At 51.7% G+C, this 57,671-nt stretch carries 51 protein-coding genes (1 of these 51 running past the window's edge); 19 read left to right on the forward strand and 32 right to left on the reverse strand.

Features of this window, described 5'->3' with window-relative positions; all coding sequences use genetic code 11:
• Positions 1–340: 340 nt before the first annotated feature.
• On the reverse strand, positions 341–1,075 hold the full coding sequence (locus tag M2371_RS20775) for a response regulator (protein WP_259268595.1): 735 nt from the start codon (positions 1,073–1,075) through the stop codon (positions 341–343).
• A gap of 271 nt (positions 1,076–1,346) precedes the next feature.
• Here M2371_RS20775 and fdhF point away from each other — a divergent pair, with 271 nt between their 5' ends.
• The 5 genes from fdhF (at position 1,347) to M2371_RS20800 (ending at position 9,190) form a co-directional block, all read left to right on the forward strand.
• The gene (fdhF, locus tag M2371_RS20780; RefSeq protein ID WP_259268596.1) at positions 1,347–3,494 is read left to right on the forward strand and encodes a formate dehydrogenase subunit alpha; all 2,148 of its coding nucleotides are present in this window, start codon (positions 1,347–1,349) and stop codon (positions 3,492–3,494) included.
• 208 nt (positions 3,495–3,702) lie between these two features.
• Positions 3,703–5,658, forward strand: a complete 1,956-nt coding sequence (gene acs / locus M2371_RS20785) for an acetate--CoA ligase (RefSeq protein WP_034492484.1) — start codon at positions 3,703–3,705, stop codon at positions 5,656–5,658.
• Positions 5,659–5,793: 135 nt separating this feature from the next.
• Entirely contained in the window at positions 5,794–6,108 is a 315-nt protein-coding gene (locus tag M2371_RS20790; protein ID WP_172895805.1) for a DUF485 domain-containing protein, read from the forward strand.
• A complete protein-coding gene (gene actP, locus M2371_RS20795) occupies positions 6,105–7,763 on the forward strand; it encodes a cation/acetate symporter ActP (RefSeq protein WP_034492480.1) in 1,659 nt (552 codons plus the stop codon). Before M2371_RS20790 ends, actP begins: the two co-directional genes overlap by 4 nt.
• A 134-nt stretch (positions 7,764–7,897) precedes the next feature.
• Complete coding sequence (locus M2371_RS20800) at positions 7,898–9,190, forward strand: Gfo/Idh/MocA family protein (RefSeq protein WP_259268597.1); 1,293 nt, start codon at positions 7,898–7,900, stop codon at positions 9,188–9,190.
• On the opposite strand, the gene M2371_RS20805 is transcribed toward M2371_RS20800, so the two are convergent.
• Both M2371_RS20805 and M2371_RS20810 read right to left on the reverse strand, forming a co-directional pair.
• Positions 9,191–9,880 (reverse strand): LrgB family protein, encoded by a 690-nt coding sequence (locus tag M2371_RS20805; protein WP_172896195.1) that lies wholly within the window; start codon positions 9,878–9,880, stop codon positions 9,191–9,193.
• Entirely contained in the window at positions 9,873–10,298 is a 426-nt protein-coding gene (locus M2371_RS20810; protein ID WP_034492476.1) for a CidA/LrgA family protein, read from the reverse strand. Before M2371_RS20810 ends, M2371_RS20805 begins: the two co-directional genes overlap by 8 nt.
• Before the next feature lie 103 nt (positions 10,299–10,401).
• Here M2371_RS20810 and M2371_RS20815 point away from each other — a divergent pair, with 103 nt between their 5' ends.
• The gene (locus M2371_RS20815; protein WP_172895813.1) at positions 10,402–11,289 is read left to right on the forward strand and encodes a LysR family transcriptional regulator; all 888 of its coding nucleotides are present in this window, start codon (positions 10,402–10,404) and stop codon (positions 11,287–11,289) included.
• 48 nt (positions 11,290–11,337) lie between these two features.
• Here the strand turns inward: M2371_RS20815 and M2371_RS20820 are convergent, their stop codons facing one another.
• The 4 genes from M2371_RS20820 to soxR all read right to left on the reverse strand — a co-directional run bounded on the left by M2371_RS20820 (position 11,338) and on the right by soxR (position 16,615).
• Positions 11,338–12,984: a Na+/H+ antiporter gene (locus M2371_RS20820; protein ID WP_172895815.1), complete on the reverse strand. Its 1,647-nt coding sequence runs from the start codon at positions 12,982–12,984 to the stop codon at positions 11,338–11,340.
• Positions 12,985–13,356: 372 nt separating this feature from the next.
• Positions 13,357–14,706: an NCS2 family permease gene (locus M2371_RS20825; RefSeq protein WP_034492470.1), complete on the reverse strand. Its 1,350-nt coding sequence runs from the start codon at positions 14,704–14,706 to the stop codon at positions 13,357–13,359.
• 503 nt (positions 14,707–15,209) lie between these two features.
• Positions 15,210–15,872 carry a glutathione S-transferase family protein gene (locus tag M2371_RS20830; RefSeq protein WP_115631513.1) on the reverse strand — a complete coding sequence of 221 codons (663 nt, stop codon included), beginning with the start codon at positions 15,870–15,872 and terminating at the stop codon, positions 15,210–15,212.
• A gap of 284 nt (positions 15,873–16,156) precedes the next feature.
• Entirely contained in the window at positions 16,157–16,615 is a 459-nt protein-coding gene (soxR, locus tag M2371_RS20835) for a redox-sensitive transcriptional activator SoxR (protein WP_115631514.1), read from the reverse strand.
• 86 nt (positions 16,616–16,701) lie between these two features.
• On the opposite strand from soxR, the gene soxS reads away from it, so the two are divergent.
• Both soxS and M2371_RS20845 read left to right on the forward strand, forming a co-directional pair.
• Positions 16,702–17,025: a superoxide response transcriptional regulator SoxS gene (gene soxS / locus M2371_RS20840; RefSeq protein ID WP_034492462.1), complete on the forward strand. Its 324-nt coding sequence runs from the start codon at positions 16,702–16,704 to the stop codon at positions 17,023–17,025.
• A gap of 236 nt (positions 17,026–17,261) precedes the next feature.
• Entirely contained in the window at positions 17,262–17,543 is a 282-nt protein-coding gene (locus M2371_RS20845) for a YjcB family protein (protein ID WP_034492460.1), read from the forward strand.
• Between the two features lie 70 nt (positions 17,544–17,613).
• On the opposite strand, the gene M2371_RS20850 is transcribed toward M2371_RS20845, so the two are convergent.
• The 3 genes from M2371_RS20850 to ssb1 form a co-directional block, all read right to left on the reverse strand.
• Entirely contained in the window at positions 17,614–18,390 is a 777-nt protein-coding gene (locus M2371_RS20850) for an ABC transporter substrate-binding protein (protein ID WP_259268598.1), read from the reverse strand.
• Positions 18,391–18,405: 15 nt separating this feature from the next.
• Complete coding sequence (locus M2371_RS20855; RefSeq protein ID WP_259268599.1) at positions 18,406–19,584, reverse strand: M20 aminoacylase family protein; 1,179 nt, start codon at positions 19,582–19,584, stop codon at positions 18,406–18,408.
• Between the two features lie 192 nt (positions 19,585–19,776).
• On the reverse strand, positions 19,777–20,316 hold the full coding sequence (ssb1, locus tag M2371_RS20860) for a single-stranded DNA-binding protein SSB1 (RefSeq protein WP_172895822.1): 540 nt from the start codon (positions 20,314–20,316) through the stop codon (positions 19,777–19,779).
• Between the two features lie 227 nt (positions 20,317–20,543).
• On the opposite strand from ssb1, the gene uvrA reads away from it, so the two are divergent.
• From uvrA to M2371_RS20875, 3 genes are all read left to right on the forward strand, one after another.
• Entirely contained in the window at positions 20,544–23,375 is a 2,832-nt protein-coding gene (gene uvrA, locus M2371_RS20865) for an excinuclease ABC subunit UvrA (protein WP_259268600.1), read from the forward strand.
• A gap of 187 nt (positions 23,376–23,562) precedes the next feature.
• Entirely contained in the window at positions 23,563–23,997 is a 435-nt protein-coding gene (locus M2371_RS20870) for a hypothetical protein (protein ID WP_259268601.1), read from the forward strand.
• 2 nt (positions 23,998–23,999) lie between these two features.
• On the forward strand, positions 24,000–24,338 hold the full coding sequence (locus M2371_RS20875) for a hypothetical protein (RefSeq protein WP_259268602.1): 339 nt from the start codon (positions 24,000–24,002) through the stop codon (positions 24,336–24,338).
• Between the two features lie 32 nt (positions 24,339–24,370).
• Here M2371_RS20875 and M2371_RS20880 read toward each other — a convergent pair whose 3' ends face one another.
• The 5 genes from M2371_RS20880 to dnaB form a co-directional block, all read right to left on the reverse strand.
• A complete protein-coding gene (locus M2371_RS20880; protein ID WP_259268603.1) occupies positions 24,371–24,724 on the reverse strand; it encodes an MmcQ/YjbR family DNA-binding protein in 354 nt (117 codons plus the stop codon).
• 110 nt (positions 24,725–24,834) lie between these two features.
• On the reverse strand, positions 24,835–25,548 hold the full coding sequence (gene aphA, locus M2371_RS20885; protein WP_034492427.1) for an acid phosphatase AphA: 714 nt from the start codon (positions 25,546–25,548) through the stop codon (positions 24,835–24,837).
• Between the two features lie 171 nt (positions 25,549–25,719).
• The gene (tyrB, locus tag M2371_RS20890; protein WP_172895832.1) at positions 25,720–26,913 is read right to left on the reverse strand and encodes an aromatic amino acid transaminase; all 1,194 of its coding nucleotides are present in this window, start codon (positions 26,911–26,913) and stop codon (positions 25,720–25,722) included.
• A gap of 59 nt (positions 26,914–26,972) precedes the next feature.
• On the reverse strand, positions 26,973–28,052 hold the full coding sequence (gene alr, locus M2371_RS20895) for an alanine racemase (protein WP_259268604.1): 1,080 nt from the start codon (positions 28,050–28,052) through the stop codon (positions 26,973–26,975).
• Between the two features lie 170 nt (positions 28,053–28,222).
• Positions 28,223–29,629 (reverse strand): replicative DNA helicase, encoded by a 1,407-nt coding sequence (gene dnaB / locus M2371_RS20900; protein ID WP_034492420.1) that lies wholly within the window; start codon positions 29,627–29,629, stop codon positions 28,223–28,225.
• A gap of 78 nt (positions 29,630–29,707) precedes the next feature.
• Here dnaB and M2371_RS20905 point away from each other — a divergent pair, with 78 nt between their 5' ends.
• Positions 29,708–30,691, forward strand: coding sequence for a quinone oxidoreductase (locus tag M2371_RS20905; protein ID WP_259268605.1), 984 nt, complete (start codon positions 29,708–29,710; stop codon positions 30,689–30,691).
• 215 nt (positions 30,692–30,906) lie between these two features.
• On the opposite strand, the gene dusA is transcribed toward M2371_RS20905, so the two are convergent.
• The 3 genes from dusA to M2371_RS20920 form a co-directional block, all read right to left on the reverse strand.
• On the reverse strand, positions 30,907–31,905 hold the full coding sequence (gene dusA, locus M2371_RS20910) for a tRNA dihydrouridine(20/20a) synthase DusA (RefSeq protein WP_172895838.1): 999 nt from the start codon (positions 31,903–31,905) through the stop codon (positions 30,907–30,909).
• A gap of 93 nt (positions 31,906–31,998) precedes the next feature.
• A complete protein-coding gene (locus tag M2371_RS20915; protein WP_259268606.1) occupies positions 31,999–33,237 on the reverse strand; it encodes a conjugal transfer protein TraF in 1,239 nt (412 codons plus the stop codon).
• A 170-nt stretch (positions 33,238–33,407) separates the two neighbouring features.
• Positions 33,408–33,911, reverse strand: a complete 504-nt coding sequence (locus M2371_RS20920; protein ID WP_172895843.1) for a cupin domain-containing protein — start codon at positions 33,909–33,911, stop codon at positions 33,408–33,410.
• 109 nt (positions 33,912–34,020) lie between these two features.
• Here M2371_RS20920 and zur point away from each other — a divergent pair, with 109 nt between their 5' ends.
• A complete protein-coding gene (gene zur / locus M2371_RS20925) occupies positions 34,021–34,536 on the forward strand; it encodes a zinc uptake transcriptional repressor Zur (protein ID WP_259268607.1) in 516 nt (171 codons plus the stop codon).
• 62 nt (positions 34,537–34,598) lie between these two features.
• Here the strand turns inward: zur and M2371_RS20930 are convergent, their stop codons facing one another.
• The 4 genes from M2371_RS20930 to M2371_RS20945 form a co-directional block, all read right to left on the reverse strand.
• Positions 34,599–34,808: a CsbD family protein gene (locus M2371_RS20930; RefSeq protein ID WP_034492637.1), complete on the reverse strand. Its 210-nt coding sequence runs from the start codon at positions 34,806–34,808 to the stop codon at positions 34,599–34,601.
• Positions 34,809–34,965: 157 nt separating this feature from the next.
• Positions 34,966–36,297, reverse strand: a complete 1,332-nt coding sequence (gene dinF / locus M2371_RS20935; RefSeq protein ID WP_172895845.1) for an MATE family efflux transporter DinF — start codon at positions 36,295–36,297, stop codon at positions 34,966–34,968.
• A gap of 73 nt (positions 36,298–36,370) precedes the next feature.
• Entirely contained in the window at positions 36,371–36,979 is a 609-nt protein-coding gene (gene lexA, locus M2371_RS20940) for a transcriptional repressor LexA (RefSeq protein WP_034492403.1), read from the reverse strand.
• 108 nt (positions 36,980–37,087) lie between these two features.
• A complete protein-coding gene (locus M2371_RS20945; protein WP_034492402.1) occupies positions 37,088–37,456 on the reverse strand; it encodes a diacylglycerol kinase in 369 nt (122 codons plus the stop codon).
• 126 nt (positions 37,457–37,582) lie between these two features.
• Here M2371_RS20945 and plsB point away from each other — a divergent pair, with 126 nt between their 5' ends.
• Entirely contained in the window at positions 37,583–40,012 is a 2,430-nt protein-coding gene (gene plsB, locus M2371_RS20950) for a glycerol-3-phosphate 1-O-acyltransferase PlsB (protein WP_259268608.1), read from the forward strand.
• A 90-nt stretch (positions 40,013–40,102) separates the two neighbouring features.
• Here plsB and ubiA read toward each other — a convergent pair whose 3' ends face one another.
• The 5 genes from ubiA to malK form a co-directional block, all read right to left on the reverse strand.
• Entirely contained in the window at positions 40,103–40,975 is an 873-nt protein-coding gene (gene ubiA / locus M2371_RS20955; protein WP_034492399.1) for a 4-hydroxybenzoate octaprenyltransferase, read from the reverse strand.
• Positions 40,975–41,484, reverse strand: a complete 510-nt coding sequence (gene ubiC, locus M2371_RS20960; protein WP_259268609.1) for a chorismate lyase — start codon at positions 41,482–41,484, stop codon at positions 40,975–40,977. The genes ubiA and ubiC overlap by 1 nt, the downstream gene beginning before the upstream one ends.
• 174 nt (positions 41,485–41,658) lie before the next feature.
• Positions 41,659–42,606, reverse strand: a complete 948-nt coding sequence (gene malM, locus M2371_RS20965) for a maltose operon protein MalM (protein WP_172895854.1) — start codon at positions 42,604–42,606, stop codon at positions 41,659–41,661.
• 145 nt (positions 42,607–42,751) lie between these two features.
• A complete protein-coding gene (locus M2371_RS20970) occupies positions 42,752–44,062 on the reverse strand; it encodes a maltoporin (RefSeq protein ID WP_034492393.1) in 1,311 nt (436 codons plus the stop codon).
• A gap of 45 nt (positions 44,063–44,107) precedes the next feature.
• Complete coding sequence (gene malK / locus M2371_RS20975; RefSeq protein WP_034456987.1) at positions 44,108–45,217, reverse strand: maltose/maltodextrin ABC transporter ATP-binding protein MalK; 1,110 nt, start codon at positions 45,215–45,217, stop codon at positions 44,108–44,110.
• A 393-nt stretch (positions 45,218–45,610) separates the two neighbouring features.
• On the opposite strand from malK, the gene malE reads away from it, so the two are divergent.
• The 3 genes from malE (at position 45,611) to malG (ending at position 49,367) form a co-directional block, all read left to right on the forward strand.
• Complete coding sequence (gene malE / locus M2371_RS20980) at positions 45,611–46,801, forward strand: maltose/maltodextrin ABC transporter substrate-binding protein MalE (RefSeq protein WP_034492387.1); 1,191 nt, start codon at positions 45,611–45,613, stop codon at positions 46,799–46,801.
• Between the two features lie 118 nt (positions 46,802–46,919).
• A complete protein-coding gene (gene malF / locus M2371_RS20985) occupies positions 46,920–48,464 on the forward strand; it encodes a maltose ABC transporter permease MalF (protein ID WP_259268610.1) in 1,545 nt (514 codons plus the stop codon).
• Positions 48,465–48,476: 12 nt separating this feature from the next.
• Positions 48,477–49,367 (forward strand): maltose ABC transporter permease MalG, encoded by an 891-nt coding sequence (malG, locus tag M2371_RS20990; RefSeq protein WP_134186071.1) that lies wholly within the window; start codon positions 48,477–48,479, stop codon positions 49,365–49,367.
• Positions 49,368–49,462: 95 nt separating this feature from the next.
• Here the strand turns inward: malG and psiE are convergent, their stop codons facing one another.
• The gene (psiE, locus tag M2371_RS20995; RefSeq protein WP_034492374.1) at positions 49,463–49,870 is read right to left on the reverse strand and encodes a phosphate-starvation-inducible protein PsiE; all 408 of its coding nucleotides are present in this window, start codon (positions 49,868–49,870) and stop codon (positions 49,463–49,465) included.
• 207 nt (positions 49,871–50,077) lie between these two features.
• Between psiE and M2371_RS21000 the strand changes: the two genes are divergently transcribed.
• Positions 50,078–50,350, forward strand: a complete 273-nt coding sequence (locus tag M2371_RS21000; protein WP_034492372.1) for a DUF3811 domain-containing protein — start codon at positions 50,078–50,080, stop codon at positions 50,348–50,350.
• A 1-nt stretch (position 50,351) separates the two neighbouring features.
• Here the strand turns inward: M2371_RS21000 and rluF are convergent, their stop codons facing one another.
• The 4 genes from rluF to metH all read right to left on the reverse strand — a co-directional run bounded on the left by rluF (position 50,352) and on the right by metH (position 57,290).
• A complete protein-coding gene (gene rluF / locus M2371_RS21005; protein WP_172895857.1) occupies positions 50,352–51,230 on the reverse strand; it encodes a 23S rRNA pseudouridine(2604) synthase RluF in 879 nt (292 codons plus the stop codon).
• A 93-nt stretch (positions 51,231–51,323) separates the two neighbouring features.
• Positions 51,324–51,731, reverse strand: coding sequence for a hypothetical protein (locus M2371_RS21010; RefSeq protein ID WP_172895859.1), 408 nt, complete (start codon positions 51,729–51,731; stop codon positions 51,324–51,326).
• Positions 51,732–51,792: 61 nt separating this feature from the next.
• Entirely contained in the window at positions 51,793–53,421 is a 1,629-nt protein-coding gene (locus tag M2371_RS21015; RefSeq protein WP_172895861.1) for a Na/Pi cotransporter family protein, read from the reverse strand.
• A 185-nt stretch (positions 53,422–53,606) separates the two neighbouring features.
• Positions 53,607–57,290, reverse strand: coding sequence for a methionine synthase (metH, locus tag M2371_RS21020; protein ID WP_259268611.1), 3,684 nt, complete (start codon positions 57,288–57,290; stop codon positions 53,607–53,609).
• 185 nt (positions 57,291–57,475) lie between these two features.
• Between metH and iclR the strand changes: the two genes are divergently transcribed.
• Positions 57,476–57,671: the start of a glyoxylate bypass operon transcriptional repressor IclR gene (iclR, locus tag M2371_RS21025; protein WP_034492349.1), read on the forward strand. Its footprint extends 638 nt past the window's final position; 196 of the gene's 834 nt are visible here — the first part of the coding sequence; its start codon is at positions 57,476–57,478; its stop codon lies off the right edge, out of view.

Below are 57,671 nucleotides of genomic sequence, written 5' to 3' on the forward strand. Positions count from 1 at the left end.
AAATTAAAAGGTCTGAGTCCAATTGAATATCGAACTCAGACCTATGAGCCTTGTGTTTAACTGTCCAACTAAATGGGGTCAGTACAACCCGAGGCTTGCCCTCAACCCTGAACAAGTTGAGGTTAGCCTCTTACTCGCCGCAAGGCAAGGAGTAAAAAGGCATCAGCCAACAAAGACAGTTGTCATCTTTATACTCGTCATAATTCAAGCCGCAGCGGCGTTGGCTGCCTTCGCGCCCCCCAGTCACTTACTTTAGTAAGCTCCTGGGGATTTGCTCAGTTGCCGCCTTGCTGCAACTCGAATTATTTAGAGTATATATTAGAATAAATATCCCAGGATATTACGCCGCATTATTTTCCGCCTGAATAACATCAGCCGAAAATACATATCCCACACCGCGAATAGTTCTGATTAATGCTGGCTGATGTGGGTTCGGTTCTATTTTTTTACGCAGGCGCATAATCAGCACATCTATCGTTCTGTCGAACACTTCCAGGCTTTCGCTGTGGGTCAGTTCCAGTAATCTCTCACGCGATAACACTTTGCGGGCGTTTTGTACCAGGGCCAGCAGCAGGCCGTATTCGCCTTGGGTGAGATCAACTTGTTCATGCGCACAATTGAATAGCTGGCAACGCCCGGTATCGAGTCGCCAGCCATTGAAATGCAGGCCGTTGGTTTTGGTTGTCGGGGTTTCTATCGCTAATGCGCCGGAACGCCGCAGCACAGCTTTCACTCGCGCCACCACCACACGCGGGTTAAACGGTTTGCCGATGTAATCATCCGCGCCCATTTCAAGCCCGACCACCACGTCAGATTCGCTACCCAAACCTGTCAGCATCACCACCGGCAAATCTGGCCGCTGGCGCTGAATCTGTTGCAGCACCAGCAGTCCGTTAATATCCGGCAAAATCATATCCAGCAGCACCAGCGCAATTTCTGGAAACTGCGCGATCGCAGTCAGCGCTTCATTTCCGGTGTGGCAGACCCGCACCTCAAAAACGTGTTCGTTTAGCACGTCTCGCAGTACGTCACAGATTGCCAGATCGTCATCCACCAGCAAAATTGCAGGTTTCATGGTTGTACTCCGCGATGGATGCATTAGGAAATTATAAGTGTGGGTGATTGTTGATGGAGTACCGCATAAATCCCAACAGACCGTGCCGAATTTTCAACCAGTGTCACAAACCCCGTGGTGGTCGACACGTCACTTTTGACGATGTCCTGTTTTTCGTCAGGGTTTTGCTGCTTTTATCGCCGTAAGATGCCTGTAATTCCCACTCTTTCTATGTGGCATAGATAATGCATAGAGAGCTGCAAGGTAAGTAATATTGACTGGAGCAACACTGATGAAAAAAGTCGTCACGGTTTGCCCCTATTGTGCCTCAGGTTGCAAAATCAACCTCGTGGTCGATAACGGCAAAGTCGTCAAGGCGGAAGCGGCTCAGGGTAAAACTAACCAGGGCGATTTATGCCTGAAGGGTTACTACGGCTGGGATTTTATTAACGATACTAAAATCCTCACTCCACGCCTGAAATCTCCGATGATTCGTCGCCAGAAAGGCGGCAAACTCGAAAATGTTTCCTGGGATGAAGCGCTGAACTACGTCAGCACCCGTCTGAGTGAAATCAAAGCGAAACACGGCTCCGATGCCATCATGACCACCGGTTCTTCCCGTGGGACAGGCAACGAAACTAACTATGTAATGCAGAAATTTGCGCGCGCCGTTATTGGTACTAATAACGTCGATTGCTGCGCACGCGTCTGACACGGCCCATCGGTTGCAGGTCTGCACCAATCGGTCGGTAACGGCGCTATGAGCAACTCAATCGTCGAGATTGAGGATACCGATTTAGTGTTTGTGTTCGGGTATAACCCGGCAGATTCACACCCTATCGTTGCTAACCGCGTGATTCGCGCGAAGCAAAAAGGGGCGCAAATCATTGTTGTCGATCCGCGTAAAATCGAAACCGCGCGCATCGCTGATATGCATTTGCAGTTAAGAAATGGTTCTAACATCGCCCTGCTTAACGCAATTGGGCATGTGATTATCGAAGAAAACCTGTACGACCAGTCATTCGTGGCCGAACGTACCGAAGGTTTCGACGAGTATCGCAAAATTGTTGCTGGCTACACGCCTGAATCTGTTGAAGAAATTACTGGCGTTACTGCGGCGGAAATTCGCAGCGCAGCACGCATGTATGCGAAGGCGAAAACCGCCACGATTCTGTGGGGCATGGGCGTGACCCAGTTCTATCAGGGCGTGGAAACTGTTCGCTCGCTGACAAGCCTTGCGCTGATGACTGGCAACCTGGGTAAACCGAACGTCGGTGTTAACCCGGTTCGTGGTCAAAACAACGTTCAGGGTGCCTGCGATATGGGCGCGCTGCCGGATACCTATCCTGGCTATCAGTACGTTAAAGATGATTTCAGCCGTGAGAAGTTTGCGAAAGCATGGGGCGTGCCATCGCTGCCTGCTCACACTGGCTATCGCATCAGCGAACTGCCGCACCGTGTGGCGCATGGCGAAGTGTATGCGGCGTACATCATGGGCGAAGATCCGCTTCAAACCGATGCGGAGCTTTCAGCTGTTCGCAAAGCATTTGAAGAACTCGAGCTGGTGATTGTACAAGACATCTTCATGACCAAAACCGCGGCTGCCGCCGATGTGATTTTGCCGTCCACTTCGTGGGGCGAACATGAAGGCGTTTATACCGCCGCTGACCGTGGTTTCCAGCGCTTCTTTAAAGCGGTAGAACCGAAGTGGGACTTGAAAACGGACTGGCAGATTATCAGTGAAATCGCCACCCGTATGGGCTACCCGATGCACTACAACAACACCCAGGAAATTTGGGATGAGTTGCGTGGTCTGTGCCCTGATTTCTACGGTGCCACTTACGAGAAAATGGGCGAGCTGGGTTATATCCAGTGGCCTTGCCGCGATGTTGCTGAAAGCGACCAGGGTACGTCGTTCTTGTACGACGGTAAGTTCGACCGTGCAAACGGCCTGGGCGAGTTCTTTACCTGCGACTGGGCGCCGCCAATCGACAAAGTCACCGAAGAGTACCCGATGGTACTTTCCACGGTGCGTGAAGTCGGCCATTACTCTTGCCGTTCGATGACCGGCAACTGTGCGGCATTGGCAGCTCTGGCAGATGAACCAGGCTATGCGCAAATCCACATCGACGATGCCGCGCGTTTGGGTATCGAAGATGAAGCGCTGGTGTGGGTGAATTCACGCAAAGGCCGAGTTATCACACGGGCGAATGTGAGCGAGCGTCCTAATAAGGGTGCCGTTTACATGACGTATCAGTGGTGGATTGGCGCGTGTAACGAGCTGGTGACTGAAAACCTCAGCCCGATTACCAAAACGCCGGAGTATAAATACTGCGCCGTGCGCGTCGAGCCTATCGCCGATCAGAAAGCTGCCGAACAGTATGTGATTGACGAATACAGCAAGTTAAAAGCCAGTTTGCGCGAAAGCGCGGCGGGTTAATAATCCCCAGGAAACACGCCCGAGAGCTGCCAATTGGCAGCTCTTTTTTTTGCCTTTTGCCCCTCGCCTCACAGGATTTATTGATTAAATTTTCAACCATTTAATTAATGCGTGATCTGTCGCCCAAATAATAAACAAAGCTTCCCAGGCACTCTGCGATTAACGTTTATGTGACATATTATTAACATCCTAAAAGGAGAAAAAAAGCATGAGCCAAATACATAAACACGCCATTCCCGCAAATATTGCGGACAACTGCCTGATAAACCCGGAGCAATACCAATCCATGTACCAACATTCGGTACATGATCCAGACGCATTTTGGGGCGAACAAGGGAAGATCCTCGATTGGATCAAGCCTTATCAGAAGGTGAAAAACACCTCTTTCGCACCGGGAAACGTCTCAATCAAATGGTATGAAGACGGCACGCTAAACCTGGCCGCCAACTGCCTGGACAGACACCTGAAAGAAAGGGGTGATCAAACCGCCATCATCTGGGAAGGTGACGATGCCACCCAGAGTAAAACCATTACCTACCGTGAACTGCATCGCGAAGTGTGCCGTTTCGCCAATACTCTGGTGGAACTGGGCATCAAGAAAGGCGATGTGGTGGCGATTTATATGCCGATGGTGCCGGAAGCCGCCGTTGCGATGCTGGCTTGCGCACGAATCGGCGCGGTGCATTCCGTAATATTCGGTGGCTTCTCACCGGAAGCCGTTGCCGGGCGCATCATCGACTCCAGCTCTAAACTGGTGATTACCGCCGACGAAGGCATTCGTGCCGGGCGCTCCATTCCGCTGAAGAAAAACGTCGATGACGCGCTGAAAAACCCAGGCGTCAAAACTGTCGAACACGTTGTCGTGCTTAAACGTACCGGCGGTAATATCGAATGGCACGAAGGCCGCGACCTGTGGTGGAACGAACTGGTTGAGAAAGCCAGTGCTCACCACCAGCCAGTCGAAGTGAACGCCGAAGATCCACTTTTCATCCTTTACACCTCCGGTTCAACCGGCAAGCCAAAAGGCGTGCTGCACACCACCGGCGGGTATCTGGTTTATGCCGCAACCACCTTTAAATATGTCTTTGATTACCATCCGGGCGACGTGTACTGGTGCACCGCCGACGTGGGTTGGGTCACCGGACACAGCTATCTGCTCTACGGCCCGCTGGCGTGTGGTGCGATCACCCTGATGTTCGAAGGCGTGCCAAACTGGCCTGCACCAAACCGCATGGCGCAAGTCGTTGATAAGCATAAGGTGAATATTCTCTACACCGCACCAACCGCGATTCGTGCGCTGATGGCTGAAGGTGATAAAGCCGTTGAAAACACCGACCGTTCGTCGCTGCGCATTTTGGGTTCGGTAGGCGAACCTATCAACCCGGAAGCGTGGGAATGGTACTGGAAGAAAATCGGTAACGAGAAATGCCCGGTGGTGGACACCTGGTGGCAGACCGAAACCGGCGGCTTCATGATCACCCCGATTCCAGGCGCGACCGAGCTGAAAGCCGGTTCCGCCACGCGCCCGTTCTTCGGCGTGCAGCCTGCACTGGTGGATAACGAAGGTAATCCGCAACAGGGGGCGACCGAAGGTAACCTGGTGATCACCGATTCATGGCCGGGCCAGGCGCGCACGCTGTTTGGCGACCACGAACGTTTCGAGCAAACCTATTTCTCGACCTTCAAAAATATGTATTTCAGCGGTGACGGCGCACGCCGTGACGAAGACGGTTACTACTGGATTACCGGGCGTGTGGATGACGTGCTGAACGTGTCCGGCCACCGTCTGGGCACCGCAGAAATCGAGTCGGCGCTGGTGTCGCATCCGAAAGTAGCCGAAGCGGCAGTGGTCGGCATTCCGCATAACATTAAAGGCCAGGCGATTTACGCATACGTGACGCTCAATCACGGCGAAGAGCCGACGCCTGAGCTGTATACCGAAGTGCGCAATTGGGTGCGTAAAGAGATTGGCCCGCTTGCCACGCCGGATATTTTGCACTGGACAGATTCACTACCGAAAACCCGCTCCGGCAAAATTATGCGTCGCATTTTGCGCAAAATTGCCGCCGGAGATACCAGTAACTTTGGTGATACTTCAACGCTTGCCGATCCGGGCGTTGTTGAGAAGTTACTGGAAGAAAAACAATCTATTACCATGCCTTAGTCTTTTCCCCCTCTCCCTCAGGGAGAGGGCTGGGTGAGGGTTGTTTCATGGTGATATGCCCTCATCCCAACCTTCTCCCTCAGGAGAAGGAGCCAAAAAAATAAAACCACCCCCTTACCTCTGGAGAGATCTGTGATGAGTGAACAACTTTATCAACGGATAGAAGACAGTGCGCATTTCAGGGAGTTAGTCGCTAAACGGCAACGGTTTGCCACCATTTTGTCCATCATCATGCTGGTGATTTATATCAGCTTTATCCTGCTCATTGCCTTTGCCCCTGGCTGGTTGGGTACGCCTTTGCACGAAGGCACCACCGTCACACGCGGCATTCCGATTGGTGTCGGCGTGATTCTGATTTCATTCTTCCTCACGGGCGTTTATGTCTGGCGGGCGAACGGTGAATTTGACCGTCTGAATAACGCTGTGCTGCGCGAGGTGAAAGTATCATGAAACGTCTTCTCGGCCTTGCTGCCGCACCGCTGTTAAGCCTGCCAGCCTCTGCGTTTGCCGCGGATGCCATTACGGGGGCTGTGCAACGCCAGCCGACCAACTGGCAGGCGATTATCATGTTTATTGTGTTCGTCGCGTTCACCCTGGGCATCACTTATTGGGCCTCGAAACGCACCCGTACCCGTAGCGATTATTACACTGCGGGTGGCAATATTACCGGCTTTCAGAATGGCCTGGCGATTGCGGGCGACTATATGTCTGCCGCATCGTTCCTTGGTATTTCGGCGCTGGTATTTACCTCCGGCTACGACGGCCTGATTTACTCCCTGGGCTTTTTGGTCGGCTGGCCAATTATCCTGTTCCTGATTGCCGAACGCTTACGTAACCTCGGCAAATATACCTTTGCCGACGTCGCTTCTTATCGCTTAAAACAAGGGCCAATCCGTATTCTTTCGGCCTGCGGTTCTCTGGTGGTTGTCGCCCTGTATCTGATTGCTCAGATGGTTGGCGCAGGCAAACTTATCGAGCTGCTGTTTGGCCTGAACTACCACGTCGCGGTGGTGCTGGTCGGCGTGTTGATGGTGATGTACGTCCTGTTCGGCGGCATGTTAGCCACCACCTGGGTACAAATCATCAAAGCCGTATTGCTGCTGTTCGGCGCAAGTTTCATGGCCTTTATGGTGATGAAACACGTCGGCTTTAGCTTCAACAATTTGTTCGCCGAAGCGATTGCCGTGCACCCGAAAGGGGTGGCAATCATGAGCCCTGGCGGGTTGGTAAAAGACCCGATATCGGCGCTGTCGCTGGGATTAGGTTTGATGTTTGGTACGGCGGGCTTGCCGCACATTCTGATGCGTTTCTTCACGGTCAGCGATGCTCGCGAAGCGCGTAAAAGCGTGCTCTACGCTACCGGTTTCATGGGTTATTTCTACATCCTGACCTTTATCATCGGCTTTGGTGCCATCATGTTGGTCGGTGCAAACCCCGCCTTTAAAGATGCCGCAGGGGCGTTGATTGGCGGCAACAACATGGCGGCGGTTCACCTCGCGGATGCAGTAGGCGGCAGCTTGTTCTTAGGCTTTATCTCGGCGGTTGCCTTCGCCACCATCCTTGCGGTGGTTGCCGGTTTAACGCTGGCGGGTGCGTCTGCTGTTTCGCACGACCTTTACGCCAACGTGTTCCGCAAAGGGGCTTCTGAACGCGACGAGCTGAGAGTGTCCAAAATCACTGTTCTGGTGCTGGGCGTGGTGGCTATCTTGCTGGGGATTTTGTTCGAGAAACAAAACATCGCCTTCATGGTCGGCCTGGCGTTCTCGATTGCGGCGAGCTGTAACTTCCCAATTATTCTGCTCTCGATGTACTGGTCGAAACTGACCACGCGTGGCGCGATGATTGGCGGCTGGCTTGGCTTGCTGACAGCGGTGATCCTGATGATCCTCGGCCCAACGGTTTGGGTGCAGGTTCTGGGCCACGCAACGGCAATCTTCCCGTACGAATACCCGGCACTGTTCTCGATTCTGGTGGCGTTCGTCGGTATTTGGGTATTCTCAGCGACTGATAACAGCCCTGAAGGCAATCTCGAACGTGAGAAATTCCGTGCACAGTTCATCCGCTCCCAGACCGGGATCGGCATTGAACAAGGTCGTGCGCATTAATTAGCATTAACTCTCCCCGGTTCGTTCGAGCCGGGGATCACATTTTCGCCTTTCCAGCATTTCAATCCCGCTCCAGAGGGCTACAGTAGCTCATAAATGAAACGATGTTTTATTTAATAACTGGCGAGGATTGTATGAAAAAGTATGCCCTGGTAGGAACCGGCGGACGTGCCGGGTTATATATCGAAGCCATTAGCGGTAAATGGAAAGATAACGCGCAACTGGTCGCATTTTGCGACACCAACCAGACGCGAATGAATTATGCCAATACGCTTTTGAGTCATGCTGGTAGCCCGCCCGCCTCCACCTGGAAAGCGGCAGATTTCGACACCATGATTCATGAAACACGCCCGGATATTGTCATTGTCACCACCATGGATCGCACGCACGACGAGTACATTGTGCGGGCGCTGCATGCCGGTTGCGACGTGATTACCGAAAAACCGATGACCATTGATGAAAAGCGTGCGCTGCGCATTCTCGATGCCATTGAAGAAACGGGCCGTCAGGTGCGTGTCGCCTTTAATTACCGTTACGCACCCCATCACAGCAAAATCCGTGAATTGCTAATGAACGACACTATTGGCGAGGTGTTTTCAGTGCATTTCGAATGGCTGCTCAATACCGAGCACGGCGCGGATTATTTCCGTCGCTGGCACCGCGAGAAACGCAACAGCGGCGGCCTGCTGGTACATAAATCCACTCACCATTTCGACCTGATGAACTTCTGGCTGGACAGTTATCCGGAACGTGTTTATGCGGAAGGTGGGCTGCGTTTTTATGGCAAAGAGAATGCGCAGATGCGAGGCATCTCGCAGTTTTACCCACGCGCGCACGGTTTCGATGCCGCAAAAGATGACCCGTTCGCGTTGCATATGGAAGAGAACGAGCAGCTCAAAGCGCTGTATCTGGATGCGGAACACGAGGATAACTATTACCGCGATCAGAGCGTTTTTAGCGACGGCATCACTATCGAAGACACGCTATCGGTGCTGGTGAAATACCAAAATCAGGTGCAGATGACTTACTCGCTGAATGCGTATTTGCCGTGGGAAGGGCTGAATGTGGTGTTCAACGGCAGCCGTGGGCGGCTTGAAATGAAACTGGTGGAAATGTCGTACGTGAATGCCGGTGGCGACCGCGAAAACGAAGGTAGCCTCGAAAGCTGCGATATCACCGTATTCCCGATGTTTGCCGCACCGTATAAAGCCGATTTCAATATTGGTGCAGGCGGCCATGGCGGGGGCGATAACGCGATGCTGGCTGATTTATTTGGCGAGCCGGGCAACGACCCGCTGAAGCGAGCCGCCGATCACCGCGCCGGAGCGATGTCGATTCTGACCGGAATCGCCGGGAATATTTCGATGCAGCAGCAGCGCCCGGTGCAGTTTAAGGAGTTTGAACTGGTGTCGCGGTTAAAAAAGTAATCAAAACATGAGCCAACCAACCAATGGTGCAATCAACACCATGACTACGCCGGAAAACATCATCACCAGACTGGCGACTACACCTTCCTGCGGGCCTAGCTCGTAGGAACGTGCGGTGCCTGCGCCGTGCGAAGCGGCACCAAAACCCGCGCCTTTTGCCATTCCTTCACGGATAGCGAGGCGCAAAAACAGCACGTCGCCCACCGCCATGCCAAATACCCCCGTCACGACGACAAATAACGCCACCAGCTCCGGCTGCCCACCGAGCGGTTTGGCCGCGGCGAGCGCAAATGGCGTGGTAATAGAACGCACCGCCAGGCTGCGCTGAATTTCATCTGATAAGGTAAACAAACGTGCCAGCCAAACCGAGCTGGTGACTGCCACCACTGTCGCCGTAATAACGCCTGCGGAGAGTGACATCCAGTGGCGCTTAATCACATTCAAGTTGTCATACACAGGTACCGCAAAGGCGATGGTCGCCGGGCCAAGTAGCCACAGCAGCCAGTGCGCTTCGCCCATATAATTTTGATAAGAGATATGACCAAAAATCAGTATCGCCACCAGCAAAAGTGGCGTTAACACCAAAGGCATTAACGGCAATTTGCGAAAGCGGCGATAGAGTTTTTTATTGGCAAAATACAGGCCGAGCGTGACGACCAGGCAAAGAATACTTAACTGGAAATTACTCACCACTCGCCTGCCTGCGGGCAATACGCGCCAGTTCGTAACGGTAGACTTTATCCACCACCAGGGCGGTGGTGCTCAGTACCAGCAAGGTACTAATGGCGATAACCAGGAAGATACGCCAGCCATCGACCATCAGTAATTCGGCGTAATTTACCACCGCAACCACGGCAGGCACGAAGAACAGCAGCATCTCTGCCAGCAACCAGCGGGAACCGGCTCGCACCCATTTCAACGGCACCACGCGGCAAACAATCAGCGCCAGTAACAGCAGCATTCCGACCAGGTTTGCAGGCAGCGGCAAGTGCCACCAGTCAACTAGCTGTTGGGCGAAAATAAACAACCCTGCATATAACGCGACTTGCACCGGCACCTGAATGCGGCGAAAAAGAACAGGCGTAAAACCACGTAACGCCACGGCCATGAGAGTGGCACTCCAAAGAAATGTGAGGTAGCGATTATAGTTAGCTCACTTCAATGATAGAAATGAATTAAAATTATCAAAGGTATAGTCAACAGGAATAGTTATGGACATCCGGACGCTGCGTTATTTTGTTGAAGTGGTTCGCCAGCAAAGTTTTACTCGCGCTGCCCAGAAGATGTTCGTGACTCAGCCGACCATCAGCAAGATGCTGCGTAATCTCGAAGATGAACTGGGTTGTACGCTGCTGATTCGTGATGGCCGTAAGCTCTTGATGACGGATACTGGCGAAGTGGTTTATCAGCGCGGTTTGGCGATCCTGGCGGAGTTTCGCCAGTTAGAAGCCGAACTTGGCGATATTAACCAGCTGAACAAAGGCGTGCTGCGCCTCGGTATTCCGCCCATGGTGGGCATGCTTATGGCCGGGCCGATTAGCCTTTATCGCCAGCGCTACCCCGGCGTCGAGCTGAAAATTTCTGAATTTGGCGGCTTAACAGTGCAACAAGCCGTGCTCAACGGCGAGCTGGATTTAGCCATGACCGCACTTCCCGTTGATGACGAACACACGTTCTCCTCGCTCCCTCTGCTGCACAATCCCTTGTGCGTTCTGGTTCCGCGTTCCGGCCCGTGGATGAAGCGCGAAAGTATCGACCCGATAGAGCTCGCCGCACATCCCCTGCTTATCTATAACGAAGATTTCGCCCTGAGCCGCCAGCTCATCCAGCTATTCCACGAGCACGGTTTTACGCCGCGCATTGCGGTGCGCAGCGGGCAATGGGATTTCCTCGCTGCGATGGTGCAGGCAGGCGTGGGGATCGCCATTTTGCCGGAAACTATTTGTCAGAAGCTGGATAAAAACACGCTGATGTGGCTGCCGTTAAATAGCGATTTAACCTGGCAACTGGCAATGATTTGGCGTGAAGGGGTTTATATGTCGCGCAGTGCGCAGGCGTGGATTGCGTGCTGTAAGGAGTTTTGGCCGGTCAGTTCATAGCGCCCTCACCCCAACCCTCTCCCCCAGGAGAGGGAGAGGAATAGCCGCTTACTGCTGCTCGACCAGTAACGCTTCGAGCAAATCGAGATCGTGCAGCAGTTTCATCAGCGTTTCGTTACTGATTTTCTGCGTGGCGCGTAAATGGTACAGCTCGGCGCGCTCGGAACGTAATGCCGCCAGGCGGAAGCGTCGCTCAAGATTTTCTTCCAGCTCGCTGCTTTCCACATCGTTACGCCCGTCAGCCCGGCGGCGCAAGTTGCCGATAACCCGCGAACTCACCTCTTTTAGCAGCTGATCGTCGATGTTTTCGTTCACATCGGCTTGCAGACGCTCTTCCATTTTCTCAATGGCGGTAATCGCCACTTCTGCCGTGGCGGCCCTGGCGATACGTTCTTCCTGGCGCGCCATTGATTTATCGGGAACTTCCACGTTACGCAATAAAATCGGCAGCATGATAACGCCCGCAAACAACGAGAACAGAATCACCCCCGCCGAGAGGAAGATAAGCTCGTAACGCGCCGGGAAAGGCGTACCGTCGCCCAACAGCAGCGGAATCGAGAGCACACCCGCAAGCGTAATCGCCCCTCGCACACCAGCAAATGACGCAATGCAAAGCTCGCGAGTTGAGTAGCTGCCGAACTCCAGCGGGCGCTTTTTCATAAAGCGCAGGCTGATACGTTTCATGGTCCACAGCCATAAGAAACGCACGCCGATCAGCGCGAAATAGATAAGCCCGACATCAACAAACAGCATCCATAATTCAACGTTCGGATCGGCATTTGCCGCCGCGACAGAGGTTTTCAGAATGCCCGGCAATTGCAGGCCCAGCATCAGGAAAACCATGCCATTGAACACGAATTCTAGCATCGCCCAGACGCTGTTCGCACGCAGGCGCATCGCCAGTGGTGCGCTGCGCAACACGCCAGAACGGGTAATGGTCATACCCGCGGCAACCGCGGCCAGGATACCGGAAACGCCGATATGTTCGGCAATCAGATAAGAAGCAAATGGCAACAGCAGCAACAGCAGGATTTGCGTGGCCGGTTCGTCGCCGCTCCAGCGGCTCATCAGGCGCAGTGATTTACCATACAGCCAGCTCACGGCAATCCCCGCCAGCAGGCCGCCAATCGCCACTTTGAAGAATTCTACGGTTGCGCCACCGACGGTAAACACCATCGTGCCCACCGCTACCGCGACCGCCATTTTCAGCGATACCAGGCCGGATGCGTCGTTCATTAACGCTTCGCCCTGCAAAATCCCCATGATTTTCTTCGGTATACGCCCTTCTCCGACAATGCCGGAAAGTGCCACGGCATCGGTCGGCGAGAGCACAGCCGCTAGCGCAAACGCAGGAATGAGCGGAATGCCCGGCACCAGGAAGTAAATCAGAAAGCCAATACCGACGACGGTAACCAGCACCAGCACCAACGCCAGACCGATAATTTCCCGCCCATGGTTGAGGAATTCGTGCGTCGGCGTTTTCCAGCCATCGGCAAATAGCAGCGGCGGAATAAACAGCACCAGGAACAGTTCCGGGTTGAAATCGACGTGTAATCCAAAGTGCGGCCAGGCGAGCAAGGCCCCAATCGCAATTTGCATTAACGGAAGTGGGATCTGGAATGGCAGCATGCGTGTAGCCACACCAGAGAGCGAAACCACAAGGGTCATGATGAGAATAGTAAAGAAGATTTCCATGCTTTCCTTAGTCGCGGTGTTTTGTGAAACCCTTTTTGCAGGATGTTGTTATACCCAATAGTAAAACAACTTTTTACCCCCGTCATACTTCAAGTTGCAGGTGCGTTGACTGCATCCGCGCGCCCCAGTCACATAGTTATCTATGCTCCTGGGGACTTGCGGTCTTGTCGCCTTTCTGCAACTCGAATTATTTAGGGGTTCACCGGAAGGAAACAGGGAAAGATTTAAGGTGTTTGGGAGGGATTTGAAGGGTGGGAAAGTTTGAACTCCCCCACCCGAATTACTGGTGGATGACGCTTACGCTTATCCACCCTACAAGGGCTGCATTACGTAGGTCGGATAAGCGATAGCGTCATCCGACATAACGATAGCTTAAATGGCCCAGCCGCCTGCGTAGAAGGCTACAAGCGCGATTGCAATCACCACCGTTCCGATGTTCAGCTTGCGCCACTCACCCGATACGATGCGGCCAATCACCAGGGAGGCGAAACCAATCATGATGCCGGTAACGATGTTACAGGTCAGCACGATGAACACCGCAGTGATCAGGCCCGCCATAGCATCAACGAAATCAGCGAAATCGATTTTTGCTACGTTGCTCAGCATCAGCAAGCCCACATACATCAGCGCCGGAGCGGTGGCGTAAGCAGGAACCAGATAAGAGAGCGGAGAAAGGAACAGGATCAGCAGGAACAATACGCCAACGGTGATTGCCGTCAGGCCAGTTTTACCGCCCGCCGCCGTACCTGCCGCAGATTCGATGTAAACCGCCGCCGGAGCCGCACCCACCAGGCCGGAGAATACGGAGCTGAGGGAGTCGGTGGTCAGCGCTTTGCCGCCATCAATGATTTGACCGTCTTTATCCAGCAGATTTGCCTGGCCCGCAACGGCGCGAATGGTGCCGGTTGCATCGAATACCGCAGTCATGACCAACGCCAGAACGCTTGGCAACACCACTGGGTTCAGCGCGCCCATGATATCCAGGCTACCAATCAGCGAATTACCCGCTTCGTCTTTCAGCGAAGGCATAGCGAAGATGCCGGAGAAATGCACTGTCGGATCGAAAATCAGGCCGAAAATAGAAATCCCGATGATGGTCAGCAAAATGCCGCCAGGGACTTTCAGTTTTTCCAGACCGATGATTACCGCCAGGCCAATCAAAGACATAATGACCGGGAAGCTGGCGAAATGGCCAAGCGCAACAGGCAAGCCATCCAGTGGGTTTTTGATAACCAAACCGACACCGTTTGCCGCAATCAGCAGCAGGAACAGGCCGATACCGATACCGGTGCCGTGCGCAACACCCATCGGTAAGTTACGCAAAATCCAGCTACGAATACCGGTTGCGGAGATAATGGTGAACAGCACCCCCATCAGGAACACGGCGCCTAACGCAACCGGAACGCTGATGTGTTGGCCGAGCACCAGGCTGAATGCGGTGAACGCCGTCAGTGAAATAGCGCAACCAATGGCCAGCGGCAGATTCGCCCACAAGCCCATCAGCAGAGAGCCAACACCGGCGACCAGACAAGTTGCCACAAAGACCGCCGCAGGAGGGAAACCTGCTTTACCGAGCATGCCCGGTACCACGATCACGGAGTACACCATCGCGAGGAAGGTCGTTAAACCCGCAACAACTTCCTGGCGAACGGTGCTGCCACGTGCAGATATTTTGAACCAGGCGTCGATGCCGCTGGTTGCACGCGGAGAATGATTAGACATAGTGAAAAATCCCCTGAGATTTTTATGATTAAGTCGGTATGCGTGGCGGAATCCGCTTCTAATTAAACGTTCATATTCTAAAAAACGACGAATAAATCCCTGTGCTGCGTTTGCGACAAAAAAGGGCGTCACAAAAAAAGCAAACGTTTAACTCCGCGCATACAAACTGTGCGTCAAAATTAAGGCAAACGATTATCCGGCCTTCTTACATGGATTTTCAACCGAACTTTGCCGCTTTTTGCCGAAAAATGCGTTAGCCGGTCAAAATATCGCCACCTCATGCGCAAACGTTATCGTCGATGCGCAATTTAGCAACAATGATGCAAGATACGGGTAATGCATTTTCCTGGCTCATAGGATTTTTCAATATCCAAAACTAATATCCTAAATCATTCGATTCGCATTGCGGCGGCAAGAGAAAGAGTCCCAATGAGCTGACATAAGTCAGTGATTTGGGCGAGTGAGCGCAGCCAACAAAAAGGCGAATTGAAGAATGACGGATATTACGGGATCTCGAAAGGCCCACCCTGCTGAATTGCCCGTTGCCAGGCGGGGCGCATTTGCACCTGGTTATACCAATTCTGCAAGTTCGGCAGATCGCTTATGCCACCGCGAGACAGCAATGCGATAACCGGGAAACTCATCTGAATATCCGCAGCACTTATCGCTTGCCCGGCAAACCAGGGCGTTTTTTGCAGACAATCTTCGAGATATCGCGCATGCGTCAAAATCTGTTTATTCAGATATGCCTTTTGCACGCCCTGCCCCAAAACATTGCCGACCGGGCGTAGCAACCACGGCACAGGTGCTTTGCCCAGGCTACCAAAGACCAGTTTCATCATCAGCAAGGGCATCAACGATCCTTCGGCGTAATGCAGCCAGAATCGATATCGCAGTTTGTCCTCGCAGGAGATCGGTTTAAGGCGGCTTTCGGGGTCATAGGTTTCTTGCAGATATTCGATGATTGCCCCGGATTCCACGAGGATATTGCCGTTATCTTCCACCACCGGCGATTTCCCTAGTGGGTGCACGGCTTTTAATGACTCTGGTGCGAGCATCGTGGGTTCGCGCTGATAGCGAACGATCTGGTACGGCACCTGAAGCTCTTCAAGCATCCATAATATGCGCTGTGAGCGGGAGTTATTGAGATGATGAACGGTAAGCATGAGTTAACCTTCTGTTTAGCAAGATGAGTTAACTATAGGAAACGTTGCGCAATGTGGCGCATTAGAATTGTTCAAAAAACATGCAAATTCACCTTGAAACCTGACTATGCCTGGCTACACTTAAATTGTCAGTGCAATCCGGAACCTCCTGAGAATGTGTGATTGAGGGACGCTGATGTCGGGGGAAACCCTCCTTGCGAAAAGCGGGATAGATCGAAAGACAAAGACCGGGTAATAAACTAAAGCGCCGAAGTTGGGCGCTTTAGTTTTGCCTGCGATTCCCCTTAATCATCTTCTAAAAGACGTGCGCCAGTCCCCTCTTCACCAAGTTTATCGCCAGGATTTCGCAGCGGGCAGTCGGCACCTGATAAACAACCGCAGCCGATGCAGCCATCAAGTTCGTCACGCAACGCAGTCAGCATGTTGATGCGCCGATCGAGTTCTTCACGCCATTGCGACGACATCTTTTTCCAGTCGTTTTTATTGATTTTATGGCCGTCCGGCAGCACGCCAAACTCTTCACCAATAGTCGACAGCGGAATGCCGATTCGCTGGGCGATTTTAATAATGGCGACGTTTCGCAGCACATCACGCGTATAACGCCGCTGGTTTCCGCTATTTCGTCTGCTTTTGATCAGCCCCTTGCTTTCATAGAAGTGCAAAGCGGAAACAGCCACGCCGCTGCGCTTTGCCACTTCTCCAGGACTGAGTAACGGTTTAAAGCGCGGTGTTTTCTTTTCCATAATCCTCTTTACCTCAAGTTAACTTGAGGAATTATACTCGCTGCCAACAAAACCTGCTAACGAACACACAGGCTTGAGGATGACTTATGGCACACCAGGACATTATTCAAACTTTGACTGAATGGATTGACGATCACATTGATCAACCGCTGAACATTGACGTTGTGGCAAAAAAATCAGGCTATTCAAAATGGTACCTTCAACGAATGTTCCGTACCGTTAAGCGCCAGACGTTAGGTGAATACATTCGCCAGCGCCGTCTGTTGATGGCAGCGAAAGAGCTGCGAAATACCCAGCGCCCCATTTTTGATATCGCGATGGACTACGGTTACGTTTCTCAGCAAACATTTTCCCGCGTTTTCCGCCGTGAGTTTGACCGCACACCGACTGATTATCGTCACCACGCCTGACGGTATTTGCCGCAGTATTGTTGCCTGAACATTCGAGAAATGGGTCAGAAAATGCGCCACAGAACTGGCGATTAAAAGAACAAATGTGATATAGTTCACAAATCCTGTGAGACAGGATTCTTCTTACATTTTTTGTACCCACTTATTCCCCTGACGGTCCTGAGTTGTCATTGCTGCGCCTTATGTCGCGCATAACCGTTTAGCGTAATGAGTTATGTGATTAAGGAACAATTTTCATGGCGGCAATTACTACCAGCGTTTTATTAATGCGCTGGCCTTTAGTCAGTGCGGTTCTGATGTTTTTAGCCAGCACGTTGAACATCCAGTTTCGCAAATCCGACTACACGTTTTTTGCTATCGTCAGCAGCATGCTGGGGATTGCCTCTGCGTTGTGGTTTGCGACCGGCTTATTGGGGCTGGAGTGGGCCGATTTCCCGGTCATCTGGGCGTCGTTCAAAGACATCATGATCGAGATCTCAAGCCATGCACCACCTGAATGGCCGATGGTGCTGACCTGATTGCCAGGATTAGAATTGATAACGGCCTCATTGCGAGGCCGTTTTTGTTTTACTGGCAAGCCGTTACACATTACGTCCCGGAATAGATGTCGAAACTAAAGTATTTCGAGGCGAGCTTTTTATACGTGCCATCCGCAATAATCTGGCTTATCGCGCCATTTAGCGCTTCGCGTAATTGCGCATCATCTTTACGCAGGCCAATCGCCGCGCCCGCCCCAAATAATTCCGGGTCCTGTAATGCTTTGCCGACCATAGCAAAATCTTTGCCCTGCGGTTTGTTCAGGAAGCTATATTCCGCCATCACCCCGGAAAGCACTGCCGCGTCGATGCGTCCGGACTCTAAATCCTGCACCACTAAATCAGCCCCCTGATAAGCCACCACGTTAACCCCGGCACTGCGCCAGTTTTTATTCGCGTAAGTTTCCTGAGCAGAGCCTTGCTCAACGCCGATGGTTTTACCTTTCAGCTGATCAATTTCCGGTTTGATGGGATTATTTTTATGTGCGACTAAAAATACCGGGCCGTTATATATTTTATCGGTAAAGGCAATTTGCTCTTTGCGTTTTTCCGTCATGTACATGCCGGAAAGAATGGCATCAAACTTTCTGGCTTGCAGTGCGGGAATAATGGCATCAAAGTTATTTTCCACCCATACGCATTTAGCCTGAAGTTTTTCACAAATAGCATTACCTAAATCAATATCAAAGCCGACCACCTTGCCATTAGCGTCTTTTGATTCAAAAGGGGCAAATGTCGGGTCCACACCAAAACGGATTTCTTTAATATTATTTGCCAATGCTGAAGTCGTCGCCAGCAGAGCAATTAATGGCAGAATATATTTTTTCATATTAGCTCCTGGATATTAGCGACAGTAAGTTTGTACTAAGCGGGAAAAGAATGAGGCGCCGGTAGAAATAATCGCATCGTTAAAGTCATAACCTGGGTTATGCACCATGCAGCCGCCTTTCTCCCCTTTTTCACCATTGCCTAATAAGAAATAACTGCCCGGTCTTTCTTGCAGCATAAAGGCAAAATCTTCGCTGCCGGTGGATGGAAGCACCGTATCGAGCACCGCATCTTTACCGAAAAACTCGACAGCCAGCTCACGAGCAAACGCCGTTTGTTCATCGTCGTTAATCAAGACGGGATAGGAGTCGTAAACTTCCACGTCGCAGCTGGCACCAAAGCTTTTCGCCGTGAAGTCGGCTAACTCTTCAATTCTTTTAATAAGCAGGTCGCGAATTTCTGGTTTCATGGCACGCACGGTTAATTCCATTACCGCGCTGTCGGGAATTACGTTGGAGGCAATGCCCGACTGGAAGGTTCCAACGGTAACAATGGCGGTTTCGCCTGGTGTGACATTGCGGGAGACAATGGTTTGCAATGCGGTGATTAGCGCCGCGCCCGTCACGATGGGGTCAACGGTACGTTGCGGATAAGCACCATGGCCGCCGTAGCCTTTGATGGTGATCTTTACGGTGTCTGCCGAGGCCATAAAGTTGCCTGAGTAGAAACCTAGTTTTCCGGTCGGCAAGCCTGGCATATTGTGGAGGGCAAAAACTCGGTCGCAGGGGAAGCGGTCGAATAGTCCGTCTTTAATCATTAAATCTGCACCGCCAATCGCTTCTTCGGCAGGCTGGAAAATGAGATGCACAGTGCCGTTAAACTCACAGGCATTTGATGCAATATATTTCGCTGCAGCTAATAAGATGGTGGTGTGGCCATCATGACCGCAGGCATGCATTTTGCCAGGAACTGTACTGGCCCAGGGTAAATTGGTTTCTTCAAAAATAGGCAGCGCATCCATATCAGCACGCAGGCCAATAGATTTATTCGAATCCCCTTTTTTCAAAGAACCCACAACCCCAGTAGTGCCAATTCCTCGAGTGACTTTATATCCCCAGGATTCAAGTTGTTTTGCTACTAAATCGCTGGTTTTAAACTCCTCGAGGCTTAATTCCGGGTTAGCGTGTAAATAATGGCGTATAGCAATCATTTCATCTTCTGAGGCTTTTATTTCTGGAATTACGAAATCTGTCATGCTGCTCTCCGGTGGAGTTATCAGTGTTGTGTTTGCATAAACAACTTAGCGGGATAACGTTTTAATGCAAGCAGGAATACTTATGACGCGGAGCAATACATTCGGGTTATTAATAGTCGCTTTTTACGCACGTTAAAAAACAAAAAACCCCGCAAGCGGGGTTTTAGATAATGCTAAATGCCAGAACCATTATCAGAATGGAATATCGTCATCGAAATCCATTGGTGGTTCATTGTTAGATGGCGCTGGAGCGCTCTGCTGCGGACGAGATTGCGCGCCGCCGCTGAACTGATTGCCGCCGCCCTGCTGTGGTTGCTGAGGCTGACCCCAACTACCTTGCTGCTGGCCTGGAGCGCCACCGCCGGCAGGAGCACCGCCCGCTGCACGGCCACCCAACATTTGCATCGTGCCACCCACGTTAACCACGACTTCGGTGGTGTATTTTTCAACGCCAGCCTGGTCGGTCCATTTACGCGTCTGCAATGCGCCTTCGATATAAACCTGGGAGCCTTTACGCAGGTATTCGCCTGCAACTTCTGCCAGTTTCCCGAACAGCACAACACGGTGCCATTCAGTTTTTTCTTTAGTTTCGCCGGTTTGCTTATCGCGCCAGGACTCTGACGTGGCCAGAGTAATGTTGGCAACTGCGCCACCATTTGGCATGTAGCGTACTTCCGGGTCTTGACCCAGATTCCCGACGAGAATCACCTTGTTTACGCCTCTGCTGGCCATGATCGTGTCTCCTGAAACGTTTATTAATAGTGTAAACCCTCGATTCTACCACGCCACCCCTAATCTTTATAGCTGCGGGATGCATTCCAGAATGTCGGAAGGATATACATTATTGCATTAAAGCACTGGATATCCATTCAGGTTTTATTGTGTCATAATTAGCCGTTTGTGATCGTCGGCGGCCTCCTGTGCGGCCTGGCAAAAAGCGTTTAAACCGGGAAAGGTGAATGGATAAGATCGAAGTTCGGGGCGCCCGCACCCACAATCTCAAAAATATTAACCTCGTTATTCCGCGCGACAAGCTGATTGTCGTGACTGGGCTTTCGGGTTCTGGCAAATCCTCACTGGCTTTCGACACCTTATACGCCGAGGGGCAACGTCGTTACGTTGAGTCCCTCTCCGCCTATGCGCGTCAGTTCCTGTCGTTGATGGAAAAGCCAGATGTTGACCACATTGAAGGCTTGTCGCCTGCGATTTCTATCGAGCAGAAATCCACCTCGCACAACCCGCGTTCAACCGTCGGCACTATTACAGAAATTCATGATTACCTGCGCCTGCTGTATGCCCGCGTGGGTGAGCCACGCTGCCCGGATCACAACGTGCCGCTGGCGGCGCAAACCGTCAGCCAGATGGTCGATAACGTTTTAGCGCAGCCGGAAGGCAAACGCCTGATGTTGCTTGCCCCCATCATTAAAGACAGGAAAGGCGAGCACACTAAAACGCTGGAAAACCTCGCAAGCCAGGGCTACATCCGCGCCAGGATCGACGGCGAAGTGTGCGATCTCTCGGATCCGCCAAAATTAGAATTACAGAAAAAACATACCATTGAAGTGGTCGTTGACCGTTTCAAAGTGCGTGAAGATATCGCGCAGCGTCTGGCGGAATCCTTTGAAACCGCGCTGGATTTATCTGGCGGTTCTGCGGTTGTCGCCGATATGGACGATGAAAAAGCAGAAGAGTTGCTGTTCTCGGCAAACTTCGCCTGCCCAATTTGCGGCTACAGCATGCGCGAGCTGGAACCGCGTCTGTTCTCGTTCAACAACCCAGCCGGTGCCTGCCCAACCTGTGACGGGCTTGGCGTGCAGCAATATTTCGATCCGGATCGTGTCGTACAAAACGGCGAGCTTTCCCTTGCTGGCGGCGCGATTCGTGGCTGGGATCGTCGTAATTTCTATTACTTCACCATGATGCGATCGCTTGCGGAGCATTATAAATTCGATGTCGAAACACCATGGAATGAACTGAGCGCCAGCGTGAAAAACGTGGTGCTTAACGGCTCTGGTAAAGAAAGCATTGAGTTCAAATATATAAACGACCGTGGCGATACGTCTGTGCGCCGCCATCCGTTTGAAGGCGTTCTGCATAATATGGAACGTCGCTATAAAGAAACCGAGTCTTCCGCTGTGCGGGAAGAACTGGCGAAATTTATCAGCAACCGTTCATGTGCAAGCTGCGAAGGTACGCGTCTGCGCCGTGAAGCACGCCATGTGTTTGTTGAAAACACGCCGCTGCCAACGATCTCTGATATGAGCATCGGTCATGCGATGGAATTCTTCCACAACATGAAGCTGAGCGGGCAACGTGCGCAAATCGCTGAAAAAATCTTGAAAGAGATTGGCGATCGCCTGAAATTCCTGGTGAACGTTGGCCTGAATTACCTCTCGCTTTCTCGTTCCGCAGAGACACTTTCCGGCGGCGAAGCGCAGCGTATTCGTCTGGCAAGTCAGATTGGCGCGGGTCTTGTGGGCGTGATGTATGTGCTCGATGAGCCGTCAATCGGCCTGCATCAGCGCGACAACGAGCGCCTGCTGGAAACGCTGATTCACCTGCGCGACCTCGGGAATACCGTGATTGTGGTCGAGCACGACGAAGATGCGATCCGTGCCGCAGACCATATTATTGATATCGGCCCAGGTGCGGGTGTTCACGGCGGCCATGTCGTTGCTGAAGGCACGATGCAGGATATTATCGACGCGCCGGAATCACTGACCGGGCAGTTCCTCAGTGGTAAGCGTGAAATTGCGCTGCCGAAAAACCGCGTTCCGGCTGACCCAGAGAAGGTGTTGAAGTTGGTTGGCGCGAAGGGCAACAACCTGAAAGATGTGACGTTGACGCTGCCCGTCGGTTTGTTTACCTGCGTAACCGGGGTTTCAGGTTCCGGGAAATCGACGCTGATTAACGATACGCTTTTCCCGATTGCTCAAACCCAATTGAACGGTGCAACGCTTGCAGAACCTGCGCCGTACCGCGACGTTCATGGTCTGGAGCATTTCGACAAAGTTATCGACATCGACCAAAGCCCAATTGGCCGTACACCGCGTTCAAACCCGGCAACTTACACCGGCGTGTTTACACCAGTGCGCGAGCTGTTTGCGGGCGTGCCGGAATCCCGTGCGCGGGGTTATACGCCGGGGCGTTTTAGCTTTAACGTGCGTGGCGGGCGTTGTGAAGCGTGCCAGGGCGATGGCGTTATCAAAGTTGAGATGCACTTCCTGCCGGATATTTACGTGCCGTGCGACCAATGCCGTGGCAAGCGATACAACCGCGAAACGCTGGAAATTAAGTACAAAGGCAAAAGCATTCACGAAGTGTTGGATATGACCATTGAAGACGCTCGTGAATTCTTTGATGCCGTGCCTGCGCTGGCGCGTAAGCTGCAAACGTTAATCGACGTGGGCCTGTCTTACATTCGCCTGGGTCAGTCTGCGACCACGCTGTCGGGCGGTGAAGCACAACGTGTAAAACTGGCGCGTGAGCTTTCTAAACGCGGCACCGGGCAAACGCTGTATATCCTCGATGAGCCGACGACTGGCCTGCACTTTGCAGATATTCAGCAATTGCTGGAAGTTCTGCACCAGTTGCGCGACCAGGGCAACACCATTGTGGTTATCGAGCATAATCTGGATGTGATTAAAACCGCAGACTGGATCGTTGACCTTGGCCCAGAAGGCGGTAGCGGCGGCGGCGAAATTCTCGTTTCCGGTACGCCAGAAACTGTCGCAGAGTGCGAAACGTCACATACCGCTCGTTTCCTCAAGCCTTTGCTGAAATTGAAATAGTCAGTCTTCCCTTCTGCCACTATTGTGCGTGGCAGAAGGGATTATTTATTATCACGTGTGATTCATCTGCCATCACTCATTATCAATGATAAAAAGTGATTGCCACTCTATCCTTTTTTACCTGCTCCTCTCTCAGCTCCTCGATATAATCCAACTATTGCATAATGGGTTTGCTTGCGGAGTAATTATGCCTTTATTAAGACTAATAATAACTTGTCTCTTTTTTTTGGCGAGCGGTTGTACGCTTGTCGATAACTATAATGCTAAAAGCCATGAACAACTCACTAACTTAATGATCGAACACTCTCAGTTTATAACTAATTTCACCACTATAAATGAACAGCTTGATTTAGAAGAGGTAAAAAAAGAAGACCGCACCATGCGAGAAAACTTCGATAAAGCAATCGCCTATGCGCAGTCTTTGGGCGACTCATGGCGCGTGAATAACCTCTGGCTATTAAAAGGTATTTATAATGATGATTATTTTCAATTAATCGATCAAAACCGAAATTTTAATTATCAGCAATCAGAACTTTATCGTGAGCAAAACACTTTAGCCTGGAAAATAGCTATCAATGGTGAATGTTCACGCCCTGCCTCATTATGCTCCCCCGGAAACTAACCATGGTAATCTTGGCAGATATTAGCCGTATTTTATCTTCTTCAGTTTTTCGTAATGAAGCTGGAAAAATACTCCAGGATGAGTTTGTCTCGCTGTTGAAGTCTGCAGCCGAAGATAAAAATGAATTTATAAAAAATTCAGCCAATATTATCGCACAGGCATTGCTCTATAAGGCACAGGGGCATTTAAACGAAAAAGATGTGATGACGATATTACGCAAACAGAAAAAAATTGCGCAAATCGAAGCCAACAACGCTGAACTGGCGGTCATGAGTCGTATCCAGAAAATCACCTATCGGTTGCTGGATATTTCCATCGACTTTCTGGTGAAAGCACTTTGAGATGCGGCCCCGCATCACTGACGGGGCTGCACTCAGCTCTGCAACTGCTGCCTGGTTTCCTGGGGCAGCAGCGATAATGCCTGCTGATACGAAGCATCCACCAGGTAGTAAATCTGCGAGTCAGGAAGTGTGCCATCCAGGTAAAGCGTGCTCCAGTGCGCTTTATTCAAATGCGCGCTAGGATGCACATCACTATGTTGTTCACGTAATAAGTCGGCAAGTGCCGGGCTTGCCTTTAACGACACTGCCGGGCGCGCTTCCACGTCATGCACCATCGCATACATCACATCCGCCACTTTTATTTGTGTGGCCTTCCAGTCGCTATGAACCGCTTGTTCGGCTCCGGGCTTGTTCATGCAGTACTGCAATAACTCCGAATTGGTCATTTTTATTCTCCTTGATGGGCTAATGTGAAAACGACGGGCTTAACCAAATTCTTCTTGTCGGTCGGGTAAGTGTAGCTTCACCCGACCGACTTGAAGTATGACGGGTAAAATTAGTATTCGGAGTTAACGATAACCTCTTCGCCAAATGCCCCTGCTTTTGGCAATGGCTGATAGCTGGAGTTAGAAGCACGCAACAGACGAATACCGCGCGCGCCTACATCCTGCGCGGCAGTAATATCACCGTCTGAATCGCCATAGAACACTTTGATTTTCTTATCTTTCAGCCACTGCGTTTTGGTGTTTTGCCCTGGCTGGTCGCCCGCGAAGATAACCGGGTTCACGCTGGCCTGCGGGATCTGGAAATCATTTTGCAGCGTTTTAGTCACGGTTTCTGTTTTGGTCGGGCTGCGGCCGGTGACGAAATAAATGCTGTCGCCGCGTTTGAGGTGCATGGCTATCAGGTTTTTCGCCACCTCTTTTGGCATGCTGAAATCATCCCAACCGTTGTTCATTTTTTCCCAGAACGCTGGGTTTTTCAGGTAATCCTGTTTACCTGGTGAATACTCTTTTTGCCCGCGATAGAAGCCAGGGCTTGAGAACAGAACCGTGTCGTCGATATCAAAACCTACCGCCATCGGCGCACGCCCTAACAGGCTATTTTCGATTTGTGCGACCGACACCCAGTGCACAGGAACTTGCTGCGCGAGTTGCGCAACAGTAACGCCAGGATTCAGTGGAGCGGGAGCTGATTCTTTTGCGAGAGCAGACTGATTCAATCCAAGTAACAAACACGCGGCACTGAGTGCCATCGTTAGCTTACGCATTATTTTCCCTCTTTCTCGTTAATTTTTATGATTATAAATCGGAACAAGTGGTCAAAAAGCAGATCGACAATACCGAGGCCTGAGCGCCAGAGAAAGGTTTTTTTCAAGATTTGTCATAGAAAAAGGCGATGATCACACATCGCCTTTTGGGGAATAAAAGTAAGTAAGTGCTTACATTACCGCGGCAAACGCCTGTGCTACGCGCTGCACGTTGTTGCTGTTCAACCCGGCAACACACATGCGTCCGCTGGCAATCAGATAGACACCAAACTCATCGCGCAGGCGGTCAACCTGTTCCGCGCTCAAACCGGTGTAGCTGAACATCCCGCGTTGTTGCAGCAGGTAGTCAAAATTGCGGTCTGGCATTTCAGCTTTCAGAACAGAAACCAGTGCCTGGCGCATATCGAGAATACGGCGACGCATGGTTTCGACTTCCTTCAGCCAGTTAGCTTTCAGTTGTTCGTCATTGAGCACCAAAGCCACAACCTGCGCGCCAAAGTTTGGCGGGCTGGAGTAGTTACGTCGCACGGTCGCTTTCAGTTGGCCCAGCACGCGGCTTGCGGTTTCGGTGTTTTCACAGACCACCGACAGCCCACCGACACGTTCGCCATACAGAGAGAAAATTTTGGAGAAAGAGTTGCTGACCAAAGCGGGCAACCCGGCGCTGGCTATCGCCCGAATCGCGTAAGCGTCTTGTTCCATACCCGCGCCAAAGCCCTGATAGGCGATGTCGAGGAAAGGAATCAGTTCGCGAGCTTTGAGGATTTCGACCACCACATCCCACTGCGCATCAGTCAGGTCAGAACCTGTCGGGTTATGGCAGCAAGGATGCAGCAGCACGATGCTTTGTGCTGGCAGCGTGTTCAGCGTTTCCAGCAACGCTTCGAAGCGCACGCCGTTGGTTTCAGAATCGAACCATGGGTATGTGTTCACTTCAAAACCGGCACCGCCAAAGATAGCGACATGGTTTTCCCAGGTCGGGTCGCTGACCCAGACCTGCGAATTTGGGAAATAAGTTTTCAGGAAGTCCGCACCGACTTTTAACGCCCCAGAGCCGCCAAGTGTTTGAATCGTCGCGATACGCCCTTCGAGCAAAGCCGGATGATCTGCCCCAAACAGCAACGGAGCAATCGCGCTGCGGTAGGTATTCAGGCCTTCCATCGGCAGGTAAATCGACGCGCCATGTGGTTGAGAATTCAGACGTTCTTCTGCCTGAGCGACAGCCTGTAACTGCGGGATGACCCCATTTTCGTCGTAATAGAGGCCAATGCTGAGGTTTACCTTGTCGCTACGCGGATCAACTTTGAAACGTTCCATAAGGGAAAGGATTGGGTCGCCAGCATAGGCGTCAACTTTTTGAAACACGGTGAGGTTCTCCTGGTTTACAGTGTCGCGGACAACCAATGTAAACCAGGGAAGGACAACTAGTCCAGATACTCCATCGCCACCCTTGAAGTCAGGCGCGTGATAAGTTCGTAAGCACTCACTTTTGTGATTTCTGCAATGCGTTCGACCGGCAGGTTATCGCCCCACATCACCACGCTATCACCCACTTTGTCTGCTGAGTTCGGGCCAAGATCGACACAAATCATGTCCATAGCAACACGCCCGACAATCGGCACTTCGCGGCCATTGACCAGCACTGGCGTACCGGATGGTGCTGCGCGTGGATAACCGTCGCCGTAGCCAATTGCCACCACGCCCAGGCGGGTATCGCGCTGCGCAATCCAGGTGCCGCCGTAACCTACCGCTTCGCCCGCTTTGTGTTCGCGAACGGCAATCAGGCTGGAAGTGAGAGACATCACCGGCTGAAAACCAAAATCGGAGCCCCACGGTTTTTGCTCCAGAGGAGAAACACCGTACAAGATAATGCCAGGGCGAACCCAGTCCAGATGCGAGTCCGGCCACAACAGAATGCCGCCAGATGCGCCAATGGAACGCTCCCCTGGTTTGCCTGCGGTAAACGAATTGAAAATATCGAGCTGACGCAGCGTGGCGTCAGATTCCGGCTCATCAGCACGCGCAAAATGACTCACGATATTGACCGGCTGGCTGACGTTTTTACAGCGGCAAAGGCGCTGATAAAATGCTTCTGCTTCTTCAGGCAAGATGCCCAAGCGGTGCATGCCGGTATCCAGCTTCATCCACACGGTAATCGGATGGCTTAACTCGGCCTGCTCCAGCGCTTCGAGCTGTTCAATACAGTGGACGGCAGTCTGGAAATTCTGCCCGGCAATCGTCGGCAGGTCGCTTGCATTGAAGAAACCTTCGAGCAGCAGAATGGGCTGAGTGATTCCCCCAGCACGCAACCGAACACCTTCTTCAAGACGGGCAACGCCGAAAGCATCAGCATCAGTCAGGGTAAGGGCCGTCTCCAGCAGACCATGCCCATATGCGTTTGCTTTCACAACCGCCACCATACGGCTGGCTGGAGCCAGTTCGCGCAGGCGTTGCAGGTTGTGTCGCAGAGCGCGGCGGTTAATTTTTACGGTTGCCGCTTGCATGTTCGTTCCTTGCGAAATTTTTGTATATGGAATTGGAATGCCCAAATCCTCTAAATCATTCGGGCTGCAAGAAGGCGGCAAACTCGTGAATCCCCATGAGCTTACACAAGTAAGCGATTGGGGTAAGCGAGTGCAGCCAACGCACTTGCAGCGTGAAGGATAACGAGGATTTAATCTTCGTCGTATTGAGGACCAGCATAGTTATCGAAGCGCGAGAACTGGCCGTTAAACGTCAGGCGCACGGTACCGATTGGGCCGTTACGCTGTTTACCGAGGATGATTTGCGCGATGCCTTTCTCGTCACTGTTGTCGTTATAAACTTCGTCACGATAGATAAACATGATCAAGTCGGCATCCTGCTCGATAGAGCCGGATTCACGTAAGTCGGAGTTGACCGGGCGTTTATCAGCACGTTGCTCCAAAGAACGGTTAAGCTGCGAGAGCGCCACCACCGGCACCTGTAGCTCTTTTGCCAACGCTTTGAGGGAGCGCGAAATCTCGGCGATTTCCAGCGTACGGTTATCAGACAGCGACGGCACGCGCATCAATTGCAGGTAGTCGATCATGATCAGGCTCAGGCCGCCGTGTTCGCGGTAGATACGGCGCGCACGGGAGCGCACTTCCGTTGGCGTCAGGCCGGATGAGTCATCAATGTACATGTTGCGTTTTTCAAGCAAGATGCCCATGGTGCTGGAAATTCGCGCCCAGTCTTCATCATCGAGCTGACCGGTACGGATTTTGGTCTGGTCGACGCGTGACAGCGACGCCAGCATACGCATCATGATTTGTTCGCCGGGCATCTCGAGGCTGAAAATCAGCACCGGTTTTTCCTGCAACATCGCGGCGTTTTCGCACAAGTTCATCGCAAACGTGGTTTTACCCATCGACGGACGCGCCGCCACGATGATCAGATCCGATTTTTGCAGACCTGCGGTTTTTTTGTTCAAATCCTGGTAGCCCGTATCCACGCCCGTTACGCCATCGTGGGGCGTCTGATAAAGCGTTTCGATACGCGAGACTGTCGCTTCGAGGATTTGGTCGATACTTTTTGGCCCTTCGTCTTTATTCGCGCGGCTCTCAGCAATCTGGAACACGCGGGATTCTGCGAGGTCGAGCAAGTCTTCGCTGGTGCGCCCTTGCGGGTCGTAACCGGCATCGGCGATTTCATTCGCCACAGAAATCATTTCACGAACTACGGCACGTTCACGCACGATATCGGCATAAGCGCTGATGTTCGCCGCACTTGGCGTGTTTTTTGATAATTCGGCCAGATAGGCGAAACCGCCCACGCTTTCCAGATTGCCCTGAAGTTCAAGAGATTCAGAAAGCGTGATCAGATCGATTGGCTTGCTCATTTCGAGCAAACGCTGCATCTCGGTGAAGATCATGCGGTGTGGACGGCTGAAAAAATCGTTAGCCACGACGCGCTCGGAAACGTTATCCCAGCGTTCGTTGTCCAGCATTAAACCGCCCAACACCGACTGCTCCGCTTCCAGAGAATGTGGCGGCATTTTCAGCCCTTCCATCTGACGATCGCGGGGTTCTTTCGGTTTGTTGAAGGGTTTATTTCCTGCCATAGTGAGGGAGTTACCAAAATCAGATAAGAGAGACGAGAGTTTACTCTATCTCCCTCCGAGGAAACAGAAGGAGTTCTCATGGCAACACGTATTGAATTTAGTCAACACGGCGGGCCTGAAGTGCTAAAAGTCGCGGAATTCACCCCAACGGCCCCCGCAGAACACGAAGTCCAAGTTGAGAATAAAGCGATTGGTATCAACTACATTGATACATACATTCGCAGCGGTTTATACCCGCCGCCGATGCTACCCAGCGGCCTCGGTACAGAAGCTGCGGGGGTCGTGACTAAAGTTGGCAGTGCGGTAACACATCTTAAAGTCGGCGACCGAGTGGTGTACGCGCAGTCCGGGCTTGGCGCATACAGCAGCATTCACAATGTACCCGCTGATAAAGCCGCAAAACTCCCTGACGCTATCTCTTTTGAGCAAGCTGCCGCGTCGTTCCTCAAGGGTCTCACGGTCTATTATCTGCTGCGTAAAACCTACGATATCAAAGCCAATGAAGTTTTCTTATTCCATGCTGCGGCCGGTGGCGTTGGGCTGATCGCATGCCAATGGGCGAAAGCGTTGGGTGCCAAATTAATCGGCACGGTCGGTTCTGCGCAAAAAGCAGAAAGCGCCAAACAAGCCGGCGCCTGGCAGACCATTAATTATCGCGAAGAGAATCTTGTCGAACGTGTAAAAGAGATAACGAACGGCAAAAAAGTCGCGGTGGTTTATGACTCGGTTGGGAAAGATACCTGGGAATCATCGCTGGATTGTCTTCAGCGCCAGGGTTTGATGGTGAGTTTTGGCAACTCTTCTGGCCCGGTGACGGGTGTGAATCTGGGCATTTTGAACCAGAAAGGCTCGCTGTATGTTACTCGTCCGTCACTAAATGGTTACGTGACCACGCGTGAAGAGCTTGAGGAAGCCTGCAACGAACTGTTCTCGTTGATTGCCAGCGGAGTAATAAAAGTCGATGTGTCTGATAACCAGAAGTTTGCCTTGAGCGATGCCGCTCTGGCTCATACAACGCTGGAGAGCCGCAGCACACAAGGCTCTAGTTTACTGATTCCATAAAAGAATTTGGGCCTCCCGAGGGAAGCCCATTCTTTTTTTTGTTCGCACGGTATGTAGGGTACAGCGCGATGAATTCGTGTTTTCGCAACCCGTTAATAATGTCAGGTTTGGTAAATAATTGATATCCCACGACCCGCAAACTTAGCCAGAAAGATGCGAGGTTGTGATCAACTCCGCAATACCTGAGCAATCTGCCGGGTTATTACAAACAAAACCTAGCGTTTGTCGGCAACCAATGACAGTGCATGTTCCACAACATCAATTCCGGCACCCGCTTTATGGGCGTTTTCGCTCAGGTACCGACGCCACTGGCGCGCACCGGGAATCCCCTGGAACAGACCAAGCATATGGCGAGTGACATGGCCTAAGTAAGTGCCGTTTGCCAGTTCACGCTCGATGTACGGGTACATGGCGCGAACCGCCGCAACGGTGTCGACTTCCTGCGAATCAATGCCAAAAATCTCACGATCAACCGCCGTCAGCAGGCCTGGGTTTTGATAGGCTTCGCGCCCAACCATCACGCCATCCATATGTTCGAGATGCGCTTTCGCTTCTTCCAGCGATTTGATACCGCCGTTAATCGACATCGTTAAATGCGGAAAATCACGCTTCAACTGGTAAACACGGGGATAATCCAGCGGTGGAATTTCACGGTTTTCCTTCGGGCTTAAACCTGAAAGCCAGGCTTTACGGGCGTGAATGATGAACATTTCACATTCGCCCTTCCCGGCAACCGTACCGATAAAATCACACAAGAATTCGTAACTGTCCTGGTCATCAATGCCGATACGCGTTTTGACGGTGACAGGGATAGATACCACGTCGCGCATCGCTTTAATGCAATCCGCAACGCGCTGCGCATCCGCCATCAGACATGCGCCGAACATACCGTTTTGCACCCGATCAGAAGGGCAACCGACGTTCAGGTTAATTTCATCGTAGCCACGTTCTTCAGCCAGTTTCGCGCATTGTGCCAGCGCGGCCGGGTCACTTCCGCCTAACTGCAAAGCGATGGGATGCTCGTCTTCGCTGTACGCCAGATAATCCCCTTTGCCGTGAATAATCGCACCGGTGGTCACCATTTCGGTGTACAGCAGTGTCTGGCTTGATAACTGACGCAAGAAATAACGGCAGTGGCGATCGGTCCAGTCGAGCATCGGTGCAATAGAAAAACGATGTGGCTGGAAAGGAGTCTGGCTGATTTGTGAGGACATAGGCACTGGCGTTTACGGGCTACGGTTAAAAAAGGGTCGGTACTATAGCATAATCCAACGGCCGGGTACGTGTTGTCCGGCCGTTGGCTTTCATCAAAACGTCATGCCCACTTGTAACCCTGCCCCCCACGTCTGGTCTTCGCCATATAAGCCCATTAAATCAACATGTACCAGGTCAAAGGGCGCAAATCCTACACCGCCGGTAAAGACATTACTTTCATGGGAACGCATATCTGCGCGATACCCCGCACGCACTGCAAGCCAGGGTAATGGCGAGATTTCAGCACCGACACCTGCAAATTGCGAATTATCTTCACTCTTAAAATTCTTGGTTTCGGTGAGATCGACATCCGTCGTCAGTACCACTAAATCACTGTGCCAGGCCACGCCCGTCGTGACCAATGGTCGAATCTGGTAAGTGTCTTTAAAGCCATCAACCACTTTGGTGTCGATATCACGTGACACCAGGTTTTGCCCGGTCAACCCAACAGTCCATGAGTCACCAAAATCTGCGGCAAGCCCTGCATCAATGTTGAAACCTGTGTCGGAATTACGGTAGCGGCTGTCGCTAATATCATCCTTCTTGTACTGATAAACAGAGGTGCTGTAGTTATAAAGCCAGGTTTTCTGCAACTTTGGCGTCACGCCAACTGAAACAGGCACACCGCCAAGATCAAATTTATGGGCAACTGCCACGCCGTAATCTGAAACAATCGCAGCTCGACCAAATCCTTTTGAGGTGAGATTGTTTAGATCGTTACGGTTCGGGATCACAGTTCCATTGGCGATACCATTCAGGTAGTCGAGGTCATGCTGGGTGATGTCTGAAGTCACTTTAGCTGTGCCGTACGCTTTCACGACGAATGCAAAAGGCAGCGTTTCATTTGGGATACTCACCGCTATTGCACCGCCAGCTTTTGCACGGGCCTGGTCGCCTTTCACATTCTGGAGCTGCCGGGATAAATCTGCCGCATCGTTTTGCATCTGGCGATATATCCCAGGATTCCGAATAATCTGCTGCAAGGGGATATTGGCATAATTCAGATAATCCTCAGCCGAATTGCTGATGTCATCGATATTATTTTGCAGGTTATCAGGGTCGGTAATTTGCATTCCGACAGCAGGAATCAGGAGCGCGGCGGTATCGCCTTGCTGGCTTTTGGTGAGTAACGCCGGGTTAATCAGGACTGCACTACTCCAGCGGGATGATGCAACGCCAGTGCCTCCCATCGCATCATTACGTGTCTCCGTCCATGTTCCCGCTGCATTCGCGTCATTTGCCATAAATAAAAAAGCAGCATTTAATGCCGCCAGGGTTCTGATTTTTATCATTTACTGCCCGCCTGTCTAACTTCAGTTTGAAGAATCGGCCCCTGTCAGTGCCAGACCAACAGGAGTGGATAATGCTGTGAAGAAAAGACTTAAAAGCGGGTGGTTTACCCCAAATGGCATCCCGCATTTATCCTGACGGGTTAATATTTCTTTATTTCCTATAGGGTTATTTATACTTTACCGTTCGTTTTTCGGGAAGGCAGACCATCATGCTGACCAAAGAATTGCGGCGGATGGTCAATCCAGCGATCTTTACGTTGTGCTGCATAAGAGGGGTTTAAGGGGTAGTAAATTCTGTTTTCAGCTTTATTGGCTTCGCCGACAATCAGCAGTCGAACTTCATGTTCGGTGTTATTAATAAAAGTATGGCAAACGCCTGTCCCTGCCGGGAAGCCGACACTATCTCCAGGTTCCAGCGCATAGAGGTGCCCGTTAATCCACACTTGCGGATGCCCTTCCAGTACATAAGCAAACTCTTCTTCACTACTTTCGGCATGGGGATAAGAAGTACGGCGGCCAGGCAACAAGCGTTCATGATGTATCCCCAGGCGTGTTAAACCCAGTTTACGAGCCAGCGGTGCGCCAATGGAAAATAATTCAGTGCTATCGGGATAGGTTGAATCATCTTCACCTTCCAGTTCTTTCCAGTGGCGAATGCAATCAGGTTTATTCATAACAAACTCCGGGATAGTCATCTCAAAAGGATGTGACCAGAATGGCGCACCATTCGGCGTTTTTTGCGCATTGTGGTAAAGTGTAGGGCTAATCTACAGGGGAATGCTGATGGACATCACGACTTCACAAAACGTGTTAGCGCAGGCTGAAAAACTATGCGAGCAGCGTAATGTGCGCCTGACGCCACAACGCCTTGAAGTACTGCGCTTGCTGACACAGCAGGCAGGTGCAATCAGCGCTTATGATTTGCTGGATTTACTGCGTGCCAGCGAACCGCAAGCTAAACCCCCGACGGTGTATCGTGCGCTCGATTTTCTTCTCGAACAAGGTTTTGTACACCGTGTAGAGTCAACCAACAGCTACGTTTTATGCCATCTTTTTGATCAACCGACTCACTCATCAGCCATGTTTATCTGTGACCGATGTGGCGTGGTGAAAGAACAGGGTGCGGAAGGCGTAGAAGATATTATGCAGCAGTTGGCAGCCGAGTTAGGCTTTGCTCTGCATCATAATGTTATTGAGGCGCATGGATTATGCAGTGCTTGTGCGGAGGTTGAAGCGTGTAGTCACCCGGAAGCGTGTGGGCATGACCATTCGATTCAGTCAAAGAAGAAGTCGCGTTAGGGGAATGGGTACGTCCGTGTACCTGGGCAGGGCTGAGAGTTAACACATCTGAGGGAAACTAATTACCAACGGTATTTGTTGCGAGTTTCCCAATCAACGACTTCTTCCTCTGCCTTATCCTTTTCATATCCATAACGTTCCTGGATTTTGCCGACAAGCTGATCGCGTTTCCCTTCAATGACGGTCATATCATCGTCAGTCAGTTTGCCCCATTTCTCTTTTACTGTGCCTTTGAACTGTTTCCAGTTACCGCCGATTTCGTCTTTATTCATAATAGTATCCTCATCGTTCGGTGAAAAATTACTAACAAAAATTACCATCGTCCGGGTGCTTCCGTTTGGCTGACACCCTGTTTCTGCTGGACGTGGAAATAATTGTAGTCAAGGATATGGCGGTATGGGGAAAACTAAGAATGTTTAACCTAACGGCTTAATCTTGAACATTGTTAAACCAGGTATTTTTCTGCCAGTGGCGACGCCAGATCCAGCCCAGCGACAAACCTCTTAGCGCAAGGAATACAGCTAACGAAAGCCACAACCCGTGGTTGCCTAAATACGGTACGGTAAACATCGACAGGCCAAAGCCCAACGCCGCGACAGCCATGCTATTGCGCATTTCAGTCCCTCGAGTTGCGCCAATAAACATGCCATCGAGCAAATAGCACCACACGCCGACAACGGGTAAAATTATCTGCCAATACAAATAGATATCCGCTTGCCGTTGCAGCTCAGCAATTGAGGTCAAAAGGGAAACAATTTGCTCACCCAATAAGGCATAAACGGCGGCGAATACCAGTGCGACTAAACCGGCCTGTCGACATGCAGCTCCCCAGACTTCGAGTAATTGCCCCCGATTTCTAGCCCCGTAAGCCTGCCCGGAATGTGCCTCAACGGCATAGGCAAAACCATCGAGCGCGTAAGCGGTGAAGGTCAGCAACGTCATTAGTACCGCATTCACCGCGACGATTTCGCTACCCAAACGCGCTCCAAAGATGGTCACGGAGGCAAAACAGATCTGTAATAACAGCGAGCGGAGCATGATGTCGCGGTTAAGCGCCAACAAACGCCGAACATTACCGCGCCACGCCTGTTTAAGCATTTCACCACTGATTCCACGCAGGCCCATGACCTTTTTCACCATTAGCAAGCCGATGATAAATGTGGCGTATTCAGCCGTGACGGTAGCGAGTGCTGCCCCCTGAACATTCATATGCAGCCCCATCACCAGCCACACGTCGAGCACAATATTCAGAACGTTACCGACCACTAACAAAATAACCGGCGCACGTGCGTATTGAACGCCCAGCAACCAGCCGAGCAAGACCAAATTAGCCAGGGAGGCCGGGGCACTTAGCCAACGAATCTCAAGAAAACGTCGCGCCTGAAAGAGCACGTCCTGATTACCGCCGACAATACGCAGAGCCAGCGAGATTAGTGGTTCGCGCAGCAAGACAATGGCAATACCCGCTCCGAGTGCCAGCAATAAAGGCTGAACCAGTGCGCGAGCTAAAGCGGAGGGGTTGTTTGCGCCAAAGGCCTGGGCGGTTAAGCCGGTGGTACTCATGCGCAGAAACAGCAATAACATAAACAGGAAGCTGGTAGCCGTCGCTCCAATCGCGACACCACCGAGATAAACAGGACTATCCAGATGACCAATAACAGCCGTATCGACAAGGCCAAGCAGCGGGACGGTAATGTTGGAGAAAATCATGGGTAAAGCGAGGCGCCAGAGCGCACGATCCGCTGTGGAGAATAATTGCATGACCTCTCCTGAAGGAGATCAAAGAGAATTAAGACAGTGATGCGTACTTAAATACGCATCACCTAAAGAGATTTTACAGCCAGTCGCCGTTGCGAATAACCCCAACAGCCAGCCCTTCAATCGAGAAGTTATGCTCACGCAGGTCAACCACTATCGGCTCGAATTCGCTGTTTTCTGGCAGCAGGTGAACGGTATTCCCTTGCTGTTTCAAACGTTTAACGGTGACTTCATCATCAATGCGCGCAACAACAACCTGGCCGTTACGCACATCCTGAGTTTTATGCACCGCCAGTAAATCACCGTCCATAATACCGATGTCTTTCATAGACATCCCGCTGACGCGCAGCAGGAAGTCGGCATTCGGTTTGAACAATGAAGGATCTACCTGGTAATGGCCTTCGATATGCTGCTGCGCAAGGAGTGGTTCACCCGCAGCGACGCGCCCAACCAGCGGGATACCGGTGATCTCTTCCACCAGCAAACGAATGCCACGCGAAGCGCCGGAAACAATCTCAATCACGCCTTTACGGGCGAGAGCTTTTAAATGTTCTTCCGCAGCGTTCGGAGAACGGAACCCCAGACGTTGAGCAATCTCGGCACGTGTCGGTGGCATGCCGGTCTGGCTGATATGATCCCGAATAAGATCAAACACCTCTTGCTGCCTGGTAGTTAACGCTTTCATTCCGCCCCCTGGGTGTTTATACAGTTATGCTGTGAGTATATACAGTTAAAGGCGAATTTGGAACCACAAATTGAGCAAAAAACCAGGCACTTAACTATTCTGGAAAGACTATCGCAAATGCTGCCAAAGCAGCGTGACCCAGGTAATTACTGCAAGGATAATGGCGATTAATACGGCGGCTGAGCCCATATCTTTCGCTCGCCCGGAAAGCTCGTGATAGTCAGTACCAACACGGTCAACGAGGGCCTCAATAGCGCTATTGAGGATTTCGACAATCATCACCAACACGACTGAACCAATCAGTAAAATACGGGTAATAGGGTCAACATCTAACCAGCAGGCAATAGCAATGGCGATGACAGCCGAAACGCCCTCCTGGCGGAAAGCAGCTTCGTTGATCCAGGCCGCTTTTAGCCCTTTCCATGAATAGCCTGCAGCTTTGATAATACGGGTAAGTCCAGTGGTACTACTCGCCATTTTGGGCAACCTTTTCAAATTATTTGCATCAATGCTTGTCAAAATTATAACGCCACAGAAATCTGGGTCAGATTCTGATATTCTTGCGGCGAATTTGCATCATTAACCTGAGGCTTTACATCGTTTATGTCAGGCTGGCCAAGAATCTACTACAAATTACTTAATTTACCATTAGGCGTTCTGGTAAAGAGCAAGTCTATTCCGGCAGATCCACAAGCCGAACTGGGCTTAGATCCCACACGTCCAATAATGTACGTGCTGCCCTATAACTCAAAGGCGGACTTATTAACGCTGCGCGCTCAATGCCTCGCGCATAACTTGCCCGACCCTCTCGAGCCGTTAGAAATCGACGGAGCGGTGCTGCCGCGCTATGTCTTTATCCATGGTGGGCCGCGTGTATTCACTTATTACACGCCAAAAGAAGAGTCGATCAAGCTGTTCCATGATTACCTCGATTTGCACCGTAGCAATCCCAATCTGGATGTGCAGATGGTGCCTGTTTCGGTCATGTTTGGCCGTTCACCGGGGCGCGAAAAAGGCGAAGTGAATCCGCCATTAAGAATGCTCAACGGCATTCAGAAATTCTTCGCCGTCTCCTGGCTTGGCCGCGACAGCTTTGTGCGTTTTTCCGCACCGGTTTCGCTGCGCCAGATGGCAACCGATCACGGCACAGATAAAAAAATCGCTCAGAAACTGGCGCGCGTGGCACGTATGCACTTCGCTCGCCAGCGTTTAGCGACTGTTGGCCCGCGTCTGCCGGTGCGTCAGGATCTGTTTAACAAACTTCTGGCATCAAAAGCTATCGCTCGCGCGGTAGAAGACGAAGCGCGTAGCAAGAAAATCTCCCATGAAAAAGCACAGCAAAATGCTGTCGCGCTGATGGAAGAGATTGCCGCCAACTTCTCTTATGAAGCCGTTCGTTTGACCGACCGCGTGTTAGGTCTGACGTGGAACCGTTTGTACCAGGGCATTAACGTTCACAACGCTGAGCGTGTGCGCCAACTGGCTCATGACGGCCATGAGATTGTCTATGTGCCCTGCCACCGCAGCCACATGGACTACATGCTGCTGTCTTACGTGCTTTATCACCAGGGGCTAGTTCCTCCGCACATCGCGGCGGGTATCAACCTGAATTTCTGGCCAGCAGGCCCGATTTTCCGTCGCCTGGGCGCGTTCTTTATTCGCCGTACCTTTAAAGGCAGCAAACTCTATTCCACCGTGTTCCGTGAATATCTTGGCGAGCTGTTTAGCCGTGGCTATTCCGTTGAATATTTTGTGGAAGGTGGGCGTTCCCGTACCGGGCGTTTGCTTGACCCGAAAACCGGCACGCTGTCGATGACCATTCAGGCCATGCTGCGCGGCGGTACTCGTCCAATTACATTGGTGCCGATTTACATTGGCTACGAGCATGTAATGGAAGTGGGGACTTACGCCAAAGAACTGCGTGGAGCGACCAAAGAGAAAGAGAGCTTTATGCAGATGGTGCGCGGGCTGAGCAAGCTGCGTAACCTCGGCCAGGGCTATGTGAACTTCGGCGAACCGATGCCGTTGATGACATTCCTCAATCAGCGCGTTCCTGAATGGCGTGATTCAATCGACCCAATCGAAGCGATTCGCCCGGCGTGGCTGACGCCAACGGTCAATGAAATTGCTGCCGAGCTGATGGTGCGTATCAACAATGCAGGGGCGGCGAATGCCATGAACCTGTGCTGTACCGCATTACTTGCGTCGCGTCAGCGTTCACTTACTCGTGAACAATTGACCGAGCAGCTCAACTGCTACCTGAGCCTGTTGCGTAATGTGCCGTATTCACCAGATGCGACCACACCAGACCAGCCAGCAGAAGCGCTGATTGAACACGCGTTGCAAATGAACAAGTTTGAAGTAGAGAAAGATACTATCGGTGACATCATCATTCTGCCGCGTGAGCAGGCGGTACTGATGACTTATTACCGTAACAACATTTTGCATATGTTGGTGTTGCCTTCTCTGCTGGCCGCGATTATCACGCAGCATCGCCACATTTCACGCGGAGAGCTTCTGCGTCAGGTCGAATTACTCTACCCGATGCTGAAAGCTGAGCTTTTCCTGCGCTGGGAGAAGGCACAGCTTGTCAGTGAAATGGATGCGCTGCTCAATGAGATGGTTCGTCAGGAACTGATTACTCTTGCGGGTGATGAAGTGCTGATTAACCCGGCTCGTTCACGCACTATGCAGCTTCTGGCTGCGGGTGTTCGTGAAACGCTGCAGCGTTACGCGATTACTTTCTGGCTGTTGAGCGCTAATCCGTCCATCAACCGCGGGACACTGGAACGCGAAAGCCGCACCGTTGCCCAGCGCTTGTCTGTTTTGCATGGTATTAACGCGCCGGAGTTCTTTGATAAAGCCGTGTTCACCTCGCTGGTGTTAACCCTGCGTGATGAAGGCTATATCAGCGATACCGGAGATGCGGAGCCAACCGAAACCATGAAGGTCTACCAGATGCTGGCAGAGCTGATCATGCCGGATGTGCGTTTGACGATTGAAAGTGCGACGTCGCAGGCTGCGACTGAGTAATGCCCTCACCCTAACCCTCTCCCACAGGAGAGGGGATTGCCCGGTTTTCTCCTTCTCCTTTGGGGAGAAGGCCGGGATGAGGGACATGTTTTAGAAGTGCAGGTAACTCAGCACCAGACCAATAAACAACACCAGCCCAACGTAGTTATTATTCAGGAATGCACGGAAACAGGCGTCGCGATCGCGGTTCGCAGTCAGACGTTGCTGATGGATAAATAGCGCGCCCGCCAGTGCAATCGACCAGTAAAACGCCCCACCCAACCCGTTCAGCCAACCAATCACTGCCAGCAGTACCATCACTGTAATCTGCAAAATGCCGATGATCAGATTGTCATAGCGCCCGAACAGTATCGCCGTGGATTTAATGCCAATTTTTAAATCATCATCGCGATCGACCATCGCGTATTGCGTGTCGTAAGCCACGGCCCAGCAGATATTGGTCAAAAACATCAGCCAGCAACTCAGCGGTACAGATTCACTCACCGCAGCAAATGCCATTGGAATTGACCAGCCGAATGCCGCACCTAACACCACCTGCGGCAGGTGGGTATAGCGTTTCATAAACGGGTAAACCCAGGCCAATGCCAGCCCCGCTACCGATAACAAAATTGTCATGGTATTGAGTGTCAGCACCAGTAAAAACGACAACAGAACCAACACGGCAAATAAGATGCGTGCCTCTTTCTCGCTGACTGCCCCACTCGGCAGGGGCCGGTGCGCCGTGCGTTTAACATGCCCATCAAATTTACGATCGGCGTAGTCGTTTACCACGCAGCCCGCAGCTCGCATCATCCAGACACCAGCGATGAACACACATAAAATGGTCAGCGGCGGCACACCCGGTGTCGCTAACCACAACGCCCATAACGTGGGCCATAGCAATAAAAGCGAGCCAATCGGCTTATCAAGCCGCATCAGGCGCTGATAGGCCTGCCATTTGCCCTGTTTCAGACTCCACTCCATTATTTTTCCTCTACATACAGCGGGGATGCGGGGAGGAACAGCTCGGTCAGCACTAATGGTTTTCCGGCTAATCTCAGGCGGGAACGACGCCCCCACAGCTCCTCATTGCGGCCAATCTCAATGAAATCCCTTGTCAGGGAAGATGCACTAAACAGGTAACGCCCAAGAGGTGTGGTTCCGAGTTGCTGCAATTCAAGCTCTGGCCCCTCGAGGGTAGATTCAGGAACGATGGTTCGCCCTAAAAGCCAGGGTTCATCATCGCCGCAGAGCATGATTTCACGCAACCAGTAACGTTTAGCTTCAGGCAGCAAATCAGCTTCAGGAATATCGGCACGCGAATCGAAAAAACCTTCACGCACAATACGCACGCTGACACGCGAGCAATATTGTTCAAAGCGCTTGGTCATTGAATCTTCAAGCAACAACCAGTCAAGAAGCGATGCACTCAGCCCCTCGGGGATCGTCGCCTCAAAGCGTAAGGCGCGCAGTGGCGAAAGCGCGTCAGACATGTGAATTTCTCCGAAACAAAACCGAAAATCATTGTAACGCAGAATAGGTATAGCGGGGCAGGAAAAGCACAACAAGCGTTTAACAACGCCGAGTCAGCTCGAAGGATGACGAAGAAAAAAAGGTGCGCTCAATGAGCGCACCAAACCTCAAACATCAGCACTGCGGGGAGACGGTCACCCCTTGCCTTTTACACTGCTGATAAAAGTTTTACGGGCAGTCGTCGATCCCAGGCGTTCAGCTTCGTCGAGCAGTTTCAGGGCTTTGTCTACATCGCCTTTCGCTACGGCATCTTTGATTGCCTGGTTGAAGTACGTTTCTGTGTCACTTAGCACTGGCTCAGATTTCTTGGCTGGCGCGGGTGCAGCCACTGGTGCAGCAACGGCTGCCGGGGCAACGTAGGTTGTGGCTGGTGCTGCGGTATTACCCACAGTAACCGGGCCTGGGCCTGATGAACCAAATAACGGTCCAACCAGAATGCTGGAGTTTGAAGAGGTTTTGACTTTCACTTTCAAGAGACCGTCGGTGGTATGGCGGGCAATAGGGTCTGGAATATCCGGTACCGCGTTACCCGTGCCTTTTGCGTAGGCTTTCGCCGGGTCGAGCATTTTGGTGGTTTGCTGTGTGTCTTTGTTGGTGGTGAACACTAACAAATAGAGTTTTTGCTGCCCCAATGCTGGGGTCAATTTAATCGTCCCTTCCAGGCGATCGGCGGACATCACGCCCGGTTCCTGATAGGTAAAGTAGCTCGACGGGAAATAGGCAGCCGGCGTCAAGTTCTGGTCAAGAACCAGTACGTTCGGCGCAAATACCGCGTTTTTACTGATTTCACTAGTGAGCGTAATGGTCAATTCGCCAATATTTGCAGGCACACTATAAGCCGCAACTGGGCCAGTAATATCACCTGCGCTTAGGCTCTGACCACTGGTAGCCAGTGTTGTGGTTAATGTTTTTGATTGATCGACGGGCGTCCACTGTAGCTGTTGTAACGCTGAACTCGGCACTGCTGGCGCCGCAGAAATGTCTTGTGGAACGATATTCACATCAGCCAGGCTCACTGCGGGAATGCTGGCGAGCAGCCCTGCGGAAAGGCAGAGTGCGAGGAGACTTTTTTTCATTTTCATTGTTATAAACCTCGAATGGAAAGTCGGTGGAAAGTTGGCCAGGCAATAGCCCTTTCCACCTGAAACAAGCATTGGCATACAAGGGTAATAACAAGGGGTTCAGTGGCGAACCCCTTATCACTTCTTACTTTAAGCTACTGCTGTGTTACCACCAGATTTCCATCTGGGCACCGAAGGAGAACTCGTCGTTGTCGCCACGGCTGGTAGAGAACGTACCGTTGCCGGTAGAATCAGCGATAGCAAAGCGAGTTGAGTCGCCGTTGGCATCTTTAGCGTAACCCCATTTCTCATCCCACTTCGCGTAGGTTGCGAAGACACGCAGTGCCGGACGGGACCAGATGCTGTCGCCTGCCTGCCATTGTTGTGCCAGGGTAATTTTGTATTGACCATTATGATCGCCAGTTTCCTGGGATTTCACGTTGTCGTAGCCCACTTCCAGCAGGGTACTCATGATAGGCGTCCATTTGAACATTGGACGAACACCGATGGTGTACCATTCAGTCCCCTGGTTATCATCCATATCCAGGTTCTGATACATACCGACGTACATCAGATCCCAGCGGTCAGCCAGAGTAATCGCACCGTGATCGATAACACGAATCATGCTGCCATCGTTGTTCAGAGAACCGCCCTGCGCCTGACCTTTACCTTGCGAGGTCATGGAGTCAGTTGCGTACTGAACGACAAATTTGTTGTAGCCTTTCATCATGCTTTGGGTGTGTTCGATTGTCCCCATCCAGCCATCTTTAGATGCGCCAGGTTGCAGGTAATAATCGTCAGGAATGTTAGTGTGACCGTAATCAACACCCAGTTCTAAAGTACCGCCTGGGTTGGTTTCGATCCCCGCCCAACGCACGTCAAATACATCGTTTGGTACTTTATTGCTGTAGTTACGAGAACCATCAGCATTGAAATCATTGAATGCAGCCGAGCCGCCTGATTCAGAAGAACGAGTCGCTGCGAAGGACAGTTTACCCACGCCGACGTCAATGTTTTCCAGACCCGCACCAGGACCAGAAATATCCCAGTAGTAGAAGTCGATCATGTGTACGTCATGACGTTGATAGAAACGCTTACCGGCCCACATGTTGGCGCCTGGCAGTGCATCAATCAGGTTTTTACCCTGCACGTTTGCTTCACGGAATGCCGGGCTGGTTGCTTCCCAGTCATTATCCTGAGCAACGGAGTACGCCACGTTAGTATCGAAATAGAAGCTCTTGTCGCCTTCTTTCCACACTTCCTGGCCCAGTTTTAATTCCGCATAGGTTTCACATTCGTTACCAAGACGGTATTTAGATTGAGCACCAGTTGCCTGGAAACATTCCTGTGTGCCACCACTGCCGGTCCAGCCGATACCAGAACGGGCATAACCGTGGAAATCCACTGCCATTGCCTGAACAGACATAACGCCTGCTGCTACGGCGACTGCCAGTGGGAGTTTGCGCAGAGTAATCATCGTTCTATCTCCTGAGATCATTGCTTTTCTTTTTTATGGGAATGCTTAAACACCTGGCTCTTGATGCAGCCGACGACAAGCAGTGCCATCTTCACGGAACAGATGGCAGCGCTCTGGCGGCAAGCCAATAGCGAATGTGGCACCCTCTTTTACCAACACCACGTCATTCTGGCGGTACACCAGGTTCTGACGGATGGCGGGGATTTGGATATGAATCTGAGTTTCATGGCCGAGCTGCTCGACAACCTGAACTTCACCTTCAAGGGTCACGTCAGCGATGTCGCTTGGCAGCAGATGTTCCGGGCGAATCCCCAGAGACATGTTGGCGCCGACCTGAACTTCTTTGCTTTCAACCGGCAGCCAGACTTGCTGGCGGTTCGGTAATTCAACCTGCACTTGATCGATAGCCGTGGCGGTGACTTTCACCGGCAGGAAGTTCATTTTTGGCGAGCCAATAAAGCCCGCAACAAAACGGTCAGCCGGGTAGTGATACAGCTCGAGCGGTTTGCCGACCTGCGCGACACGCCCGGCGTCCAGTACCACAATTTTGTCGGCAAGCGTCATCGCTTCGACCTGGTCGTGGGTGACGTAAATCATGGTGCGCCCGAGGCGCTTATGCAGCCGGGAAATCTCAATGCGCATCTGCACACGGAGTGCCGCATCAAGGTTTGAAAGAGGTTCATCAAGCAGGAATACACGCGGTTCAGCCACCAGCGTACGGCCAATAGCTACGCGCTGACGTTGCCCACCAGAAAGTGCTTTCGGGCGACGTTCTAATAAATGCCCCAGTTGCAAAGTTTCTGAAACCTGGGTGACACGCTGATTGATATCACTTTTCTTCGCGCCCGCGAGCTTCAACCCGAAGGACATGTTTTCAGCAACAGAAAGATGGGGATAAAGAGCATAAGACTGGAACACCATACCGACGCCGCGTTCAGCGGGCGGAATGTCATTCATACGGGTATCGCCGATAAACAAATCACCGCTGGTGATGGTTTCCAGCCCCGCAATCATGCGCAACAAAGTGGATTTACCGCAGCCTGACGGTCCAACAAAAACCACGAACTCACCTTCCTGAATGTTCAGGTTGATATCTTTCGATACCACCACGTCACCCCAGGCTTTTGTTACGTTCCGTAGCTGTACGCTTGCCATGTACTTCTCCCTTCATTCCGTCACGCTGCTGATTGGCAGGTGATTCAAGATGTGTCGGACTATGACGGATCAATACATTTCATGAATCCTCCACCCTGCTGTTTTTTATGGGGGAGGAGGCGGGAGGATGAGAGGGGCTGCTCTGCAACCGGTTGCAGTGGGCGCGACAGTTTTTCGTGATCGTGGTTTCAAATTTCTGGGTGGTTTTGTGTGCTCCAGCACGCATAACTGTCAGTTATGGAATGCAGATCACAGATACCAGGGTGGGGGCGTAGGGCTAAGGAGGATGAGAAGCACTTGCCATCTGCGCAAACTGGCAACCGTAACGCCACTACCTTGACCTTGATGTATCCACGCGCAAAGCAAACCACCATTCAAAGGATGGGAATAAATATGAAAATTAAAACTGGCGCCCGCATCCTCGCTCTGTCTGCCCTGACAACGATGATGTTTTCCGCCTCTGCACTGGCAAAAATAGAAGAAGGCAAATTGGTCATCTGGATTAACGGTGACAAAGGCTATAACGGCCTGGCCGAGGTCGGTAAGAAATTTGAAAAAGATACCGGTATTAAAGTCACCATCGAACATCCGGACAAACTGGAAGAGAAATTCCCACAAGTTGCGGCGACAGGCGATGGCCCGGATATCATCTTCTGGGCGCACGATCGTTTCGGTGGTTACGCACAATCTGGCCTGCTGGCCGAGATCTCTCCAGACAAAGCTTTCCAGGACAAGCTGTATCCGTTTACCTGGGACGCCGTTCGTTACAACGGCAAAATCATCGCTTACCCAGTTGCGGTTGAAGCACTGTCTCTGATTTACAACAAAGACCTCGTACCTAATCCACCGAAAACCTGGGAAGAAATCCCGGCGCTGGATAAGCAGCTGAAAGCGAAAGGTAAGAGTGCGTTGATGTTCAACCTGCAAGAACCGTACTTCACCTGGCCGCTGATTGCCGCTGACGGCGGTTATGCCTTCAAACTCGAAAACGGCAAATATGACGTGAAAGATGTGGGCGTGGACAGCGCAGGCGCGAAAGCGGGCCTGAGCTTCCTGGTCAACATGATTAAAAACAAAGAAATGAATGCGGATACCGATTACTCCATCGCAGAAGCGGCCTTTAACAAAGGCGAAACGGCGATGACAATCAACGGCCCGTGGGCCTGGTCGAACATTGATAAGAGCAAAATCAATTACGGCGTGACGCTGCTGCCAACGTTCAAAGGCAAAGCGTCTAAACCATTCGTTGGCGTGCTGAGTGCCGGTATCAACGCCGCCAGCCCGAACAAAGAGCTGGCGAAAGAGTTCCTGGAAAACTACCTGCTGACCGATCAGGGTCTGGCTGAAGTGAACAAAGATAAGCCATTGGGTGCCGTTGCACTGAAATCATACCAGGACCAGCTGGCGAAAGACCCACGTATCGCCGCCACCATGGATAACGCCCAGAAAGGCGAAATCATGCCTAACGTGCCGCAAATGTCTGCGTTCTGGTATGCCGTTCGTACCGCTGTTATCAACGCCGTTAGCGGTCGCCAGACTGTTGATGAAGCGATGAAAGACGCTCAGGGACGTATTACTAAGTAAGAACTTCCCCCTCACCCCGGCCCTCTCCCTGAGGGAGAAAACCGGACAATCCCCTCTCCCTCAGGGAGAGGGTTAGGGTGAGGGTGGTTTCAGATGAAAAGCTGTTGAGGAACACCCCATGGATGTAGTTAAAAAGAGCCACTGGTGGCAAAGCGATGTGCTGAAGTGGTCAGTCATCGGCCTGTTGGGATTGCTGGTTGGTTATCTTGTCGTATTAATGTACGCCCAGGGGGAGTACCTGTTTGCCATTATGACGCTGATTTTAAGCTCACTTGGCCTGTATATTTACGCTAACCGCAAGGCTTATGCCTGGCGTTATGTTTACCCCGGTCTTGCCGGCATGGGGCTGTTCGTCCTGTTCCCGCTGGTCTGTACCATTGCTATTGCCTTCACCAACTACAGCAGCACCAACCAGCTGACGCAGGAACGTGCACAAGAAGTGCTGATGGACCGCCAGTATCAGGCGGGCAAAACCTTTAACTTCGGCCTGTACCCGGCGGGCGACGAGTGGCAACTGGCCCTCACCGACGGTGAATCCGGCAAGAATTTCATCTCCGATGCCTTTAAATTTGGTGGCGAACAGCACCTGAAATTGAAAGAAGCGGATGCGCTGCCAGAAGGGGAAAAAGCCAATCTGCGCGTGATTACGCAAAACCGCGCGGCGCTGACCCAAATCACCGCGCAAATGCCCGATGAAAGCACGCTGACCATGAGTTCCCTGCGCCAGTTCTCCGGCACTCGCCCTCTGTATACCGTGGCTGATAACGGTGAGATGACCAACAACCAAAGCGGTGTGAAGTACCGCCCGAATAACGAAATTGGTTTCTACCAGTCTGTTAACGCCGACGGCAACTGGGGCAACGAACAGTTAAGCCCAGGCTACACCGTGACTATCGGCTGGAAGAACTTCCTGCGTGTGTTCCACGATGAAGGCATCCAGAAACCATTTATGGCGATTTTCGTCTGGACGGTGATCTTCTCCATCCTGACGGTGATTCTGACCGTAGCCGTCGGCATGATTCTGGCCTGCGTCGTACAGTGGGAATCCCTGAAGGGCAAAGCGATTTATCGCGTGATGTTGATTCTGCCCTACGCGGTGCCTTCGTTTATTTCTATCCTGATTTTCAAAGGATTGTTCAACCAAAGCTTTGGTGAAATCAACATGATGTTGAGCTCACTGTTTGGTATCAAACCCGCCTGGTTTAGCGACCCGACCACCGCGCGTTCAATGATTATTATCGTGAATACCTGGCTCGGTTATCCATACATGATGATTCTGTGCATGGGCTTGTTGAAAGCAATTCCAGATGACCTTTACGAAGCTTCAGCAATGGATGGCGCAGGCCCATTCCAGAACTTCTTTAAAATCACGCTGCCGCTGCTGATTAAACCGCTGACGCCGCTGATGATTGCCAGCTTTGCCTTTAACTTTAACAACTTCGTGCTGATTCAACTGTTAACCAACGGCGGCCCGGATAGACTCGGCACCACGACTCCTGCGGGCTACACGGACTTGCTGGTGAGCTACACCTACCGCATCGCCTTTGAAGGTGGCGGCGGCCAGGACTTTGGTTTAGCTGCGGCTATCGCCACGCTTATCTTCATCCTGGTTGGCGCATTAGCGATTGTTAACCTGAAAGCCACCCGCATGAAGTTTGATTAAGGAGCAACACACATGGCTATGGTTCAACCCAAATCTCAAAAGCTGCGTTTATTTACTACGCACCTTTTATTACTACTGTTTATCGCGGCAATTATGTTCCCGCTGCTGATGGTTATTGCGATTTCACTGCGTCCGGGTAACTTCGCCACCGGCAGCCTGATCCCGGATCAAATTTCCTGGGAGCACTGGAAATTAGCGCTGGGTTTCAGCGTGCAACATGCCGATGGTAGCGTAACGCCACCGCCGTTCCCGGTGCTGTTGTGGTTGTGGAACTCGATCAAAATCGCGGCGATTACCGCGCTGGGTATCGTGACGCTTTCAACGACTTGTGCTTACGCTTTTGCCCGTATGCGTTTCCCTGGCAAAGCGACGCTGCTGAAAGGGATGCTGATTTTCCAGATGTTCCCGGCGGTGCTGTCACTGGTGGCGTTGTATGCCTTGTTTGACCGCCTCGGCCAGTACATTCCGTTTATCGGCCTGAACACTCACGGTGGGGTGATCTTCGCCTATCTTGGCGGTATCGCGCTGCATGTGTGGACGATTAAAGGCTATTTCGAAACGATTGATAACTCGCTGGAAGAAGCGGCAGCGCTGGACGGCGCCACCCCATGGCAAGCCTTCCGCCTGGTGTTACTGCCACTTTCCGTACCGATTCTGGCGGTGGTGTTTATTCTGTCGTTCATTGCCGCGATTACCGAAGTCCCGGTCGCATCGTTGCTGCTGCGCGATGTGAACAGCTACACCCTGGCGGTCGGCATGCAGCAATATCTCAACCCACAAAACTACCTGTGGGGCGACTTTGCCGCAGCCGCTGTGCTTTCAGCCATTCCGATTACTGTCGTGTTCTTACTGGCGCAACGCTGGCTGGTGAGCGGCCTGACGGCTGGCGGGGTGAAAGGTTAAGATTTCCTGTTAGTTATTGTTCTACCTTGTTTTAAAAGCCACTGTACCCCTCATTTGACTTTGTATTTTCTTCGGCGGCCTGCGGGCCGCCTTTTTTATTCTCGTTTTAAGCGGCTGCTATTACACAACCACAGCGTAATCACCAGCAGCAAAATCGCCCCGGAATAAATCAGCACATCCAGGGGTTGCTTATGGTCAATGATGATCAGCCGCACAATGGCCGTAATACCGATATAGATAAAATAACGCAGCGGGAAGTGATATCCCGACTGAAAGTACTTAACAATCAGCGCGATAAATTCGAAATACAGGAAGTAAACCACCAGCCCTTCGATAAACAGATATTTGCTGGCCTGTTCGCTGGGCGCGAAGAGTACATTAGCCAAATGCAGCGTTTCTTTGCCAAGAAAGATGATGAGAATCAGGCCAAGAGTGAGCAGAGCCAGATTAAGGACCGTTTGCATAACGGTAGCGATTAACTCGACGCGGGCGATAGATGTCATAAAACACCTCGTGGGTTAGGATACCGAAGTGTTGTTATACGTTGAAAGTGTGATCTGGATCTAGATTTTTTACTTATATACGCAAAGTGCCCAAGGCAACAATCTATGGCAGGATTTGATAAGTAATAATTGAGAGGATGCTGATTTTTACTGAGGTTGCGGGCAGTTTGCTTTACACTGGTCGCCACTTCTTAAGAGGCCGCAACAATGTCCACATCAAGACTGACACAACAAGATATGACCGAAGCCGAGCAACGCGAATTAAAAACACGCCTTGATCGCTCCCGCATCGCCCATGGCCGCCCTCTGACAAACTCAGAAATTAACCACGTTAAAAAAACTTATATCGACCAACTGATAGCAGAACGTGAATTGGCGGCCAAAAAAGTCCGCCAGATTAAAAAACAGAAAGCGTTAAAACCGGATACGTCTGCAACCTATTCCTGGTCTGCAAACAGCCACTCTCGTGGGAAACGCTAATTTAGCGTCCCTTTTTCTTGCGTCCTGGCTGAGCGAAGCGTTTACGTGAAGCAAGCTCCGCCGGGGTTTTAGCGCTGCTCTTCGGCCCACTCACGGCAGGCTTTTTAACAGCAACTGCCTTAGGTTTTGCTTTTGCCTTAGCGGCTGGCTTCGCTTCGGAAGAAGAGTTTTCAATCAGCTTAAATAACTCAATCAATTCATCGTCGGTTAAATCACGCCATTCACCCAACGGCAGCCCTTTCATGCTGACATTCATGATGCGGGTACGCTCAAGCTTCGTCACGTCATAACCAAAGTGTTCGCACATCCGGCGAATCTGACGGTTAAGCCCCTGCACCAGCGTGATACGAAACACAAATGGAGCTTCTTTCTTCACTTTGCATTTCTTGGTGACGGTTCCCAGCATCGGAACGCCCGCCCCCATGCCGCGAATGAACTCGTCAGTGACCGGTTTGTTGACCGTAACAACATATTCTTTTTCGTGGTCGTTCCCGGCCCGCAGGATTTTATTCACCAGATCGCCATGATTGGTGAGGAAAATCAGCCCTTGAGAATCTTTATCCAGACGCCCAATCGGGAAAACGCGCTTGCTGTGGTTAACGAAATCGACAATGTTATCTTTCTCGCCGTCTTCGGTTGTACTCACGATGCCCACAGGCTTGTTCAGCGCAATCAGCACCAAATCGTCTTCATCACGGGGTTCAATGAGCTGGCCATTAACCTTCACCACATCTCCGGCAAATACCTGATCGCCAATCGCGGCACGTTTACCGTTGATAAAAACATTTCCCTGTTCGATGTAACGGTCGGCGTCACGGCGCGAGCAGATGCCGCTCTCGCTAATGTATTTGTTCAGACGTATAGATGAGTTAGGCAGCATGGTTCCTCCGTAAAACCCGGAATATACCTTACCTGAGGGGCGATGCGAACAGGCTCGGGCAACAAACTCGAAGCTCATTACCCGCAAAGAGGGTTATTTGGCAGGCGTCGCCGCCATCACTGCTAATTTCTTCTGAATATCTTTATCCAGATTATTCACCCAGTGATTATAAGAACGGTGTATTTCGCCATCGGATGCCAACAAATTCACACTGCTGACATAGTTAATTGAGTAGTTTCTTTCGCTGTAGTTAATGCGAACTGTCACGCTGTGCTTGCGGATATTTTGCGTCGCATTAATGACTCCAGGGCCTGCCACGGACATGATCCAGTCTCGCCCTTGCCCAGCATTGATAATCGCGTTTTTAACCTGCTCTGCGGTTACGTGCTGAGTGATAATGGTCTGCGGCGTGCGCACTGGCTCGGTTCGTTCGAGTGCTGCACACCCGGCTAGCGCTGCAACGCAAAGCACACTGGCAAGTATCTGTTTTAGCTTCATCATTAAATTCCTTTTTTATAAAAATTAACGTCCCGATTATAAACGGATAGCCACGTCAGAATAATTAGTATTCATCTCTTTCGTCATCATCAGGTTGCTCAAGAACACTATAAGCAACGGCACAAAATAGTGAGTTCAGGCGCTTCATATCTCCGAGCAAACCGAGGTGCAGCGAGCTGGTTTCGATACTTTGCACGTTTTGCTGATGCAGGCGATCCACGTGCGCATGCGAGAAGCGGCGATTCAGAATGCGGAAGCGATGTTTATTACGGCGCAAACGGCGAGCGCTGTTCACGTCTGCGGAGAAAAATACCGACAGGCTGAGTTTCAGGTTGCTGGTTAATTGCTGGAGCAGAATATCCAGCTCTTTCAGACCGTCTGGCGAGAATGCCCGACGTGCTGCCAGCGATTTATCCGCCACTTCGCTACCCATGCGTTCCAGAATATCTGCCGCCTGCTCAAGGTTCAGCGACATCTCAATAATTTCAGCCCAGCGACGGGATTCGACTTCCGCCAGTTCCTCTTTTTGCATTTGCGCCATATACAGTTTGATTGCGGTATAGAGCACATCGACATCATCGGCGAGCTTACGCAGTTCCTTCTCCTGGCGCGGCTCCCCGTGCATCACTTTGCTCCAGGTTTCGAGCATCTGCTCGAGAACATCGCCCATGCGCAGGGTTTCACGTGCTGCGTTGGAAAGCCCGAGCGCTGGTGTATCCAGAGCGGTGACATCAAGATGTTTTGGCTTCATCCGCGCATCAACTTCTGGTACTTCACTGATTACACTGCGGCAAAAACGCGCCATCGCACCCGCAAATGGCACCATCGCCAGGCAGCGAATCAGGTTGTAGAACACGTGGAAATAGATAACCAGTTCAGATTCCGGCTGCGAGAGTTTTTGCATCGCGTCTGCAAGAATATGAATAAACGGCAGCACAATCACGCCGCCCACCAGCTTGAATAACAAACTTCCGAGCGCAACACGACGAGCAGCTGCATTGGCAGTACTGTTATTGATCATCGCCAACAAGCCAGAGCCAAGGTTGGCACCAATCACCAGGCACAGTGCGACATCAAACGAGATTATACCGGCGGATGTCAGCGTGGCGGTCAGCAACACAGCGGCAAGGCTGGAATAACTGATGATGGCGAACATCGCGCCAATCAGCGCATCAAGCATGATATCGCCCGTCAGCGAGGCGAAAATGACCTGCACACCGGAGGCCTGGGTTATCGGCGTCACAGCGGCAACAATCAGCTCCAGCGCCAGTAAAATCAGCCCAAGGCCAATGCCTACACGGCCAAGTTGTCCGGCGCGAGTTTGTTTGCGGCTGAGGAAGAAAATAACGCCGATGAAAATGAGTAACGGCGAGAGCCACGAGAGATCAAAGGTCAGGATTCGCGCCATCAGCGCAGTACCGACATCGGCCCCCAGCACAATCACCAGCGCAGGGGTAAGCGCCACCAGATCCTGTGCCACAAAAGAGGTGACTAACATGGTGGTGGCGTTGCTGCTTTGCACCAGCGCGGTAACACCAATCCCGGCACAAAAGGCGAACGGTTTTTTTTCAACACTGCGGCTGAGTACGCTACGGAGATTTGCACCGTAAACGCGCATGATTCCGGTACGCACAATGTGCGTACCCCATACCAATAGCGCCACCGCAGAAAGTAGATGCAGTAATGTCAGCACACTTTCTCCTGGAAATGATAAGACGAGAAATTCCTTCTCTTTCCAGTATATAACGCCTGGTGAGAATTAAACGTTTCGGGATGTAAGAAGGGGAAAAGGAAGGAATTGTAGGGTGGATAAACATATGCGCCATCCACCCTTTTTGTCGGATGACGCTTACGCTTATCCGACCTACAAAGTAAAAACTAATCCGCGTCGTAGCCCAGGTTTGGGGCTAACCAACGCTCTACGTCCGTCACCGACATCCCTTTGCGACGCGCATAATCTTCCACCTGGTCGCGTTGAATCTGCGCCACGGCGTAATATTTGCTGTCAGGGTGGCTGAAATACCAGCCGGAAACGGATGCGCCAGGCCACATGGCGTAGGATTCAGTGAGTTTCATGCCCACGACATTTTCTACGTCGAGCAGCTCCCAGATGGTCGCTTTCTCAGTGTGTTCCGGGCAGGCTGGATAACCTGGCGCCGGGCGAATCCCCTGGTAGTTTTCGCGGATAAGCTCTTCGTTGCTGAGGTTTTCCGTTGGCGCATAGCCCCAGTAAACTTTACGCACGCGTTCATGCAGATACTCGGCAAAGGCTTCCGCCAGGCGGTCAGACAGCGCTTTCACCATGATTTTGTTGTAATCATCATGCTGTGCTTCATAGCCTTCCGCTAACGTGTCTTCTTCCATGCCGCCGGTGACGGCAAAGGCACCGATGTAATCCGCTTTGCCACTGTGTTTTGGCGCGACGAAATCGGCGAGGCAGTAGTTGGCGAAACCGACTTTCTCGGTTTGCTGGCGCAGATGGTGCGCGACAGTTTTCACCTGTGTACGGGATTCATCGCGATAAATTTCGATGTCGTCGTCCACACGGTTTGCCGGGAACAACCCGACAACGCCACGCGGCGTCAGCAATTTTTCTGCATGAAGTTTGTCGAGCATGTCGTTCGCGTCTTTGAACAAACGCTGCGCTTCTTCGCCGACCACTTCATCTTCCAGGATGCGCGGATATTTCCCGGCCAGCGACCAGGTCATGAAGAATGGCGTCCAGTCGATGTAATTACGCAGCGTTTCGATGCTGGCAGTCACTTCCTGTACACCAGGGCGATGGGGAACCGGAGGCGTGTAGCTTGTCCAGTCAAAGGCCAGATCGTTTTCACGCGCGGCGGCAAGTGACACTGGCGGCGTGCGTGGTTTTTTACGCGCATGCTGAGTACGCACCGTGACGTATTCTTTGCGCGTGCGTTCTACAAAATCATCGTGCTGAGTCGGAGAAAGTAGCGCTGAAACCACACCGACGGTACGCGAGGCGTTCTGCACGTAAACCGTTGGGCCGCTGTAGTTCTGCTCGATTTTCACCGCCGTATGCGCTTTAGAAGTCGTCGCCCCGCCAATCAGCAGCGGCAGCGTAAAGCCCTGGCGCTCCATCTCTTTGGCGACGTTAACCATTTCGTCCAGCGACGGCGTAATCAGGCCAGACAGACCGATAATATCGGCACCCACTTCACGCGCAGTTTTCAGGATCTTCTCGGTTGGCACCATCACGCCAAGGTCGATGATTTCGTAGTTATTACATTGCAGCACTACGCCGACGATGTTTTTGCCGATGTCATGAACATCGCCTTTCACCGTCGCCAGCACGATTTTTCCGTTGGTGGAGCCTTTTTCTTTGCTGGCCTCAATATACGGTTCAAGGTACGCCACGGCTTGTTTCATTACGCGGGCGGATTTCACTACCTGCGGCAGGAACATTTTCCCTTCACCGAAAAGGTCGCCGACCACGTTCATGCCATCCATCAGCGGGCCTTCAATAACCTGAATCGGGCGTTCAGCCTGCTGACGGGCTTCTTCTGTGTCGAGTTCGATAAACTCGGTGATGCCTTTAACCAGCGAGTATTCAAGACGCTTTTTCACATCCCAACTACGCCATTCGGCTTGTTGAGCGTTCGCGCTATCGTCACTTTTACTGCCGCGATATTTTTCAGCCAGATCCAACAAGCGTTCGGTGCTGTCATCACGACGGTTCAGAATCACGTCTTCGACGGCATTACGCAGCTCTTCAGAGAGATCGTCGTAAATCGCCAGTTGTCCGGCGTTCACAATCCCCATGTCCATACCATTGCGAATGGCGTAATAGAGGAACACAGCGTGAATCGCTTCGCGTACCGGGTCGTTACCACGGAAAGAAAACGACACGTTCGATACACCGCCGGAAATCATCGCATGCGGCAGTTCGCGTTTGATGTCTTCACAGGCGCCGATAAAGTCCTGGGCATAGTTGTTGTGTTCTTCAATACCCGTCGCGACGGCAAAAATATTCGGGTCAAAAATAATGTCTTCCGGTGGGAAGCCAACTTCTTCGGTCAGAATTTTGTAGGCGCGACGGCAAATTTCGATTTTGCGCTCGCGGGTGTCGGCCTGACCGACTTCGTCAAACGCCATGACCACCATCGCGGCACCGTAGCGGCGCACCAGTTTTGCGTGGTGGATAAACGGCTCGATCCCCTCTTTCATGGAAATCGAGTTCACGATGCCTTTGCCCTGAATGCATTTCAGGCCTTTTTCGATGACGTCCCATTTCGAGGAGTCAATCATGATTGGTACGCGGGCGATGTCTGGCTCACCGGCAATCAGGTTGAGGAAACGCACCATCGCCGCTTCGGCGTCGAGCATCCCTTCATCCATGTTGATGTCGATGATTTGCGCGCCGCTTTCTACCTGCTGGAGAGCCACTTCCAGTGCTTCGTTATATTTATCTTCTTTGATCAGACGCTTAAATTTGGCAGAACCGGTGACGTTAGTACGTTCACCGACGTTAACAAACAGACTTTCGGCGGTGATGTTTAGCGGTTCAAGCCCTGCTAAACGACAGGCAACTGGCAGGTCAGGCAGTTTACGCGGCGCAACGCCTTCAACGGCTTTGCTCATCGCGGCGATATGTTCCGGCGTGGTGCCACAGCAACCACCGATGATATTCAGGAACCCGGCCTGCGCCCATTCGCCAATTTGTTTTGCCATTTCTCTGGCATCCAAATCGTATTCACCGAAAGCATTCGGCAGCCCGGCGTTCGGGTGTGCGGTAACGTAGCATTCGGCAATGCGCGAAAGTTCTGCAACGTACTGGCGCAATTCATCTGGCCCCAGTGCGCAGTTCAGGCCGAAAGTCAGCGCGTCCGCATGGCGCAATGAGTTATAGAAGGCTTCGGTCGTTTGCCCCGATAGCGTACGGCCAGAGGCATCGGTGATGGTGCCGGAAATCATGATCGGGAGATCAACGCCCAGCGCTTCAAATTCAGTTTTCACGGCAAAAATCGCCGCTTTGGCGTTCAGGGTATCGAACACCGTTTCAATCATTATCAGGTCAGAGCCACCTTCCACCAGCGCACGAGTGGATTCACGATACGCTTCCACCAGTTGATCAAAGGTCACGTTACGGAATGCGGGATCGTTAACGTCTGGAGAAATGGAGGCGGTACGGTTGGTTGGGCCTAATACACCTGCCACGTAGCGCGGTTTTTCTGGTGTGCGTGCGGTCCATTCATCAGCGCAGGCGCGGGCCAACTTCGCCGCTTCGTAGTTTATTTCTGCCGACAGGGATTCCATTTGGTAATCCGCCATCGCGATGGTCGTTGAGTTGAAGGTATTGGTTTCGACGATGTCGGCACCGGCTTCAAAGTAGGCGTAGTGAATAGCGGCAATCGTTTCCGGTTTGCTCAGCACCAGCAAGTCGTTATTCCCTTTCAGGTCACACGGCCAGTCAGCAAAGCGCTCACCCCGGAAATCGCTCTCATCAAGACGGTAGCTCTGAATCATGGTTCCCATGCCACCATCCAGTACCAAAATGCGTTGTTGCAACTGCTGATGCAGTTTTTCTAATTTATTGCTCACTCTAACTCCCACCTGTTTACCCAAGCCTGTCAGCCCAACAAGTCATACTGTCACAAGTTGTAATAGTCGCAAAGTAATCGAACATGAGACATGTTCACCTGACTGCTCCGATGAGTCTGATGCTGGTTGCATTATCGCCAAATAAAACGAAAATGATTTCCACGATACGAAAACAGGAGTCAGTTATGGTTGCTGCCGTTCCCGCCAAACGTGGAAAAAAACCACGCGCTGCCACAGTGGCCGCACCTCAGCCAACCGGGCAAGTTCAGTCACTTACGCGTGGCCTGAAACTGCTTGAATGGATTGCCGAATCGCATGGTAGCGTTGCGCTCACCGAGCTGGCACAACAAGCTGGTTTACCTAATTCCACTACGCATCGTC

This window comes from Buttiauxella sp. BIGb0471 (assembly GCF_024807715.1).
Lineage (GTDB): Bacteria > Pseudomonadota > Gammaproteobacteria > Enterobacterales > Enterobacteriaceae > Buttiauxella > Buttiauxella agrestis.

Coding starts and splice junctions, on each gene's coding strand:
- malG (WP_134186071.1), top strand. CDS start 48,477: ATGGCTATGGTTCAACCCAAATCTCAAAAGCTGCGTTTATTTACTACG.
- M2371_RS20870 (WP_259268601.1), top strand. CDS start 23,563: ATGCCTTTATTAAGACTAATAATAACTTGTCTCTTTTTTTTGGCGAGC.
- malF (WP_259268610.1), top strand. CDS start 46,920: ATGGATGTAGTTAAAAAGAGCCACTGGTGGCAAAGCGATGTGCTGAAG.
- M2371_RS20920 (WP_172895843.1), bottom strand. CDS start 33,911: ATGAATAAACCTGATTGCATTCGCCACTGGAAAGAACTGGAAGGTGAA.
- M2371_RS20830 (WP_115631513.1), bottom strand. CDS start 15,872: ATGCTTACCGTTCATCATCTCAATAACTCCCGCTCACAGCGCATATTA.
- soxS (WP_034492462.1), top strand. CDS start 16,702: ATGGCACACCAGGACATTATTCAAACTTTGACTGAATGGATTGACGAT.
- dusA (WP_172895838.1), bottom strand. CDS start 31,905: ATGTCCTCACAAATCAGCCAGACTCCTTTCCAGCCACATCGTTTTTCT.
- malM (WP_172895854.1), bottom strand. CDS start 42,606: ATGAAAATGAAAAAAAGTCTCCTCGCACTCTGCCTTTCCGCAGGGCTG.
- acs (WP_034492484.1), top strand. CDS start 3,703: ATGAGCCAAATACATAAACACGCCATTCCCGCAAATATTGCGGACAAC.
- M2371_RS20855 (WP_259268599.1), bottom strand. CDS start 19,584: ATGACAGATTTCGTAATTCCAGAAATAAAAGCCTCAGAAGATGAAATG.
- M2371_RS20880 (WP_259268603.1), bottom strand. CDS start 24,724: ATGACCAATTCGGAGTTATTGCAGTACTGCATGAACAAGCCCGGAGCC.
- psiE (WP_034492374.1), bottom strand. CDS start 49,870: ATGACATCTATCGCCCGCGTCGAGTTAATCGCTACCGTTATGCAAACG.
- M2371_RS21010 (WP_172895859.1), bottom strand. CDS start 51,731: ATGATGAAGCTAAAACAGATACTTGCCAGTGTGCTTTGCGTTGCAGCG.
- zur (WP_259268607.1), top strand. CDS start 34,021: ATGGACATCACGACTTCACAAAACGTGTTAGCGCAGGCTGAAAAACTA.
- rluF (WP_172895857.1), bottom strand. CDS start 51,230: ATGCTGCCTAACTCATCTATACGTCTGAACAAATACATTAGCGAGAGC.
- M2371_RS20915 (WP_259268606.1), bottom strand. CDS start 33,237: ATGATAAAAATCAGAACCCTGGCGGCATTAAATGCTGCTTTTTTATTT.
- ubiA (WP_034492399.1), bottom strand. CDS start 40,975: ATGGAGTGGAGTCTGAAACAGGGCAAATGGCAGGCCTATCAGCGCCTG.
- M2371_RS20850 (WP_259268598.1), bottom strand. CDS start 18,390: ATGAAAAAATATATTCTGCCATTAATTGCTCTGCTGGCGACGACTTCA.
- malE (WP_034492387.1), top strand. CDS start 45,611: ATGAAAATTAAAACTGGCGCCCGCATCCTCGCTCTGTCTGCCCTGACA.
- M2371_RS20820 (WP_172895815.1), bottom strand. CDS start 12,984: ATGGAAATCTTCTTTACTATTCTCATCATGACCCTTGTGGTTTCGCTC.
- malK (WP_034456987.1), bottom strand. CDS start 45,217: ATGGCAAGCGTACAGCTACGGAACGTAACAAAAGCCTGGGGTGACGTG.
- soxR (WP_115631514.1), bottom strand. CDS start 16,615: ATGGAAAAGAAAACACCGCGCTTTAAACCGTTACTCAGTCCTGGAGAA.
- M2371_RS20875 (WP_259268602.1), top strand. CDS start 24,000: ATGGTAATCTTGGCAGATATTAGCCGTATTTTATCTTCTTCAGTTTTT.
- M2371_RS20825 (WP_034492470.1), bottom strand. CDS start 14,706: ATGTCTAATCATTCTCCGCGTGCAACCAGCGGCATCGACGCCTGGTTC.
- ssb1 (WP_172895822.1), bottom strand. CDS start 20,316: ATGGCCAGCAGAGGCGTAAACAAGGTGATTCTCGTCGGGAATCTGGGT.
- M2371_RS20790 (WP_172895805.1), top strand. CDS start 5,794: ATGAGTGAACAACTTTATCAACGGATAGAAGACAGTGCGCATTTCAGG.
- M2371_RS21000 (WP_034492372.1), top strand. CDS start 50,078: ATGTCCACATCAAGACTGACACAACAAGATATGACCGAAGCCGAGCAA.
- M2371_RS20845 (WP_034492460.1), top strand. CDS start 17,262: ATGGCGGCAATTACTACCAGCGTTTTATTAATGCGCTGGCCTTTAGTC.
- actP (WP_034492480.1), top strand. CDS start 6,105: ATGAAACGTCTTCTCGGCCTTGCTGCCGCACCGCTGTTAAGCCTGCCA.
- M2371_RS20810 (WP_034492476.1), bottom strand. CDS start 10,298: ATGGCCGTGGCGTTACGTGGTTTTACGCCTGTTCTTTTTCGCCGCATT.
- M2371_RS20970 (WP_034492393.1), bottom strand. CDS start 44,062: ATGATTACTCTGCGCAAACTCCCACTGGCAGTCGCCGTAGCAGCAGGC.
- ubiC (WP_259268609.1), bottom strand. CDS start 41,484: ATGTCTGACGCGCTTTCGCCACTGCGCGCCTTACGCTTTGAGGCGACG.
- M2371_RS20775 (WP_259268595.1), bottom strand. CDS start 1,075: ATGAAACCTGCAATTTTGCTGGTGGATGACGATCTGGCAATCTGTGAC.
- M2371_RS20930 (WP_034492637.1), bottom strand. CDS start 34,808: ATGAATAAAGACGAAATCGGCGGTAACTGGAAACAGTTCAAAGGCACA.
- dnaB (WP_034492420.1), bottom strand. CDS start 29,629: ATGGCAGGAAATAAACCCTTCAACAAACCGAAAGAACCCCGCGATCGT.
- M2371_RS20815 (WP_172895813.1), top strand. CDS start 10,402: ATGGACATCCGGACGCTGCGTTATTTTGTTGAAGTGGTTCGCCAGCAA.
- alr (WP_259268604.1), bottom strand. CDS start 28,052: ATGCAAGCGGCAACCGTAAAAATTAACCGCCGCGCTCTGCGACACAAC.
- uvrA (WP_259268600.1), top strand. CDS start 20,544: ATGGATAAGATCGAAGTTCGGGGCGCCCGCACCCACAATCTCAAAAAT.
- aphA (WP_034492427.1), bottom strand. CDS start 25,548: ATGCGTAAGCTAACGATGGCACTCAGTGCCGCGTGTTTGTTACTTGGA.
- plsB (WP_259268608.1), top strand. CDS start 37,583: ATGTCAGGCTGGCCAAGAATCTACTACAAATTACTTAATTTACCATTA.
- M2371_RS20905 (WP_259268605.1), top strand. CDS start 29,708: ATGGCAACACGTATTGAATTTAGTCAACACGGCGGGCCTGAAGTGCTA.
- M2371_RS20800 (WP_259268597.1), top strand. CDS start 7,898: ATGAAAAAGTATGCCCTGGTAGGAACCGGCGGACGTGCCGGGTTATAT.
- lexA (WP_034492403.1), bottom strand. CDS start 36,979: ATGAAAGCGTTAACTACCAGGCAGCAAGAGGTGTTTGATCTTATTCGG.
- dinF (WP_172895845.1), bottom strand. CDS start 36,297: ATGCAATTATTCTCCACAGCGGATCGTGCGCTCTGGCGCCTCGCTTTA.
- M2371_RS20945 (WP_034492402.1), bottom strand. CDS start 37,456: ATGGCGAGTAGTACCACTGGACTTACCCGTATTATCAAAGCTGCAGGC.